A 54537-nucleotide genomic window follows, 5' to 3' on the forward strand; every position below is an offset into this window, starting at 1 on the left:
TTGCCTATGCCTATGAACAGGGCGATCTGAGCCGGGTCTATCCCATCGCGCGCGGCACGGCGCCGATGATCGTGCTGATCGTATCGCTTCTGTTCTTGTCCGATCCGCTGGAGGGGAACGAGTTGTGGGGCATCGTGATCCTTGGCGGTGGTATCGCGCTGATGGCGCGCGGCGTGCTGACCTCGGGCGAGTCGCGGCGGCTGTTGCCCTTCGCCCTCGGCGCGGCGCTGGCAACGGCGGGCTATACGCTGGTCGACGGGTTGGGCGCGCGGGTGTCGGGCACGCCGCTGGCCTATGTGGGCTGGCTCATGGTCGGTGCAGCGCTGGTCTATACACCCGCCATTGTCGCGCTCAGGGGGCGAGCGGTGCTGCGCGTACCACTGCGCGGCTGGGCCGTTGGGCTGGCGGCGGGGACGGCGTCTTTCGGTGCCTATGCCATCGTCGTCTGGGCGATGACCGAGGCGCCCATCGCGCTTGTGGGCGCGCTGCGCGAGACCTCGATCCTGTTCGCGGTTCTGCTGGGCTGGCTGTTCTTTGGCGAGCGGATGGATCGGGGCAAGGCGATCGCGGCCCTGCTGATTGTCGCGGGTGTCGTGCTGACGCGGCTTTAAAGCCGTTCGCGGTAGATCACCTGCTGCACGGCGCCTGCGCCCAGAAGGTAGATGCTGGTCGCGATCAGGCCGATGGTCACCGCATGCGGCTGTTGGAAATCCATCCACGCCGCGACGATGGCAAGGCCCACCCAGATCAGCGCCACGGGCAGGGTGATGAACCGCCAGCGCTGGGTGCGGACCGGATGCACGAACTTGATGCGCAGGAACATCGTCACCGACAGCACGACGACAAGGCCAAGGATGGTCCAGAAATCGGGGCGCACAGCGAAGACCACCACGGCGAGCATGTTCCAGCAGCCCGGAAAGCCCGAAAACGACGCATCCGCCGTTTTCATGCGCGTATCGGCGAAATACAGGACCGAGGCGAAGGTGATGACGATGATCGCGATCCAGCCAGTCCAGCCGGGCAAAAGCCCCGAATTGAACAGCGCGAAGGCAGGGATGAACACATAGGTGAGATAGTCGATGATGAGGTCCAGAAGCACGCCGTCGATGATCGGCGCCTTGGTCTTCACGTCGTATTTTCGCGCCATCGGCCCGTCGATGCCGTCAACGATGAAGGCGACGACCAGCCACAGGAACATGAGCGACCATTCGCCCTCGGCGGCGGCAAGCATGGCGAGCATCGAGAACACCGCGCCGGTTGCGGTGAACATATGGACGAAATAGGCACGAAAGGTTTCCATCATTTTCCCTGTCTGCCGTGAATGCGCCGCTGTGGCAAGGCGTCGCGGTTAACGATTTCGCAAGCGCAGCATCGGGGATGCGGGACCCGCCGGGCTGGCTGCGCGCGCGTGCATGGGGCAGTATGGGCCGTCATGTTGGCCACAGAGAGCGAGGGGAGTGCGGTCATTGCTGTTTCATCGTTGGCACCACACCGCGCTGCAAGACGAGGTCGCGACCGTCATGCCGGACGGGTGCCGTGACGTTCTGGTGCTGTCACGCCCCGACGAGGAGCCCGTGGTCAGCCTGACCGATTGGGATGACGGCCCGCGCCGGGTGAGTATCCGCGCCGGAACCACGCTGACCGGCTATCGGCTGCGACCCGGCGTGGTGATGGCCGAACCGCTGGGGGCGCTGGATGCCGAGCGGCTCGATCAGCAGATCGCCTCGGCGCTGCGGGTTGCGGGGGATAGTACGGACCTTATCACCGCTTTGGCCGAGGCGGGCGAGGATGTCGACGCGCTGGCCCGACAGCAGGGCGTGTCGGCGCGCACCTTGCAGCGGCATTTCGCGGGGCTTTCGCTGCCGCCACCGCGGTTCTGGCGTTTGCTGGGCCGGGCGCGGCGCGCGGCGCTGGCTTTGCCCGGCGGCGGGGCATTGTCCGAGCTGGCACTCGATCACGGCTACAGCGATCAGGCGCATATGAACCGCGAATTCCTGCGCTGGTTCGGGCGCACGCCCGGCCAGCTTCGCAGCGACCCGGCTGCGTTGGCGGAACTGTCGCAGCCGGGGCTTGGGAACTGGTCGGCGCAGCTGTCAGGCGGGTGAGGACGCGCCACTGACGGGCGAACAGATCTCGATCAGATAGCCGTTGGGATCCGTGACATAGGCGGTCGTCTGGCCCCAGGGCTCGTCCCGCGCATCCTGAACAAGCGCCGCGCCCGCCTTCAGAGCCTGCGCAAGTGCACCGGTCACGTCATCGGTTTCGAGGGCGATTTCGAAAGACGGTTTGTCGGGCTGCGGGGCGGACGGGGATTTGCCCAGCTGGCGCATCAGCGCAGTGGACGAGAAAGCGAGCTTCGTCTCGCCCGTCACCAGCTCACCGTAATCGCCGCCTTCGTGCAGAAAGCCCCGGGCAAAACCGAAGGCGCGCTCGAAGAAATCGAGCGTCTCCGGCACGTTGTCGACGTAGAAAATGGTGTAGCGAAAGATCATCGGGGCCTCGTTGGGTTGCAGTGCCACGGCATGGCTAGACCCATTGAGGCGCCCGGTCTTGAAGATTTCCGACAGGCGCGTGCGGGCTGCGCTCAGGCGTCGGTTTTCTCGATCATCGCGACGCGGGTGGCGTGGCGGCCGCCTTCGAACTCGGCGCCGAGGAAGGCCTCGACGATCTCCAGCGCCAGCCCTTCGCCAACGACGCGGGCGCCGATGGACAGGATCTGGGCGTCGTTATGCTGGCGGATCATCTTGGCCGAGAACGTGTCCGAACAGACGCCGCAGCGGATGCCGGGGACCTTGTTGGCAGCCATCATGATGCCCTGCCCGGTGCCGCACAGGATGATCCCCAGCGCGCAATCGCCCGAGGCGACGCGTTCGGCTGCGGCCTGTCCGTGCAGGGGGTAATGGGTGCTTTCAGGGCTGGTCGGGCCGATATCGACCGCCTCGTATCCCAGCGCGGTGACGTGTTTGGCGATGGTCTGGCGCAGCTCGATGGCGGCGTGGTCGCTGGAAAGAACGATGCGCTTGGTCATGGCGAATTCCGTTGGCTGAGATGCGAGTCGCGCCTCCCTTAGCGCGTTTGCGCGGGGCGTGCCACTCAGCCCTTGCGCGCGCGGGGATGGGCGGCGTTATAGGCGTCCATCAGGCGGGCGGTATCGACGCCGGTATAGATCTGCGTGGTGGACAGGTTGGCGTGCCCCAGCAGTTCCTGAATCGCGCGCAAATCGCCGCCCCGGCTGAGCAGATGCGTTGCAAAGGAATGGCGCAGGGCATGGGGTGTCGCGGTCGCGGGCAGCCCCAGCCGCAGGCGCACGCCCTCCATCGCGCGGGTGATCAGACGCGGATTCAGCGGACCGCCGCGCAGGCCGCGAAACAGCGGCTCGTCGGGTTCGAGCGGATAGGGACAGAGCTTGGTGTATCGCGCGACCGCCTGTGCGGCGGCGGGGATCACGGGCACCAGCCGCTCCTTGCCGCCCTTGCCCAGAATGCGCAGGCTGGCGCCCGGCGTCTCGGCAGTGGCGGCATCGCGACCGGTGAGACCCAGCGCCTCGGATATCCGCAGGCCGCAGCCATAGAGCAGGGTCGCCACGGCGGTGTCGCGGGCGCGGATCCAGGCCTCGGCCTTGTCGTCGCTGATCGACTCGGTCACGGCGCGGGCGGCGTCTTCGTCCAGCGGGCGGGGCAGAGGGCGCTGGTGGCGCGGCGCGCGCGCGGACAGGATGGCGGTGGCGTCGAAATCCTCGTGCCGGTCGGACAGCCAGCGCGCGAAGCCCTTGAGCGCCGACAAGGCGCGGGCAAGCGATCGCGCCCCCCGGTCATGCGCGCGGGCATGGGCCATCCAGCTGCGCAGATCGCGGGTTTCGACCGCGCGCAGCTGTGCCATCCCGGCGGCGCCGCCATGGTGGCGGGCGAGGAAATCGAGAAACTCGGCCACGTCGGCGCGGTAGGCGTCAATCGTGTGATCGGACGCGTCGTCGAGGGCCGCAAGCTGTGTGAGCCATTGCTCCAGCGCATCGCGCAGCGCCGGAGAGATCGCCCCCGACAGCGCGCGCGTCACGACAGCCAGCGCCTGAGGACGCGCTCGAACGTGCCGGTGAAAAAGGCCAGAAGATCGGTGCCCTGACCGGGCTTGAAGCGATGCGGGTCTTCCGACCCCATCGCCAGCATACCCGGCAGACGACCACGGCCCAGATCAAGCCGCATCAGCGCCTCGGAGCGCAGATCGGCGGCAACTTCGCCGTAGGGGCCGGACGAGGGCGGGACGCCCTGACGCAGCACGATGGGGCGCGCGGGGGCGGGGCGCCCGGCGCGCATGTAATGCTCGGCATAGCCGGGCTTGCGCACGCGCAGGATCTCGTCGAGCTTGCCCAGACCGCCGCCCGGCTCTGCGCTTTCCAGCACCAGCCGGATCGCGTCGACGCCAAGGATCTCGGCCACCGAACCGCCCAGATCCATGACGAAATCCTCGAACCGTTCGGCATCGAGCAGCCGCAGCAGCGCGCGGTGGATCTGGTTGGTCGAGGACAGGTTTTCGTACGCGGCGGCGATGACCGCGCGATGCGTTTCCTCGAGCCGCGCAAGACGCGACTCGAGCCGTTCCATGGCCATGCTGCGCAGATCGACGACATTGCCGCCCATGGCGCGTTCCGAGGTCAGCACCAGCGCGCGCATGAGCTCGGAATCATCGAGCACCAAGCCGGGATCGGCGAGCACGCGTGCGCGCCATTCCTCCTGCATGCCGGTGTCTTCGGCCGGTCCCGTAGCTGCCATGTCTGCCCCGATCTTGTATCTTTGCAGCGATGCTACACCAGATCAGATGATTTTCTGACCCGTTTTTTCCCAGTCCTTCATGAACTGTGCCAGACCTGCATCGGTCAGCGGGTGCTGGGCCAGCTTCTGGATCACCTCGGGCGGGGCGGTCATCACGTCCGAACCGGCCAGCGCGGCTTCGCGCACATGGTTCACCGTGCGGACCGAGGCCGACAGGATCTGCGTCTTGAAGTCGTAATTGTCATAGATCTCGCGGATGTCGCGGATCAGCTCCATCCCGTCGAGATTGATGTCGTCGAGACGGCCGATGAAGGGCGAGATGAAGGTCGCGCCCGCCTTGGCCGCCAGAAGCGCCTGATTGGCCGAGAAGCACAGCGTGACATTGACCATGTGGCCCTTGTCGGTGAGGTGCTTGCAGGCCTTCAGCCCGTCCCAGGTCAGCGGCAGCTTGATGGCGATATTGGGTGCGATCTCGGCCAGTTTCAGGCCCTCGGCGATCATTGCGTCGGCTTCCAGCGCCACGACCTCGGCCGAGACCGGACCGTCGACGATCGAGCAGATCTCTTTCGTGACTTCCAGAATGTTGCGGCCCGATTTCAGGATCAGCGACGGGTTGGTGGTCACGCCGTCGACCATGCCCAGTTCGTGCAGTTCGCGGATGGCCGCAACGTCAGCGGTATCGACAAAGAATTTCATCGCTCTCTCGTTCCTTGGCAGAAGGGTGGGCGGTTGCAGTAAGGGTTCGGTCGCGTCATATCGTATCGCAAGCCCGCCTGAAAGGTCTTTTGCCCGTGTCCGTGTTCGCGGTAACATCCTTCGCGCCCGGTCAGCCCGTCGCCGTGCTGACCACGCAACCGCTGGATCGGTTCCTCGATTACCGCGCGCCCGAGGGCGGTGTCCGGCTGGGCGATTTCGTCGAGGTTCCGCTGGGTCCGCGCAAGGTTCTGGGCTGTGTCTGGGGCGAGGCCGAGGGCGATTTTCCGCTGGAAAAGCTGCGCCCGATCATCCGCGTGCTGGATGTGCCGCCGATGCGCGACGAGTTGCGCGAGTTCCTCGTGCGGGCGGCTGATTACACGCTGACGCCGCTGTCGCTGATGCTGTTTCTGGCCACCCGCGCGCCGGGTCTTCTCTCGGGGCCGCAGATGATCCGCGTCTATCGCCCCGGCGAACCGCCCGCGCGCATGACCGAGGCCCGCAGGCGCGTGCTCGATGTGTTCGAAGGCTATGGCGGCGCCGCGCTCACGGTGGGCGAGATCACCCGCGCCGCCGATGTCACCGGTTCGGTCGTGCACACAATGGCCGCGCAGGGCGCGCTGATCGAAGCCGAGGCGCCCAAGGATCAGCCCTATCCGCTGCTCGACCCGTCCCTGCCAAGCAAGACGCTGTCCGCCGATCAGGCCGCCGCCGCCGAAGTGCTGAAATCCCGCGCCGATGCGTTCGGGGTGACGCTGCTCAAGGGCGTTACCGGCTCGGGCAAGACCGAGGTCTATCTCGAAGCGGTGGCCGAATGCCTGCGCAAGGGGCGGCAGGCGCTGGTCCTGTTGCCCGAGATCGGCCTGACCGAGGGGTTCCTTGAGCGGGTCGAGGCCCGGTTCGGCCAGCGTCCCGGCGAATGGCATTCGGGCGCCACGATGACCGAGCGCCGGCGGCTGTGGCGGATGGCGGGCGAGGGGCGCGTGCAGCTTGTGGTGGGCGCGCGCTCGGCGCTGTTCCTGCCTTATCGCGACCTCGGCCTCATCGTCATCGATGAAGAGCATGACGGCTCGTACAAACAGGACGAAGGGGTGCTCTACAACGCCCGCGACATGGCCGTGCTGCGCGCCTCGCTGGCGCAGGCGCAGGTGGTGCTGGCCTCGGCCACGCCGTCGCTGGAAAGCTGGGCCAATGCCGAAAGCGGTAAGTACAAGCGGCTCGATCTGCATGCACGCTTCGGGGTGGCCGAACTGCCCGAGATGCGTGCGCTGGATCTGCGCGGGCAGAAGTTGCCGCATGGCCGCTGGATCTCCGAGGGGCTGAAGGCCGCCGTGGACGAGCGGCTGGCGAACAAAGAGCAATCGCTTCTGTTCCTCAACCGCCGGGGCTATGCGCCGGTGACCACCTGCCGCGCCTGCGGCCATCAGATCGCCTGCGAGCAATGCGATGCGCGGATGGTCGAGCACCGGTTTCTCAACCGCCTGATGTGCCATCAATGCGGCGCCACCGCGCCCATTCCCACCGCCTGCCCCAACTGCAAGACCGAAGGCTCGATGCACCCGATCGGACCCGGCGTTGAGCGGCTCGAAGAAGAGGTCCGTGCGACGTGGCCCGATGCACGCGCTGCGGTGTTGTCCTCGGACCTGTTCGGCTCGGCCCGTGCGCTGAAAGAGCAGATCGCGGCCATTGCCGGGGGCGAGGCGGATATCGTCATCGGCACGCAGCTTGTGGCCAAGGGCCACAACTTTCCGCTGCTGACGCTGGTGGGCGTGATCGACGCCGATCTGGGCCTGCATGGTGGCGATCTGCGCGCGGCCGAGCGGACGTTTCAGCTGATCCGTCAGGTCGCGGGGCGCGCGGGGCGGCATGACAAGCCGGGGCTGGCGCTGTTGCAGACCCACCAGCCCGATCATCCGGTGATCCAGGCCATCCTCAGCGGCGATGACGAGGGCTTCTGGCGCGCCGAGGCGGCCGAACGCGAGGCTTTGGGCATGCCCCCCTATGGACGGCTGGCGGGGATCATCATCTCGTCTTCGTCTCTGGAACAGGCCTTCGATCTGGGCAACCATCTGGCGATCAAGGCCGATCCTCTGCTGGCCATCGGCGCGCAGATTTTCGGCCCCGCGCCCGCGCCCATCGCGCGCGTGCGCGGGCGACACCGCGTACGGCTTCTGATCAAGGCGGCCAAGGGCGCGCCGCTGCAAGCCGCGATCCGGCAATGGCTGGGCGGGCTGAAACCCGCAGGCGACACGCGGCTTGCCGTCGATATCGATCCGCAGAACTTCTGGTGATCGGTTTCCCGCGTGCTTATGTCAGGGCAAAGCAGACCCGAACTCGCACAACGGAGATCGCCATGTGGGAAGACCGCTACCGCAACGAAGGGGATTACCTCTTCGGCACCGAACCCGCGCGGTTCCTGACCGAGAACCCGTGGCTGGCCCGGCCCGGCAAGCGCGCGCTCAGCGTGGCCGATGGCGAGGGGCGCAATTCGGTGGAACTGGCGCGTTGGGGGATGCAGGTCACGGCTTTCGATCTCTCGCCCACGGCGGTCGAACGTGCCCGCGCGCTGGCCTCGAAAGCGGGTGTCGCGCTCGACACGCAGGTCTCGGACTGGGCGGGCTGGGACTGGTCGGCGTCCTACGATCTGGTGATGGGGATCTTCATCCAGTTCATCACGCCGGATGAACGCCCCGCGCGCTTTGCCGATCTCGCGCGCGCCGTGGCGCCGGGCGGGCGGCTGGTGCTGCATGGCTACCTGCCCGAACAGGTGGCACTCGGCACGGGCGGGCCATCGGACCCGGCACAGATGTGGACGCCCGACATGCTGCGCGAGGCCTTTGCCGATTTCCGCATCGAACGCCTCGCCGCTTATGAGCGCGACGTGCAAGAGGGGCGCGGCCATTCCGGGCGCTCGGCGCTTGTGGACTTCGTCGCCACGAAAGCCTGACGCGAAATCCGCCCCTTCACTTTGTTACAAATACTCACCGGAGGGGTCCGGGGGGGGGGGCGTGCCCCCGCCCCGGCGGGGGGTGTGGGGGGCTGGCCCCCCGCGGGCCCGTTATCCGCGCAGGATGATGCAGGTGGTCGAGCCCGTGGCGTACAGCTTGCCGTCCTCGACGCCCCTGATCGTGCCCTCGGCCACCGCGGTCGAGCGCCCGGCATGCTGCACCCGCGCGCGGCATTCGATCAGCGTGCCGGGTTTCAGCGCGCGCGTCAGGTTCACCTTGTATTCCAGCGTCGTGTAGCCCGCGCCGCGCGGCAGGGTGGTGGCGACGGCGCAGCCCAGCGCGCTGTCCAGAAGCGTGCCGTACCAGCCGCCATGCAGCCCGCCCATCGGGTTGAGATGGTCGAATTTCGGCTCGCCGCGAAAGGCGACCTCGCCCTCGCTCACCTCGTGCGGCCAGAAATTCATCCCCTTGGCGATCGGCGCGCCGGCCATACGGCCGTCGAAGATCGCCTGCATGTATTCAAGCCCGGTCAATTGCGCGACCGCGTCGCGGCTGGGCATGTCCTCGGGGCGGGTGGCGGGAAAGGGATCAGGCATGGCGCATTCCTTCTGAGATCGAAGAAAGGCTAGGCAGGCCCGTCCCGTCCGACCAGTGCGCGCGCGGATCGGGGACGCAACGTCATCGGCTGTCCGGCGTGTTCATTCGAACCGCGCCAGCCACAGCAGCATCGCGTCCAGCTGCGGACGGCGGGTGGCAATCAGCGTTTCGGCCATGGCGCGGACCTCGGGGTTGTGGCCGTGTTCCAGCACCAGTTCGGCCATCTCGATGGCGCGCTGGTGCTGGGGGATCATATGGCGCACGAAGTCGATATCGGCATCGCCCGTCAGCGGCACGTCGAGCATCCGCGTCTGTGTATCGAGTTCCGCAAAGGCGCGGGCCGAGGGTGTGCCGGGCACCTCCTGCGCCAGCGCGAAGGACGGGCACAGGGTCAGAAAAAGAGCAAGGAAGCAGCGATGCATGGGGTCTCCTGCGTAGCGGGCCGTCCCTTGGCAGAACGGCCCACGGGGTGCAAGGGTTCCCTTAGCGACCCGCGTCCGCCTGCATTTGTGCCCGTGCTGCCGCCAGCGCTTCGGGCAGGACCCGCGCGAAGGCGTCGAGTTCGTCATCGGGGCCGGTGCTGACGCGGATGCAGCGGTCTTGTGGCGCGACGAAGGGCATGCGGATGAAGACCCCGCGTTTCACCGTCTCGGCCAGCACCCGCCGCGCGAAATCTCCATCCGCGCCGCAATCGATGGTGACGAAATTGGTGGCCGAGGGCAGGGCGCGCAGCCCGTTATCGGCGGCGATCCGTGCGATGCGATCCCGCGCGGCGGCCACTTTGCCGAGGATATCGTTCAGATACGCCTCGTCCTCCAGCGCTGCCAGCGCGCCGATCTGCGCCGCGCGGTTCATGCCGAAATGGTTGCGCACCTTGTCGAAGGCCGCGACCAGTCCCTTAGCGGCAATCGCATAGCCCACCCGCGCGCCCGCCAGCCCATAGGCCTTAGAAAAGGTGCGAAAGCGGATCACGCGTTCGTCCTGCGCGTCGATCCTGGGCGCGGTGCCTTCGGGTGCGAATTCGACATAGGCTTCGTCCAGGACAAATAGCGTGCCTTCGGGCACCCGGTCGAGCGTCGCTTCCAGTGTCGCCGCGTCGTGCCATGTGGCCATCGGGTTGTCGGGATTGGCGAGGTAGACGAGTTTCGCTTGCGTCTCGCGCGCCTTGTCCATCAGGGCCGTGGGGTCCTCGTGATCGTCGCGGTAGGGAACTTTGTGCAAGACGCCGCCGAAGCCTGCGACATGGTAGTTGAAGGTGGGATAGGCGCCCTCGGAGGTCACGACCGCGTCGCCGGGTTCGACCACAAGCCGCACGAGATACCCCAGCAACCCGTCGATGCCTTCGCCGACGATGATGTTGTCGGGACTGACGCCGTGTTTTCGGGCCAGCGCGTGTTTCAGGTCGTGGCTTTGCGCGTCGCCGTATTTCCACTGCGCGCCCGCCGCGGCCTGCATCGCCTCGATCGCGCGGGGCGAGGGGCCGAAGCCATTTTCATTCGCGCCAAGCCGGGCGATGAAGGGCGCGCCGCGCTCGCGTTCGGCGGTTTCGGGGCCGACGAAGGGCACGGTGGCGGGCAGGCTGGCGACGAGGGCGGTGTAGCGCGGGCTCATGCGGGATTGTCCTTGGCGTCGTTGAGCCAGCTCCAGATGCGGAGCGGCGTGAGCGGCATATCGACATGGCGCACGCCCTGCGACCACAGCGCGTCGAGCGCGGCGTTTGAGACGGCCGCAAGCGCGCCCACGGTGCCCGCCTCGCCGCAGCCCTTCATGCCGATCGGGTTGTTTTTAGACGGCGTGGGGTCGCTGACGAAGCGGATATTGGGCACGTCGGTGGCGCGCGGCACTGCGTAATCCATCAGCGAGCCTGTCAGAAGCTGACCGTCGGCATCGAAGCGGATGTCTTCGGCGGCGGCCTGCCCGAAGCCCTGCACGACGCCGCCATGAACCTGCCCCTCGGCCAGCTGGGGATGCATCAGCACGCCCAGATCGTCGACCGCAAGGTAACGGTCGAGCCGCATCGCACCGGTTTCGGGGTCGATCTCGACCTCGCACAGATGCGCGCCGTTGGGAAAGGAACGGCCTGACAATTGCGTGCGTTTCTCGTGGCGCAGCAGGTCGCTGCGGCCCTTCGCGCGCGCCAGTTCGGCCGCTTCCATCAGCGTGAGCCGCCGGTTCGAGCCGGGGGCCGAGAAGATGCCGTCCTCGAAGGTGAAGGGCGCTGCGTCGACCTCTTCTTCCAGAAACGCGGCAAAGGCCTCGACCATCGCTTCGGCGGTGCCGTGGGTGGCCGTGGTCTGCACGGTGACCGAGCGCGAACCGCCGGTGCCGCCCCCGCGCCCGATCAGGTCGCTGTCGCCCTGCACGACCTCGATCGCATCGAAAGGCAGGCCGCTGATATCGGCAAGATACTGGGCATAGACGGTTTCGTGGCCCTGTCCGTTCGACTGGGTGCCCACATAGAGCTTCACGCCGCCCGTGTCGGTGAATTCGATGGCCGCGCCTTCGCTGTCCTCGCCCAGAATGGATTCGATGTAATAGGCAAAACCCATCCCGCGTAGCAGGCCTTTGCCCTGGCTTTCCGCGCGCCGGGCGGGGAAGCCCGCGACATCGCCCAACTCTTGCGCGCGGGCCTGAACGCGGGCGAAGGAGCCCACATCATAGGTCATCTCGCCCGGCGTGGTGTAGGGGAAGGCGTCGGGCGCGATGAAGTTCTTCGCGCGCAGATCGAAGGGCGTCAGGCCCAACTCGCGCGCGGCCATGTCCATCGTGCGCTCAAGCAGCGTGATCGCCTCGGGGCGACCCGCGCCGCGATAGGCGTCGACCGGGGTGGTGTTGGTATAGATCCCCTGCACGTCGAGCGTGGCGCAGGGGATGTCGTAGACGCCGGTGAACACCTTCGAGAACAGCTCGGCCTGAATCATCTGGCCGAATTGCGAATTGTAGGCGCCGAGATTCGAGCGTGTCTCGACCCGGTAGGCAAGGATGCGGTGATCGGCGTCGAAGGCCAGTTCCGCCGTGCTTTCCAGATCGCGCGCGCCGTTATCGGCAAGCATCGCCTCGGAGCGGTCCGAGATCCACGCGACCGGCTTGCCCAGCGTGATCGCCGCCTGCGCGGTCGCGTATTGCTCGGGATATTGCATGGTCTTCATGCCGAAACCGCCGCCCACATCGGGGGTGGTGGCGCGGACCTGTTCGGGGTCGAGATTCAGCACGCGGGCGAGTTCGCGCTTGTGGTTCCACACGCCCTGACCGTTGAAGGCGAAATGCAGCCGCTCGCCGTCCCATTCCGCCAGCGCCGCGCGGGGCTCCATGCTGACGGTGGTGACGCGGTTCTGGCGCACGGTCAGGCGGGTGGTATGGGCGGCCTTGGCAAAGGCGGCCTCGACCGCCTCGGTATCGCCCAGATGGAATTCGACGGGCAGGTTGTCGGCGACGTCGTCATGCACCAGCGGGCCACCCGGCGCGAGGTCGAGATGCGCGGGCTTTTCGTCGTAATCGAACACGATCGCCTCGGCCGCGTCCTGCGCCAGCGCGCGAGTGTCGGCGACGACGATGGCGATGGGTTCGCCCACGTGGCGCATGACGCCGTCGGCAAGGATCGGGCGATGACTGGCTTTGCCCTTGCGGCCCAGCCGGTCCTTGGTCAGCACCGCCCAGAGGCCCGCAGTCACGCCCGCCGCTTTCAGATCCTCGGCGGTGAGAATGGCGTGGACGCCGGACATCGCGGCCGCGTCCGACGTGTCGAGTTCGGTGATGACCGCATGCGCCACGGGCGCGCGCAGGAAGGCCGCGTGCAGGCAGCCCTTTGGCAGGGTGTCGTCGAGATAGCGCCCGCTGCCGGTCAGGAAGCGCAGATCCTCGCGGCGGCTGACGCCCTGTGATTGTCCGAATGCGCGCATGGTGTCCCCCTCGTTCGCGGCGCGAGGATACAAGCCTGCGGGGCGAGGGCAAGGGGCGCGGCGTGGCGCTTTGCCGGGGCCGCGCGCGCCCGGTTCAGTAGTCCCCGTGCCACCAGCCCTTGCCGCTAACCGGGTCGCGATAGACGGCCACAATGGTGCCGGGTTCGGGCACGTCCGCGCTTGGATGGCCCCGGCTGAGGCCGGTGAGCCCGTCTTCCGTTTCCCAGCGGATGCGCCACTGGTCCAGCGTCTTGCGGCCATGCGTCATGCGCTGGGTCACGCGGGCCAGCAGGCGCGGTCCGTCCTGCACCGCGCGGCGCTGCGAGGCCAGTTCGCGCCGGATGAGCAGCCCATAGATCAGCGCCACAAGCGCCGAGATCAGCCCACCGGCACCCGCGATGGCGGCGCGGCGGCGGTCCTGTGCGGGTTCGATCTGGGCGATGTCGGGCGCCGCGCGCGAATAGCGCAGCGCGATGGTGTCGGCGCTTCCCTCGCCCAGATAGTAATCCGAGGTGACCGAAAAGGCCTGCTCATGCACCGCGCCGTCGTTATCGGTGTAGGTGACGCTGAGTGTGTAGCGCCGACCATTCGTGCCATTGCGGTTGCGCAGCGTTTCGATCTGGCGGTCGGTGACAGTGGCTGTCGTGAGCACCCCGTCGCGCGCGATCACACTGTCTTCGACGACATACCATGCCGACCACAAGAGCCCGGCAAGCCCGAGGACGCCGAACAACAGCACCGCGACGAAGGCGTCGTGGCGGGTATAGCTGCGGCGCGACATATCGGGGCGGGGCCGCGTGGCGGGGTCGGTATCGGTCATTCAGGGCTCCGCGCGCCGGGGAAGGGACACTCCCCCGGCTTTGGGCGTGACGGGAAAGCGCGCGCTCACACCGCGACGGGGCGCGGCGCGGCCTGTGCGTCCGTCTGTGCGGTCGCCAGCGCCTGCGCGGCGGCGTCGAGCGCGCCTGCACCATGCGGGATACCCAGCGCTTTCATCCCGGCATCCATCGTCGCCAGCGCCCCCAGCGTCATCGGCGCGTTGACATGGCCCATATGCGCGATGCGGAAATAGGCGTCGCCCGCCGGATCGCCCGGCTCAGCCATGCCCAGCCCGATACCCAGCGTGACGCCCGCCTCGAACTCGGTCCAGCGGCGCAGACGGGTACCGTCATTGCCTGAAAGCCGCGCTGCCGTGACCGAGCGTCCGCGCTGGTCCGGGTCGGCGATGTTGAGCCGGAAGGCACCGTCCTTGCCCCAGGCCTCGGCCGCGGCCCAGACGGCGTGGGCGAGCGCATTGTGGCGCGCCCAGACGTTTTCCAGCCCTTCCTCGTTGATCATGGTGACGGCTTCGCGCAGGCCGAACAGGTGATGGGTGGGCGCGGTGCCGTACCAGTTCTCATAGAACGCCGTGGCCCCGTTGCGGGGCGTCCAGTCCCAGTAGGGCGTGCGCATATCCGAGGTTTTCGTGCGTTCCAGCGCACGGTCCGAGAAGAAGATGAAGCCCAGACCCGGCGGCGTCATCAGCCCTTTCTGGCTGGCCGCGATCATCACGTCGACGCCCCATTCGTCCATGCGGAACTCGTCGCAGGCAAGGCTGGCGATGCAATCGACCATCAGCAGGCCCGGATGGCCCAGTTCGTCCATCAGCTTGCGCACTGCCGCAACGTCATTGCGCGCGCTGGTGGCGGTGTCGACATGCGTCACCATCACCGCCTTGGCGTCGGGACTGGCCCGCAGCGCGGCCTCGGCCCGCTCGAGGTCGATGGGGGAAGCCTTGCCGAAATCGGTGACGACGGTGTTGATGCCCAGCTGGCGGGCATTCTCGGCCCAGCCATGGCCAAATCGACCTGTGGCAAGAATGACAGCCGTGTCCCCACGGTTAAACACATTCGTATTTGTCGCTTCCCAGGTCGCGTGGCCGTTGCCTATGTAGATAGCCAGGTTTTGCGACGTGCAGGCTACGGCCTTCAGATCCTTGCGAAGCCCGGCGACCATGTCGACGAGATCGCCCTCGTAAATATTGGGGGCGGCCCTGTGCATCGCGGCGAGGACGCGGTCGGGCATCACCGAGGGACCGGGAATGGCAAGGTACTGACGGCCGTTGGAAAGGTTCATGAGAGTGTCTCCTTGAACCTGTATCGATAGTAGCGGCGATTGAAACGGTCAACGCTGCAAGATTGGTGCAAGCGGGCAGAAAGCGCGCTGCAGGCTGCAAGACGGGGGGACGATGGAACAAAGCAAGGCAGGGCGCCCGGTAATGGGGGATTGGGCGCTGGATGTTTGCGACGGCGATTTGAGCCCGCAAACGGCCCGCACCCTTGCCAGACTGCATTTTCTGGTTTTCGATCACGGGTTGGTACGGGCGGTGTGGAAAAACCGGTTCGAGATCGCCCCGGGTATCTGGCGCTCGAACCAGCCTGCGGAAGCGGATCTTGCCAGGATGCGTGCTGCCGGCATTACCACCATCGTCAATCTGCGCGGAGCCAGTAACCGCGGCTACCGGATGCTCGAGGACGAATGCTGTCGCCGGCTGGGGCTCGACCTTGTGCATATCCGGCTGACCGCCAAGAAGGCGCCGAGTCGCGAAACCCTGCTTGAACTGGTGGGGATTATCCAGCGGTTGCAGCCTCCGCTCTTGCTGCATTGCAAATCCGGGGCCGACCGGACGGGTTTCGTCTCGGCCCTGTGGCGGCTCTTGCGCGAAGGGGACAGTGTCGAAGCGGCCATGAGTCAGCTTTCGCCGCGCTACGGTCATTTCCCGCGTTGCAGCCGGGGCGTGCAGGGGCAGATCCTGCGCAGCTATGCGCGTGAGGGCGCCGCCGCAGGACTGTGTTTTCCGGGCTGGGTGGAAACGCACTACACGCCCGAAGCCGTCACGCGCGATTTTCAGGACTGGCTGGCCCGGTCCCGATGACCCTGTGGACACGCAATCGACAGGTGCGGGGGCTGTCAAGCCGCGCGCAGCCGCCTATATCCGCCCCATGAGCCAGACTGACACCCTTCTTCACCCCGATACCCGCTGCGCCCCTGTCGCGGGCCGCGCGATCCTGCGCGTCGATGGCGTGGACCGCGTCAAGTTCCTGCAGGGCATGATCACGCAGGATATGGGCCGCATCACCCGCGACGGGATCGGCTATGCCGCGCTTCTGACGCCGCAGGGCAAGCTGATCGCGGATTTCCTTGTCATCCCGCGCGACGAGGATGTGCTGATCGACGTGGCCGAGGATCTGGCCGACGATCTGGCGAAGCGGCTGACGATGTTCAAACTGCGCTCGAAAGTGACGATCGAGCGCACCGATCTGCCGGTGACGCGTGGCCTTGGCCCGATGCCCGAGGGCGCGCTGCAGGATCCGCGCGATCCGGGCTTGGGCTGGCGGCTTTACGGTGCCACACTCAGCCAGGGCGAGGCGCCCGACTGGGATGCGATCCGTGTCGCGCACCGGATCCCCGAGACGGGGTTCGAGCTGGTGCCCGGTGACAGCTTTATCCTTGAGCTGGGCTTCGAGCGGCTGGGCGGCGTCGATTTCCGCAAGGGCTGCTATGTGGGGCAGGAAGTCACCGCGCGGATGCATCACAAGACCAGCCTGCGGCGCGGACTGGTGCGCGTGGCGCTGGAAACGCCCGTGGCGCCGGGAACGGCGGTGGTGATGGAAGACGGACGCGAGGCCGGGACGGTCTGGACGCAGGCGGGGGGCGAGGGGTTGGCCCTGATGCGGCTCGACCGGATCGACGGGCCGCTCAGCGCGCAGGGCGTCACGGTAACGGTGGTCGAGACGCCGGCAAGCTAACCGGCGTCCCGCCCGGGCTTTCAGCCCACGGGCATGAGCGCGACGGCAACGCGCCGGCCTTCGGACAGCAGCACGTTATATGTCCGGCAGGCAGCGGGCGAGGCCATCGGCTCGACCGCAAGGCCCGCCTCTTCCAGCGTTTTGCGGAAAGACGGGGGCAGGTGCGCGATGTCGCCGCCGGTGCCCACGAAAAGCACGTCGATCTCGCCCACAAGGGGCAGAAGTGAGGCGGTATCGTCAAACCCGCCCCATTCAAGCACGTGCCCCGGTGCAAAGGCCACGGGGGCTGGATGGGCGACACCGTCGAGACGGAAGAAATCGGCACCGTAACCCTCGACGGGTCTGGCATTGCCGAAGTCCATTTCGTTCAGACGCATGTCGCCCCTCCCGTTTGCTATGGGCCGCTCAGGCCGAGGTGCCGAACTGGGTGCCGGCCTTGTCGCCACCCTTGCCCCAGTCGCGCTTGACGCCCAGCCGCTTCACCACGACGGCGGCCACGTAGACCGACGACCACGTGCCGACGAAAACACCCCAGATCATCGCGAAGACGAAGCCCCGGATCACGTCACCGCCGAGAATGAACAGCGAAATCAGCGCGATCAGCGTGGTGAACGAGGTCATCAAGGTCCGCGTGAGCGTTTCGTTCAGCGACAGGTTCATCACGTCGATGATCTCGCGCTGCTTGAACTTGATGAGGTTCTCGCGCATCCGGTCGAATACGACCACGGTATCGTTGAGTGAATAGCCGACGATGGTCAGCAGCGCCGCGATGATCGCAAGGTCGAATTTCAGCTGCAAAACCACGAAAACGCCGATCGTCAGGATGATGTCGTGCACCAGTGCGGCGACCGCTCCCAGCGCGAACTGCCATTCGAAGCGCAGCCAGATATAGACCAGCACGGCCCCCAGCGCGGCCAGCACGGCGATCATCGCATCGCGCACCAGCTCGCCCGAGACCTTGGGACCAACCGATTCCACCGAGGTGAAATGCAGCGTTTCGTCATAGCCCTGCAGCGCGGTTTCGACCTGCGACAGGATCTCGGGCGAGACCGATTCCTCGTCGCCCTGCGCCTGAATGCGGATCGTGGCGACGTTTTCTTCAGGACCATAGGTCGGGTCGAAAACCTCGGTGATCGCCACATCGCCCAGTTCGAGCGGTGCGATGGCGTCACGATATTCGCCGATATTGACCGGCTGCGTCGCCTCGGTCCGGATCGAGGTGCCGCCCCGGAAGTCGATGCCGAAATTCAGGCCGATGGTGAAGAAGACGGTGATCGAGGCGACGATCAGGATCATCGACAGGCCGAATGTGTATTTCCACGGCCCCATGAAGTTGATGTCGGTATCGTCGGGAACGAGTTTCAGGCGGTACATGATAGTCGCTCCTTACAGGGCCAGCGTCTTCGGACGGCGGCGTTCGAACCACCACACGACGATCAGCCGCGTGACGAACAGCGCCGAGAACACCGAGGTGATGATCCCGAGGCCCAGCGTGATCGAGAAGCCCCGCACCGGGCCCGAGCCCAGCGCGAACAGGATCGCGGCGGTGATGAGGGTGGTGATGTTGGCGTCGAGAATGGCCGACATCGCTTTTTCATAGCCCAGCTCGATGGCCCGGGCCGGGCCGCGCGCGGTGCGCATCTCTTCGCGGATCCGCTCGAAGATCAGCACGTTGGCGTCGACCGCCATACCGATCGTCAGCACGATGCCGCCGATCCCCGGCAGGGTCAGCGTGGCCCCGATGAGCGACAGAAGCGCGAAGATCAGCGCCACGTTGAACAAGAGCGCGATATTGGCGATCCAGCCGAACAGCCCGTAGCTGAGGCCCATATAGAGCAGCACCAGCACCATCGCGACCACGGCCGCGATCTTGCCCGCATCGACGCTGTCCTGACCCAGTTCCGGGCCGATCGTGCGTTCTTCGAGGAAGGTCATCTCGGCGGGCAGGGCGCCCGCGCGCAGCAGCACGGCAAGCTGGGTCGATTCCTCGACCGTGAAGCGGCCGGTGATGATGCCCGAGCCACCGGGAATGGCGCTCTGGATCACCGGGGCCGAGACCACCTCGCCGTCGAGCACGATGGCGAAGGGGCTGCCGATATTCTCGGCGGTATAGAGCCCGAAGGCACGCGCGCCCGCCGGGTTGAAGCGGAAGCTCACCGCCGGGCGACCGTTCTGGTCGAAGGTCGGCTGCGCGTCGGTAAGCTGCTCGCCATTCACCACCGGGGTCGGTTCGAGAATATAATACAGGCCGGGCGTGTCCATGTCGGGATAGACAAGCTGACGCGGATCGCTGGCGGCGTCGGCATTGCTGGCCGTGCCGACCACCGGGTGGAAGGTCAGCCGCGCGGTCGTGCCGATCAGCGCCTTCAGCTCGTCCGCCGAACCGATACCGGGCACCTGGATCAGGATCCGGTCGGCGCCCTGACGCAAGATCGTGGGCTCGCGCGTGCCGACTTCGTCGACGCGGCGGCGGATGATCTCAAGCGACTGGCGCATTGTGCGGTCATCGGTGGCGAGACGCTCGGCCTCGGACAGCGAGATGACAATCTCGTTGCCCTCGGTATGGATGTCGAGGTCCTGCTGGCCGATGCCAGTCAGCGTCTGCATCGGCTGCGAAAGCTGGCGCACAAGCGTCAGCGCCTGCGGAAGCTGCTCAGTATTGGCGATGGTCACGCGCAGAATGCCCGGATCGTCCGAAGGCATCCGCCGCACACCGCCCAGCGTCGCGCGTTCCTGCCGCAAGAGGTCGCGGACCTCGGGCCAGAGCGCGTCGATGCGGTCGGCATAGACGTCGGTGACATGGACTTCGGCAAGAAGATGCGCGCCGCCGCGCAGGTCGAGACCCAGATTGATCAGGTCCGAAGGCAGCCAGTCGGGCCACAGCGCGCGGTCTGCCTCGATCTCGGGCGAGGACTGACCCGCCTCGATGCTGGCGAGGGCGTCATTGTGGCGTTCGACCCTGTCGTAGAACAGGTTGGGCGCCGCGAAGGCGACGGCGCCGAGGCAGATCAGCACGATGAGCGCGCGCTTCCACAGAGAGAGTTGCAGCATGGTCGGGCCTTGGGGCTAAAGACGGGCAGGACCCGGGCGGCTGGCCTGAAGCATGCGGCGCGCGCGGGCGGTGCCGGAAACGACCGATGCCGCGCTCGCGGGCGCGGCATCGGCCACAACGGGTTACTCGGTGGTCGCCGGTTCTGTCTTCGACAGAACGCTGGTGATGGTCGAGCGCACAACGCGGACCTTCACGCCTTCGGCGATCTCGACCTCGATCTCACCGTCTTCCTTGACCTTGGACACCTTGCCGATCAGGCCGCCCGCGGTGACGATCTGGTCGCCCCGACGCAGGGCAGCGACCATGTTGCGGTGCTCTTTCATCTTCTTCTGCTGGGGCCGGATCAGCAGCAGCCACATGATCCCGAAGATCAGGATGAAGGGGACAAGGTTTTGCAAAAGGGCTGCGCCGCCGGCGGCATCTGCGGCCTGGGCGTAGGCGGGGGTGATGAACATTGGGCTCCTCAGGATGAACAGGGGGCCGGGACACCCCCGGCAGAAGTCGGGCGCACCCTATATGGGGGCCGGTGCGAGTTCAAGCGAGAGGGGTGGGACGAGAGAGCGCATGACGTGGCTGTGTAGACGCCCCGGGCGGGCTGCCGCCCGCGCCCGCCCGGGGAAGGGGCACGCCCCTCCCCCGGACCCCCTCGGTGGATATTTCCCGAACAAAGATGCGCTCGGAAAACGCATTTCCCTGCATCTTTGATCGATAAATATCCTCGGGGGTGAGCCGCGCAGCGGCGAGGGGGCAGACAGCCCCCTATCGGCGCGGCGCACAGCGCCGCGCCCGGTCGCGCGAGATCTGCTCGCCGGAGGCGTGCCGGGCGAAGGTGAAATCGCTTACCCGTTGCTTTGTGCGGTGTTCCGAAACGCGAAAAGGCCCCGCGCGGGGCGGGGCCTTTCCGAACTCTGTCTGCGGTATCAGCGCGCGGCGAGGTCGCGCAGCACGTAGTGCAGCACACCGCCATGCTTGACGTAATCGACTTCGATCTCGGTATCGATCCGGCATTTCAGATCGATCGTCTTGGTCTTGCCGTCCGGATAGGTGATCGTGCAGGGCACCGTCGAGAGCGGCTTGATCTCGTCCGAGAGACCCTCGATCGACACCGTTTCGTCGCCGGTCAGGCCCAGCGTCTTGCGGGTGTCGCCGCCGGTGAATTCGAACGGGATCACGCCCATGCCGACGAGGTTCGAGCGGTGGATCCGCTCGAAGCTTTCGGCGATGACCGCCTTGACGCCAAGCAGGTTGGTGCCCTTCGCCGCCCAGTCGCGCGACGAGCCCGCGCCGTATTCGATGCCACCGAAGATCACCAGCGGGGTGCCGGCGTCCTGATAGGCCATCGCGGCGTCGTAGATCGAGGTCTGTTCGCCGTCCGGCCCCTTGGTGTAGCCGCCTTCGACGCCGTCCAGCATCTCGTTCTTGATGCGAATATTGGCGAAGGTGCCGCGCATCATGACTTCGTGATTGCCGCGGCGCGAGCCGTAGCTGTTGAAGTCCTTGGGCGCGACCTGCCGGTCGGTCAGGTACTTGCCGGCCGGGGTGGTCGGTTTGAACGAACCCGCGGGCGAGATGTGGTCGGTGGTGATCATGTCGCCCAGCAGCGCCAGAACGCGGGCATCGGTGATGGGCGCGATATGGCCCTTCTCCTTGCCCATGCCCTGGAAGTAGGGCGGGTTCTGGATATAGGTCGATTGCGGCGGCCAGTCATAGGTTTCACCGCCCGAGACTTCGACCGCCTGCCAGCGCTCGTCACCCTTGAAGACGTCGGCGTATTTCGACTGGAACGCTTCGCGGGTCACCACGCGGTCGACCAGTTCGGCGATCTCGGCATCCGTCGGCCAGATGTCTTTTAGGTAGACGTCCTTGCCGTCAGGCGTCTGCGCCAGCGGCTCGGTGGTGAGGTCGATATTCATGTCGCCGGCCAGCGCATAGGCCACCACGAGCGGCGGCGAGGCGAGGTAGTTGGCGCGCACGTCGGGCGAGATCCGGCCTTCGAAGTTGCGGTTGCCCGAGAGCACCGAGGTCGCGATCAGGTCGTTATCGTTGATCGCCTTCGAGATTTCGGGCTGCAGCGGGCCCGAGTTGCCGATGCAGGTCGTGCAGCCGAAGCCGACGATGTTGAAGCCGATGGCGTCCAGGTCGTCTTGCAGCTCAGCGGCCTCGAGATACTGCTGAACCACTTGCGAACCCGGCGCGAGCGAGGTTTTCACCCACGGCTTGCGGGTAAGGCCCAGTTCGCGCGCCTTGCGCGCAACGAGGCCCGCGCCGATCAGCACATAAGGGTTCGACGTGTTGGTGCAGGAGGTGATCGAGGCGATCACGACCGAGCCGTCGCGGATCTCGTAATCCTCGCCCTCGACCTTGGCGGTCTTGCCGATGGTCACGGGCTTGGTCGCGACCGGGCCTTCGGCGGCCATGTCCTTGGCATCCGCCGACATGTCGATGCCGCGGTAATCGGCGACGACTTTCTCGAACGACTCGGCCGAGGCGGTCAGCGCGACGTAATCCTGCGGGCGTTTGGGGCCCGAGATCGCGGGCACGATGTCGCCCATGTCGAGTTCCAGCGTCGAGGTATAGATCGGCGCATAATCCGCGCCGCGCCAGAAGCCGTTTTCCTTGGCATAGGCTTCGACCAGCTTGACGCGGGCCTCTTCGCGGCCGGTATTGCGCAGGTAGCGCAGGGTCTCGTCGTCGATCGGGAAGAAGCCGCAGGTCGCGCCGTATTCGGGCGCCATGTTGGCGATCGTCGCGCGCTGAGCCAGCGGCAGATTGTCGAGACCGTCGCCATAGAATTCGACGAATTTGCCGACGACGCCATGCTTGCGCAGCATCTGCACGACTTTCAGCACGAGGTCGGTGCCGGTGGTGCCTTCGACCATCTTGCCGGTCAGTTTGAAGCCCACGACTTCGGGGATCAGCATCGAGATCGGCTGACCCAGCATCGCGGCCTCGGCCTCGATGCCGCCGACGCCCCAGCCCAGAACGGCGGCGCCGTTAACCATGGTGGTGTGGCTGTCGGTGCCCACGAGCGTGTCGGGATAGGCGATTTCGGTGCCGTTCTGGTCCTTGTCGGTCCAGACGGTCTGCGCGAGGTATTCGAGGTTCACCTGGTGGCAGATGCCGGTGCCGGGGGGCACGACGCGGAAGTTCTCGAACGCGGTCTGGCCCCATTTCAGGAACTGGTAGCGTTCCATGTTGCGCTGGTATTCCAACTCGACATTGCGCTGGAAGGCGCGCGGGTTGCCGAATTCGTCGATCATCACCGAGTGGTCGATCACCAGATCGACGGGCACCAGCGGGTTGATCTTCTGTGCGTCGCCGCCCAGCCCCTTGATGCCGTCGCGCATCGCGGCAAGGTCGACCACGGCGGGGACGCCGGTGAAGTCCTGCATCAGCACGCGGGCCGGACGATAGGCGATTTCGCGCGGGTTCTTGCCGCCCTTTTCCGCCCATTCGCCGAACGCCTTGATGTCGTCGACCGAGACGGTGAAGCCGTCATCTTCGAAGCGCAGCATGTTCTCGAGCACGACCTTCAGCGAGGCGGGCAGTTTCGAGAAGTCACCGAGACCCGCATCCTGCGCGGCGGGGATCGAGTAATAGGCAACCTGCTGGCCGTCGACGGTCAGCGTCTTGCGCGTCTTGGCGGTATCTTTACCGACATTCACTGTCATGGAGGGGGCTCCCTTCGGAATAAGAGGGGTTTGGCTGGGCATGCTCATGCCTCATATGGCCTCACCGATCAAGGGGGAGGGGGCGAATTTGTATACCATTGTGCACAAAAACTGCCGTCGGTCCCGGGCCACTCGGCGGCTTCGCGCCGATGCGCCTTAATTCCGGGCGTGTCTGCATTGGGGGTGGGGCCGTGCGGTCGGTCCGGCGTGTCTTCCGTCCCGGCCTCACGCGCCGTTGCCAAGCTGTCACAAGGTGGTGTTTGAGGGGCGGACTCGGCTTGCCCCTGCTTGCGCGAAGGGACATTTGCCGGTTCAGTGATGCCAAGGTTTTCAGGAGAAGCGCATGTCGCTGAACGCTCGGATGCATGATCGCATCGCGGCGCGAAAGGTTTCGTATGTCCTCGGAGAGGGGATCCGGGTCGCGGGACTATCTGCCGCTGTCGTGCTTGGCCTGACGATCGCCTCGGTTTCACCGGCGGTTGCGCAGGCGCAGATGCAGGTGCAGCCCCCCCGGCAAGCGGGCGGTGAAGAGCCGGCAGGCGAGGTGGATCACCCCGTCCTGCTGGAGCTATACACCGCGCAGGGCTGTGCGTCCTGTCCGCCCGCGGACGAGATGATGCTCGACCTTGCCTCGCGCGAGGACGTGATCGCCTTGGCACTGCATGTCGATTACTGGGATTACATCGGCTGGACCGACACCTTTGCCAGCCGCGACAATACCGAGCGCCAGCAGCGCTATGCGCGCCGCTACGGCCATTCGACCATCTACACGCCTCAGGTGGTGATCAACGGGTTGCAGATCATCGAAGGCTTCCGCGTCATGGAGGTGATGGACACCATCGCCACCCAGCGCGACCGGATGCCCGAGGTTGAACTGGACCTCGCCCGCCGGGGCGACGCGCTGGAAATCAGTGCCGAACCCACCGAAGACGCGGCCCCGCAGATCGCCATGGCCTCGCGCCGTTCGGCGATCACCGGGATGGCAACCAATTCGGTCGTGGGTACGCTGTCGATGTCGCGCGCGCCGCGTGGCGCCGGGGCCGAGGCGAGCGCCGATGAACCTGCGGGCGACGCGCCCGAGGCGGTAGCGTCCGCCGCGCCCTCGGATACCGCAGGGGCGGCTTCGTCCGACGAAGCCGAAGCGCCGCGCGCCAGTACCGGCATCAATCGCGCCGGGACCGGGCCGTTCCTGTTGCAGCTTATCCGTTATCGGCCGGTCGAGACCGTTGATATCCATGGGGGCGAGAATGCGGGTCTGACGATGCGCTACGCCAATATCGTCACCAGCTGGGAGCCGCTGGGCAGCTGGGACATGATGACGCCGCTGCAATTCTCGGTCGACCTGCCGGGAGACGAGCCTGCGGTGGTGATCATTCAGGAAGCCGGGCAGGGCGAGATCGTCGCCGCCGCACGGCTGCGCTGAACCAACCGTTTCTCAGTCGGATCTGGCCGCGCGCTTTTGCGCGCGCGGATTGCCATCCGCGCGTTTCCAGCGCCGGTGCAGCCAGAACCATTGCCCCGGATGCGCCATTACCCGCGCCGAGGCGCTGTCATTGAGCGCCTTGGTCATCGTCAGCGGGTCGGTATGGGGGATCGGTGCTTCGATCTCAATGGTGAAGCTCAGCCCGTCAGGAGTCCGCGTGGCGTAAAGCGGCACCAGAAGCGCGTTGTATTTCATCGCCATCTTCGCCGCTGAGGTCGCGGTCCAGGCGGGTTTGCCAAGGAAATCCACCAGCTCGCCATTGGCCATGTAATGATCGCCCAGAAGCCCCAGCATGCCGCCTGACTTCAGGAAGCGGATCATGTCGGCCATGCCTTCGGAACCCCGGGGGAAAAGCGGGCTGGCGATGCTTTCTATCGTGGCGACGTAGCGGCGGTTGGTCGCGGGATTGGTCATCGGCATGTAAAGCCCGCCGACCCGGAAGCCGCGCTGGCTGAGATTGGCGCGCCACGCGTCGTAATTGCCGAAATGCGCCGAGACGAGGATCACGGGCCGCCCCTCGGCATGGGCCTGTTCCAGCGCCATCAGGCCGGGGCCGGTGGGGGTGAGGTCCTTCACCCGTTCGGCAAAGGCGCGGCCCGAGTTGATCTCGATCAGCGAGCGGCCGAAATTGTCGGCTACCGCGCAGCAAATCCGGCGGATCTCGGTCTGTGGCATGTCGGGGAAGACGTGCTTCAGATTGGCGCGTGTCCGGCGATTGAGCGCGAGCGGCCCCAGCACGGTGCGTGCAAACCACCCCATCGCGGGCACACGCCGCTCATAAGGCAGAAGCTTGACCGCACCGACCACCGCCGCGCTGGCGCGGTCCTCGATCCAGTGGCGTAGCGAAAGCCGGGGTTGGGTGTCTGTCGTGGGGCGTGCCATGGGCGGGGTTCTAGTCCCGGCGCGCAGGGCTGTCCACTGGCTGTCCACCGCCGGACCGCGGGCTGGGCCCGGGACGTGCATGGCGCCGGTTGGCTGTCGGCGGATGACGGATCAGGGATGCGATTTCTTGCGGCGATTGTGCCACCAGACCCATTGCTCGGGGTATTGGCGGACCTTTTCGCCGAAGGCATCGTTGAGCGCCTGCGTCATCGTCTCGGGGTCGGAATGGGGGATCGGAAGATCGGCCTCGACCCGGAAACCGGGGGCATCCGGCGTGCGGAGGCCCCAGACGGGGATCAGCAGCGCGTCATAGCGCAGGGCCATTTCCGCGATCGAGGTGACGGTGCGCGTGGGCTGGCCGAGGAAATCGAGCATCGTGCCGTTGGGCCGGTCGAGGTCAATCAGAATGCCCAGCATCCCGCCCTTGCGCAGAAACCGTACCAGCGCGCGCAGGCCTTCGCCGGTATCGGGGAACATCGGGTGACCCGACACCGCCATCGCGTCGAGGTAATGGCGGTTGAGCGCGGGGCTGCCGAGCTCCTTGAAATAGCCGCCCATCCGGTAGCCGCGATGGATCAGCGCATACCGCGCGACATCGTAATTGCCGAAATGCGCCGAGACCATGATCACCGGGCGGCCCGCCGCGTTCGCGGCGTCCAGCGCCTCAAGCCCCGGCCCGCCCTGCGGCACGTCGGGACCGATTCGGGTCAGGTCGCGGGGCGAGAGCACCTCGACGATCAGCCGGGCGAGATTGCCGGGCACCGCGCGGGCGATGCGCCGGACCTCGGCTTCGGGCAGATCGGGACGGAAATGGCGCACGCCCCTGGCGACCCTGCTCCCCAGTGCGGTCACTCGCCCGACGACCGTGCCGACAGCGCCCGCCAGCGCGACGCGCGGGCCAAACGGCAGCCGCAACAGCGCCAGCACGACGAGCATCGTCAGGCGGTCGCGCAGCTTTTCGGGCTTGGCGGGGGCGGTGTCGGGATCGTCTGCGAGCGGAGGCGGCGGGGTATCGGCCGTCATGCGGGAAACCGGGTTCTGGAATGAATGCGACCGCTCCGGGGGCCGGAGCGGTCGCGTGCGTCTCGGTGTCCGTGCGGGCCTGCGGCCAAGGCCGCGATCCGGCCCGTGTCGGACCGCAGCGGGATCAGACCGCTTCGCTGATGAACTTCACCGCGTCGCCGAAGGTCTGGATGTTCTCGGCCGCATCGTCCGGGATCTCGATGCCGAATTCTTCTTCGAAGGCCATGACCAGTTCGACGGTGTCGAGCGAGTCAGCGCCCAGATCGTCGATGAACGAGGCGTTCTCGGTGATCTTGTCCTCTTCGACGCCCAGGTGCTCGACCACAATCTTCTTCACGCGATCCGCGATGTCGCTCATGATTTTGTCCTCGTTTACCTTTCGGCGGAACCCGCCCAAGTGTTGACTACGCCGTTTTGGCGATGAAGCAAAGGCGCCGTTCGGCGCCCCGACCCGATGTCTTCGGGCCCGACCAGCGCGGGCAGGCCCCGGCTCAATCAGCGCCGCCTATAGCACAAGCTTGGGCATAGGCAAACGCTTTCGCAACCTCGATTTGCGCCATATCCTGCCGCAGGTTCCGCCACGGAACCGGCGCGCGTTCCCGGATCGGGGCCGCGATCAAGACCCCGATGAGGACCCCGAAAAACATGGCACTGCTCTATTATGCCCTGCACCTGCCGGTGATCCCCGCATGGCTGCTGCTGATCCTGGCCCCCGGTGCGCCGCTGACACGCGCCTATGTGCATTCGGGTGTGGTCCCGGTTGTTCTGGGCTGCGTTTACGGGGTTCTGTTGTTTTGCGGCGCGGTGTTGGGGTTTTCCGCCGACGGCGCGGGCATGGGATCGCTTGCGGGCGTCACGGCGCTGTTCTCGCATCCCGTAGGCGTGCTGACGGGATGGGCGCATTTCATCGTCTTCGATCTTTTCGTAGGGGCATGGATCGCGCGCGACGCGGCGAAGCTGGGCATGGGCCACGCGGCCAGCGTACCGATCCTGATCCTGACGCTGGTCTTTGGCCCCCTGGGCCTTCTGGCCCATATCCTGCGCCGGGTGGCGGGCGGTCACGGCTGGCGAATCGCATGATCCGCCAGCCGCATGAAGCGCTCAGAGCATCGCCATGCCGCCATTGACGTGGATCGTCGTCCCGGTGACGTAGCCCGCTTCGGGCGAGGCGAGGTAGAGGACGGCGGCGGCGATTTCTTCGGGCGTGCCCATCCGGCCCGCCGGGATCTGCGCGTCGATCTTGGATTTCTGATCGTCGCTGAGCTTATCGGTCATGGGCGTGGCAATGAAGCCCGGCGCCACCGCGTTGGCGGTGATGCCGCGCGAGGCGACTTCGGCGGCGATGGATTTGGTCAGGCCGATGAGGCCCGCTTTCGAGGCCGAATAGTTCACTTGACCCGCATTGCCGGTGGCGCCGACGATGGACGAGATGTTCACGATCCGGCCCCAGCGCGCCTTCATCATCGGGCGCATCACCGCGCGGCACAGCCGCATCGAGGCGGTGAGGTTGACGTCGATCACCTGCGCCCAGTCATCGTCCGACATGCGCATGAAGATCTGGTCGCGGGTGATACCGGCGTTGTTCACCAGGATGTCCAGCCCGCCCATCGCCTCGATCGCCTGTTTCGGCAGGGCCTCGACGGCGGCGCTGTCGGACAGGTTACAGGGCAGGACATGCGCGCGCTCGCCCAGCTCGGCGGCGAGCTCTTGCAGCGGGGCTTCGCGGGTGCCCGAGAGGCCGACGGTCGCGCCCGCGGCGTGGAGCGCGCGGGCGATGGCCGCGCCGATGCCGCCCGAGGCGCCGGTGACGAGGGCGCGTTTGCCGCTGAGGTCGAACATGGGGTATTCCTTTCGTCGGGTCTTGTCGTCGAGGGTCTGATCTGGCGGGGCCGGGCAGGGGGCGCTGCCCCCTCTTGGCCTGCGGCCAATTCACCCCCGGAGTATTGGGGGCAAAGTGACGCGCAGGCGGGGTCTGCCCGGCGGGGTTGGGCGCGGTTCTAGCAGCCGGCGCGGCGTGGCGCCAGCGGGCAGGACTTTGCCGTTGCGCGCCGCCGCTCTTTTCCCGCGCGGGAACAATGTGTATGTGGCAGGGCAATGATGTGGATCGGCGAAGGCCGAAGACGGAGGATTGCAGATGCGCCGAGTCGTGGTGACGGGTCTGGGGATGGTTACGCCGCTGGCTTGCGGGGTCGAAGAGACCTGGAAGCGGCTCTTGGAGGGGCAATCCGGCGCGGGCCCGATCACGCGGTTCGATGCGAGCCATCTGGCGACCACTTATGCCTGCGAGATCCCCTTCGGCGATGGCAGCGACGGGACCTTCAATCCCGATGACTGGATGCCCGCCAAGGACCGCCGCAAGGTGGACGATTTCATCCTGTACGGGATGGTCGCGGCGACGCAGGCGGTCGAGGATTCGGGCTGGACGCCCGAGGCCGAAGAGGATCGCGAGCGCACCGGCGTGATGATCGGGTCGGGCATCGGCGGGCTGACGACGATTGCCGAGACCGCGATCCTGATCAAGGAGCGTGGGCCGAAGCGCGTATCGCCTTTCTTCATTCCCGGCAGCCTGATCAACCTCGTCTCAGGGCAGGTCAGCATCAAATACGGCTTCAAGGGGCCGAACCACGCCGTTGTGACCGCCTGTTCGACCGGCGCGCATGCCATCGGCGACGCGGCGCGGCTGATCATGCTGGGCGACGCGGATGTGATGGTCGCGGGCGGGGCCGAGGCGCCGATCAGCGAGATCGGCATCGCCGGGTTCAACGCCTGCAAGGCGCTCAGCACCAAGCGTGGTGACGAGCCGCAAAAGGCCAGCCGCCCCTATGACGCGGACCGTGACGGCTTCGTCATGGGCGAGGGCGCGGGCATCGTCGTGCTGGAGGAATACGAGCACGCCAAGGCGCGCGGCGCCAAGATCTATGCCGAGGTGCTGGGCTATGGTCTGTCGGGCGACGCCTATCACATCACCGCGCCCGCCGAGGATGGCGATGGCGGCTTCCGGTCGATGAAGGCAGCGCTGGCGCGGGCCGGGCTGGAGCCGGCGGATGTGGATTACATCAACGCGCACGGCACCTCGACCATGGCCGACACGATCGAACTGGGCGCGGTCGAGCGGCTGATGGGCGACGCGGCGTCGAAGGCGACGATGTCTTCGACCAAATCGGCGATCGGTCACCTTCTGGGGGCGGCGGGCTCGGTCGAGGCAATCTTCTGCGTGCTGGCGATTCGCGATCAGGTTGCGCCGCCGACGATCAATCTCGACAACCCGGCCGTCGCGCCGAAGCTCGACCTTGCGCCCAACGCCAAGCGTGAGCGCGAGATCAACGTGGCGCTGTCGAATTCGTTCGGCTTTGGCGGCACGAATGCCAGCCTCGTTCTGGGTAAGGTTCACGACTAATGTGGAAACACGTCGTGGCCAATGCGCTGACGTTGCTAATCGTCGGCTTTATCATGCTGGCCGGATTGGTGGCGCTGGGACAGCGGAGCTTTCATGCCGAAGGCCCGCTGGAACAGGCGATCTGCCTGCGCGTCGAGCAGGGGGCGACCCTGCGCGTGGTGGCCGACGATCTGGCCGAGCAGGGCGCGGTGTCGAGCCCGATGCTGTTTCGCGTGGGCGCGCAATATGACGGACGCCATGACCGGCTGCGTTTCGGCTCGTATCTTGTGCCCGAAGGCGCGTCGATGGAGCAGATCCTCGACATCGTCACGCGCGGCGGGGCGTCCACCTGCGGCACCGAGGTGGTGTTCCGCATCGGCGTGACGGCGGTGAATTACGAGGTGCGCGAGCTTGATCCCGCGACCAACCGGTTCATCGAGACCGTGGATCTGCCGCTGGAGACCACCGAGTTTCCGGCCGAATACACCGATGTGGCCGAGCAGACCGACACGCGGTTCCGCATCGTCGTGGCCGAAGGCACGACGAGCTGGCAGATCTGGAACGCGCTGGAGAACGCCGAATTCCTGTCGGGCAGCGTGGGCGAGGTCCCGCCCGAAGGTCATCTGATGCCTGATGGCTACGAGGTGCGGCGCGGCGCGGATCGCGGTGAATTGCTGGCGATGATGCAGGAGCGGCAGGAGGCCTTCCTTGCGCAGGCCTGGGAGAGCCGGGTCGACGGGCTGCCCTTCGAGACGCCGCAGGAGGCGCTGATCCTGGCCTCGATCGTCGAGAAGGAAACCGGCGTGGCCGAAGAGCGTCGGGTCGTGGCGAGCGTGTTCATCAACCGGCTGGGTGTGCCGATGCGGCTGCAGACCGATCCCACGGTGATCTACGGCATCACCCGCGGCGAGGGTGTTCTGGGGCGCGGTCTGCGGCGTTCCGAACTGAACGCGGACACGCCGTACAACACCTACCGGATCGACGGCCTGCCGCCGACGCCGATTGCCAATCCCGGACGCGCGGCGATCGAAGCGGTGCTCGATCCCGAAGAGACAGAGTATCTGTACTTCGTGGCTGACGGTTCGGGCGGGCATGCTTTCGCCACGACGCTGGCCGAGCATAACGAGAATGTCGCGCGCTGGCGGCGGATCGAGGCTGGCGAATAGCTAAGGTTTTAGCGGTTTCGGTGTTGCGCGCCGGGCAGCATCGGATTGACTTTTTGCACGTTTTGCGATAGTCTTTTCGGCATGCTGGCAGAGTTCGGCTCAAGGCCCGGGGGTTTTCCCCGGGCCTTTGTCGTTTTCGTCGCGCGGGGCAGCGAGACAGCGGGCAACAAGCATGAAGAAACGGGACCCTTCGACAAGGGACAAACCGCCTGAGCACCTTGTGGCGCAGGCGGAACGTCAACTGGCCGCCTATGGCGCAGAGCTGGATGCGGTCATCGAAACCATCAGAAGTGGGGACATCACGGCGTCGCGGGAGCTGGCGAGCGTGGTGGCGTCCTTGCGCAAGGCCTTGGAGGCGGTTTTCAGTGAACGGGCGAAACTTGAAAAGATCAGCGAGCAATCAGGACGTCGACACGGAGAGCTGGATCTCGACGCCGCGCGCGCCGAGGTGCGACGCCGAATGGATCGCCTGCGCGCCGCGAACGATCCGCGAGGATTTCCTGAAGGGCCTGAGTGACGAGGCGCTGCTGGCCCTGCCGTTCCTATTCGACTTCTGGGCGCTGCCGCATCAGGTGGCGCCCGAAGGGGCGTGGAAGACGTGGGTCTGCATGGGCGGGCGCGGCGCGGGGAAGACCCGCGCGGGTGCCGAATGGGTGCGCGCGCAGGTCGAAGGCGCCGGGCCACGCGATGCGGGGCGGGCGCGACGGGTGGCCTTGGTCGGCGAGACGCTCGATCAGGTGCGCGAGGTGATGGTGTTCGGGGACAGCGGCATCCTTGCCTGTTCCCCGCCCGACCGCCGGCCCGTCTGGGAGGCCACGCGCAAGCGGCTGGTCTGGCCCAACGGGGCGGTGGCGCAGGCGTTCTCGGCCCATGCGCCCGAGGCGATGCGCGGGCCGCAATTCGACGCGGCCTGGGCCGATGAGCTGGGCAAATGGACCAAATCGGAAGAGGCTTGGGACCAGCTGCAATTCGCGCTGCGGCTGGGCGACGATCCGCGCTGCGTGGTGACAACGACCCCGCGCGCCGAGGGCGTGTTGCGGCGGGTTCTGGGGCTGGACACCACCGTCGTTACGCGGGCACCCACCAGTGAGAACCGGGCCTTTCTGGCGCCGTCCTTCCTGCGCGAGGTCGAAGTGCGCTATGGCGGCACCCGGCTGGGCCGGCAGGAGCTGGAAGGTGCGCTGCTGGAGGATGTCGAGGGCACGCTGTTCCCGCAGGCGCTGATCGACAGCAGCCGGATCGAAGCGGCACCCGCCCTGTCGCGGGTCGTTGTGGCGGTCGATCCGGCGGTCAGCGGCAATGCCGGATCGGATCTGTGCGGTATCGTCGTGGTCGGGGCGATGACCGAGGGGCGGGTCGAGACATGGCGCGCGGTCGTATTGGAAGACGCAAGCGTCAAGGCCACAAGCCCCACGGACTGGGCGCGCGCCGCCATCGCGGCGATGGCACGCCACGGGGCCGAGCGATTGGTGGCCGAGGTCAATCAGGGCGGCGATCTGGTGGCGCAGGTCTTGCGGCAGGTCGATCCGCTGGTGCCGGTGCGCGCCGTTCATGCCGCGCGCGGCAAGGCCGCGCGGGCCGAGCCGGTGGCGGCGCTTTATGAGCAGGGGCGGGTCAGGCATCTGCGGGGCCTCGGCGCGCTCGAGGAACAGATGGCGCAGATGACCGCGCAGGGTTTTCGCGGGCGCGGCAGCCCGGACCGGGTGGACGCGTTGGTCTGGGCGCTGCACGAGCTGATCCTCGCGCCGGCGGAACATCACCGGGCACCACGGACTCGCGTGATCTGATGCAACGCATGGAAAGGGGCTTCGGCCCCTTTTTTCATGGCCCTTTTTTCATGGCCGCGTTGCGCGGCGGGCGGGGCAGCGCGCGGTGGCTTACCAGGATGTCAGGGCCTTCGCGGCATCTTCTCGGCAAGGCCAAGACGACGGGGCAACCCGAGGCGTCCGGGCGGCAAGGAGGCACAGGCATGTTCGATTTTCTTCGCAAGGCCCCGACCGAGGCGCCCGAAGCCAAAGCCTCGGCGGTGGGGCCGCTGACGGCGGGTTTCGGGGCCGGTTTCAGTTCGGGGCTCGGGTCAGGCCGCGTCAAGGCGATGCAGGGGCTGGCGCAGGCGCGCTGGACGGCGCGGGACACGGTGTCGCTGACCCGCACGGGGTTTCAGGGCAACCCGGTAGGTTTTCGCGTTGTGCGGCTGATTTCGGAAGCCGCCGCCGCGCTGCCGCTGGTGCTGCAAGATGCCGAGCGGCGCTATGACGCGCATCCGCTTCTGAGCCTGTTGCGCCGTCCCAACCCGGCGCAGGGGCGGGCCGAATTCTTCGAGGCAGTCTTCGCGCAGCTGCTGCTGTCGGGCAACGCCTATGTCGAGGCGGTGGCAATCCCCGAAAGCGGCCTGCCGGTCGAGCTGCACGTCCTGCGCTCGGACCGGATGTCGGTGGTGCCGGGGGCGGATGGCTGGCCCGCTGCCTATGACTATGCGGTCGGCGGGCGCAAGCACCGCTTCGCCATGGGCGAGGGGGTGGCGCCGATCTGTCACGTCCGCTCTTTCCATCCGCTCGACGATCATTACGGCCTGTCGCCCATCGAGGCGGCGGCGACGGCGGTGGATGTGCATAACAGCGCGTCGCGCTGGTCGAAGGCGCTTTTGGACAATGCCGCGCGGCCCTCGGGCGCCATCGTGTTCAAGGGGGCCGACGGGCAGGGCAACCTGACCAACGAGCAGTTCGAGCGCCTGCAGGCCGAGATGGAGACCCATCACCAGGGCGCGCGCAATGCCGGGCGGCCGATGCTGCTGGAAGGCGGGCTCGACTGGAAGCCGATGGGGTTCAGCCCCTCGGATATGGAGTTCCACAAGACCAAGGACGCCGCCGCGCGTGAGATCGCGCTGGCCTTCGGGGTGCCGCCGATGCTGCTGGGGATTCCCGGCGACGCGACCTATGCCAATTATCAGGAGGCCAACCGAGCCTTCTACCGGCTGACGGTACTGCCGCTGGCCGCGAAAGTGACGGATGCGCTGTCGCATTGGCTGTCCGCCTATGGCGGGGCCGAACTGCAATTGCGGCCCGATCTGGATCAGGTGCCGGCGCTGTCCATCGAGCGCGAGGCGCAGTGGCGCCGCGTGGCCGGGGCGTCGTTCCTGACCGAAGACGAAAAGCGCGCGCTGCTGGGGCTGCCGCCGAAAGCGCTGGGATGACGGCACAGCGCAAGACCATCGGTGGTTCGCGGTTTCTTTATGACAGCTTTGATCTCGCGCAGGCGCGGATCGATGCGCAGGAAAAAGTCGAGACCGAGCGCCGCGCCGGGCTGGAATACCGGTTGTCCCGAATCGAGGACGAGCTGAAGCGGCTGGAAAAGCGGCTGTGGCTGGCGGTCTACGGCGTGGCGTCGGGTGTCGTGGTGCATGGTGCGCTGGCCTTTCTGGCTACGCAAGTTTGAGGGGGTCCCATGACGGGTCTTGAGACGAAATTCCACCCGCCCTCGCAGCCCGTGATGCTGAGCGACGGTGCGGTGATCTCAGGCTATGCCTCGGTCTTCGGGGTGCGCGATCAGGGTGGTGACGTGGTCATGCCGGGGGCCTATGCGGCCTCGCTCAAACGGCTGGCGGCGCGCGACGGGCGCGTGCGGATGCTGTGGCAGCACGATCAGAGCCAGCCAATCGGCGTCTGGGACGAGGTGGTCGAGGATGCGCACGGGCTGCGCGTCCGGGGCCGCTTGCTGACCGAGGTGACGAAGGGGCGCGAGGCGGCGGCGCTGATGGCGGCGGGGGCGGTCGACGGTTTGTCCATCGGCTACCGGACTCTGCGCGCCGAGAAGCTGCCCGAGGGCGGACGCAAGCTGATCGAGCTTGAGCTGTGGGAGGTGTCGTTGGTGACCTTTCCCATGCTGCCGGTCGCGCGGGCCTCGGCCAAGTCGGATGGCGGGCTGCTTCTGGATTTCGCCCGTGGCATCGAGGCCGCGCGCGACGCGCTGCGGGGCTGATACGGCGGAAAAATCAGGATGAACGGCGCGCGGGATGTCCCCGCGCGGACGGTGGCGGATTGCCAAGCACGGCCCGCGCCACCGCAGGCAGAGGGGCATCAACGAAAGGATGGATGCGATGAGCAGCGAGTATCCCGTCCCGGCACAGGCCGGCGAGGAAAAGAACGCGGCGCCCGTCGACGAGGCGGCGCGGCTGAAGGCGGCACTGGAGGGTTTCGTGGCCGAAATCAAGACCTTCCGTGCCGATGTGACGGGCAATCTGAAACAACAGGACGAGCGACTGACCATGCTGGACCGAAAACTCACTACCAAGACCGCGCGCCCCGTGCTGGCGCAGGCCGATGCGGGCGAGGGCCTGCATCTGAAGGCATTCGACGCCTATCTGCGTCAGGGCGACGATGACGCGCTGCGCGGGCTGGTGCTGGAAGGCAAGGGGCTGACGGCCTCGGTCAATACCGAGGGCGGCTATCTTGTCGATCCGCAGACTTCCGAGCGTATTCACGCGGTGCTCGATGCCTCGGCCTCGATCCGCGCCGTCGCCAGTGTCGTGCAGGTCGAAGCGGGCTCTTTCGACGTGCTGGTCGATCACGGCGATGTCGGCTCGGGCTGGGAAAACGAATCCTCGACCCTGACCGAGACGGGCACGGCGGCCATCGACCGCATCTCGATCAAGCTGCACGAGCTGTCGGCGATGCCCAAGGCTTCGCAGCGGCTGCTGGAAGACAGTGCCTTCGATGTCGAGGGCTGGCTGGCCGAGCGGATCGCGAAGAAATTCGCGCGTGCCGAGGCGGCGGCTTTCATCACCGGCACCGGCACCGACCAGCCGCGCGGTTTCCTGTCCCATACCATCGTCGCCAATGGCACCGAAGATTGGGAAGAGCTGGGCTATGTCGCGACCGGCGCGGCGGGCGATTTCGCCGCGTCGAACCCGGCCGATGCGATCGTCGATCTGGTCTATGCGCTGGATGCGGGCTACCGCGCGAATGCGGCCTTCGTGATGAATTCGAAGACTGCTGGCGCCGTGCGCAAGATGAAGGATGGCGACGGGCGGTTCCTGTGGTCGGACGGTCTGGCCTCGGGCGAGCCGGCGCGGCTGATGGGCTATCCCGTGCTGATCGCCGAGGACATGCCCGACATCGCCGCCGATGCCCATGCCATCGCTTTCGGCGATTTTCAGGCGGGCTATACCATCGCCGAACGCCCGGATCTGCGTGTTCTGCGCGACCCGTTCAGCGCGAAGCCCCATGTGCTGTTCTACGCCACCAAGCGCGTAGGCGGTGACGTGACCGATTTCCAGGCGATCAAGCTGCTGAAATTCGCCGCCAGCTGAGCGGTTCACGGGATCGGGCCGGGTCTTTGGCCCCGGCCCGGTGGCGGCGCAGACGCGCGGGTTGGGGCCGATTGGCCGGGACGCCCGCATCGCGTCCGGCTGCTCCCTTCCGCGCGAGCGGTGCGGGAGCGCGTCTGCGCCGGTCAGGCCGGCATTCGGGAAATGGGGAGGCAAGCATGGAGCTGATTGAGACCAGCGTGGTGGAGGATAGCGACCTGCCGGTCGCGGCCTTTCGCGCGCATCTGCGGCTGGGCACCGGCTTTGCCGACGAGGCGACGGGCGACGCGCTGCTGATCCAGTATCTGCGCGCGGCGATCTCGGCCATCGAGGCGCGAATCGGCAAGGCGCTGATGACGCGGGATTTCACGCTGATCCTGCCGTGCTGGCGCTGGGCTGATGCGCAGGCTTTGCCGGTCGCGCCGGTAAGTGCGGTCGCCTCGGTCACGCTGGTGGATGCCGCGGGCGCCGAGACCGAGGTCGAGCCCGCGCGCTGGCGGCTGGTGGTGGATCGCCATCGACCGCAAATTCTGGCCACCGTCGCCGTGCTGCCCGGCGTTCCGTCGGGCGGGCGGGTCGAGATCGCCTTCACGGCGGGGTTCGGCGCCACATGGGACGCGGTGCCCGATGATCTTGCGCAGGCGGTGATGTTGCTGGCCGCGCAGTTCTACGAAGGCCGCACGGGAAGCGATCCGGTGCCCGGCCCGGTCGATGCGCTGCTGCGCCGCTGGGCGCCGGTACGGGTCACCGCCGGGGGGCATCGCTGATGGCCTATGCGCTGAACCGGCCGATGGTGCTGGAGGAAGCCACGACCACGCCCGACGGTGTCGGCGGCTATTCCGAGAGCTGGTCCGCGCTGGGCACGCTGTGGTGCGAGCTGCGCGCGGGATCGGCGAGCGAACGGCGCGGGCTGATCGCGCCCGAGGGACGGATGCTGTTCCGCGTCTATCTGCGCGCCGCACCGCAAGGCAGCCCGCAGCGTCCGCGCCCCGATCAGCGGCTGCGCGAGGGGGCGCGGCTCTTCACCATTCTCGCCGTGTCCGAGGCCGAACCCTCGGGCGCTTATCTGGTCTGTCACGCGCGCGAAGAGGTGCCGGCATGAGCTATCAATCCGCCGATGCGCTGCAGGGTGCGCTTTACAACCTGCTGTCGGGTGATGGCGCACTGACGGCGCTGGTTCCGGGCGGCATTTTCGACGCGCCGCCCCCTGCCACGCCGCAGGGTACTTACGTGGTTCTGGGCGAGGAAGACGTCATCGACCGCTCGGATATCAGCGGGCCCGGTGCCGAACACCGGGTGCTGGTGCAGGTGGTCAGCGACGCGGCGGGTTTTCTGACCGCCAAGACCGCCGCCGCGCGGATCGCCGAAATCCTGCCCGGCGCACAGCCGGTTTTGGGCACGGGCCGCGTCGTCGCGATCTGGTTCTATCAGGCACAGGCGCGCCGGGCCGAGGGGGCGTCGCTCAGGCGCATCGACCTGCGGTTCCGGGCGCGCGTCGAAAACTGAAGCTTTCAAAGGAGGGGTCTGCATGGCTGTGCAAAGCGGCAAGGATCTTCTGATCAAGATGGACATGACCGGGACGGGTCTGTTCGAGACCATCGCGGGCCTGCGCGCCACGCGGATCAGCTTCAACGCCGAGACGGTCGATGTGACCAGTCTCGACAGCACCGGCGGCTGGCGCGAATTGCTGGCGGGCGCCGGGATCAAGGCGGCGGCGCTGTCGGGGTCGGGCGTGTTCCGCGACGCGGCCACGGACGAGCGGGCGCGCGCGGTGTTCTTCAACGGCGAGATCCCGGCTTTTCAGGTGGTCATCCCCGATTTCGGCACGGTCGAAGGGCCGTTCCAGATCACCAGCCTTGAATATGGCGGCAGTTACAATGGCGAAGCCACGTTCGAGATGTCGATGGCCTCGGCCGGGTCTTTGGACTTCGTCGCCGCGACCGCGCTGGCCGCCGATCCGCTGGATTACGAAGGCGATGGCGGCGATCAGCCCGAAACGCAGCCCGAAAGCGGCGAGCCGGTCTGATGGCGAACCCGCTGAGCGGTGAGGTGTCGCTGGTGCTCGACGGCGAGCGCTATGCGCTGAAGCTGACGCTGGGCGCGCTGGCCGAGCTGGAAGAGGCGCTGGGCGCAGACACTCTGGTGGCGCTGGTCGAGCGGTTCGAAAGCGGGCGCTTTCGCACGCGAGACGTGATGGCGCTGCTTCTGGCCGGGATGCATGGCGGCGGGCACCCGGTGAGGGCAGATACCTTGCTGGCAGCCGAGATTGACGGTGGCGCGCTTGAGGCGGCGCGGGTGGCCGGGCTGCTTTTGGCGCGTGCCTTCGCGCTGCCACCGGCGCCGGCATGAGCGGCCGCGAAACCGGTCAAGACTCTGGCCGCGACTCTGGCCTCGACTGGCCGGGCTTGATGCGCGCGGGGCTGCACGGGCTGGGCCTGCGCCCGACCGAGTTCTGGGCGCTGACCCCGCTGGAGCTGATGATCATGCTGGGCCGCGACGAGGCGTCGCGACCGGGTTTCACGCGCGCGCGGCTGGAGGCGTTATTGCAACGCTATCCCGATGCCGCGCGCGCCGACAGAAAGGATGAACACCATGGCGACGCTGGACGAGCTGAACACCCAGCTGGCCGAGCTGGAAGCGCGGATCGGGACGACCTCGGACAGCGTGGCGGGCTTCGATTCAAGTCTGGCCGAGATGGGCCGCAATCTGGGTGAGACGAACCGTGAGATGGCCGGGCTGTCGCGTTCGCTGGGGGGCGGGCTCAGGCGGGCCTTCGATGGGGTGATCTTTGACGGTCATCGCCTGTCGGATGCAATGCGCGGTCTGGGGCAGTCGATTTCGAACGCCATCTACGGCGCTGCGATGCGTCCGGTGCAGAACGCGGTCGGCGGTGCGCTGTCCTCGGTTCTGGGGGGGCTGATGGGGGGGCTTTTGCCCTTCGCGAATGGCGCGTCCTTCAGTCAGGGGCGGGTGATGCCCTTCGCGCAGGGGGGCATCGTCTCGCAGCCCGTGACCTTCCCGATGCGCGGCGGCACCGGGCTGATGGGCGAGGCCGGCCCCGAGGCGATCCTTCCGCTGGCGCGGGGCGCGGATGGCAAGCTGGGCGTGCGCGGGGCCGGGGGCGGTCGGGCGGTCAATGTCTCGATTAACGTCACCACCCCCGATGTCGCCGGGTTCCGGCGCAGCCAGAGCCAGATCGCCGCGCAGATGCAGCGGCTGCTGTCGCAAGGCCAGCGCAATTACTGAGCGGGGACATACCGACATGGCTTTCCACGATATTCGCTTTCCCGTCTCGCTGAGCTTCGGCTCGCTTGGCGGGCCCGAGCGGCGCACCGAGATCGTCACGCTGGCCAATGGCCACGAGGAACGCAACACCCCCTGGGCGCAGGCGCGGCGGCGCTACGATGCGGGGCTTGGCCTGCGTTCGCTCGACGATGTCGAAGTGCTGATCGCGTTCTTCGAGGCGCGGCAGGGCCGGTTGCATGGGTTCCGCTGGAAGGACTGGGCGGATTACAAGTCCTGCCCGGCGTCGAAACAGATCCGCCCCACGGACCAACCCATCGGCACCGGCGACGGCGTCACGCGCGCCTTCGCGCTGACGAAGACCTATCGTTCGGGCGAATGGCAGACGGTGCGGATGATCACCAAGCCCGTTGCGGGTAGTGTGCGGATCGCGGTCGGCGGCGCCGAGCTGGACGAAACCGTCGGCTGGACGCTGGATAGCGATACCGGGATCGTCACGTTCGCGGCCCCGCCCGCGGTGGGGGCCGAGGTCACGTTCGGCGGCGAGTTCGACGTGCCGGTGCGCTTCGACACCGATCTGGTGCAGGTCTCGGTCGCCAGTTTTCAGGCGGGCGACGTGCCGCAGGTTCCGGTGATCGAGGTGCGGCAATGAGCGGGCTGACCACGACCCGCGCGCGCGCCTGGGCCCTGACGCGGTCGGATGGAACGGTGCTGGGCTTCACCGATCACGACCGCGATCTGACTTTCGACGGGATCACCTTTCGCGCGGAAACGGGCATGACCGCCAGCGCCATCGTGCAGGGGACGGGGCTGTCGGTCGACAATACCGAGGCCTCGGGCGCGCTGAGCGATGCGGCGCTGAGCGAGCCGGATATTCTGGCCGGGCGCTATGACAACGCGGCGCTGACGATCTGGGAGGTCGACTGGCAGGACCCGGCATGGCGCCGCGTGCTCTTTCGCGGCTCGCTGGGCGAGATCACCCGCGCGGGCGGCGCCTTTCGTGCCGAGCTTCGCGGGTTGACCGAGCCGTTGTCGAAAACCGGCGGGCGGGTCTTTGGCGCGGCCTGTCCGGCGGTGCTGGGCGATGCGCAATGCGGCGTCGATCTGGACCAGCCGGTATTCCGGGCCGACGTCGCGCTGCTGGCCGTGGATGAGGGCGGCGCGATGCTGGACGTGCCGCTGCTTGAGGATTTCGCCGCCGACTGGTTCGTCGATGGCACGGTGATTTTCTTGTCGGGGGCGGCGCAGGGCATGCTGGTGCCCGTTCGGCGCGAAGAGGCGCTGGGCGAAACGCGAAGGCTGCATCTGTGGCAGGCGCCGGGCATCGCGCCTGAGGCGGGCGATCGTGTGCGACTGGTGGCGGGCTGTGACAAGCGCTTCGCAACCTGCCGCTTCAAATTCGACAACAGCCCGAATTTTCGTGGATTTCCGCATGTGCCCGACGATGACTGGCTGCAGGTGACGCCGCGCGCGGACGGCGACAATACGGGCGGCAGCCGTGGCGGAGCCTGAGCGGCGCGCGGCGCTTGTCGCCGAGGCGCGCTGCTGGCTGGGGACGCCTTACTGTCATCAGGCCTCGGCCCGTGGTGCGGGCTGCGATTGCCTCGGGCTGGTGCGGGGCGTGTGGCGCGCGCTCAAGGGCGACGAGCCCGAGCATCTGCCCCCCTACAGCGCCGATTGGGGCGAGAGCGGCGGGGACGAGGTGCTCTGGCAGGGACTCGCGCGGCATCTGCGCCGCGTCCAGAGCCCGCTGTTGCCCGGCGATATTCTGCTTTTCCGGATGCGGTCGCGGGGCGTGGCGAAACATCTGGGCATCCTCAGCCTCGCGGGCTCTGCGCCGCGTTTCATCCATGCCTATTGCGGCCACGGGGTCGTCGAGAGCCCGCTGAGCCGCCCCTGGGCGCGCCGGATCGCGGCGCGCTTCGAGATGACCTGACCACAAAGGAGCCACCCGATGGCCACTCTGCTTCTGTCCGCCGCCGGTGCGGCGATCGGCGCGAATTTCGGCGGCGCGGTGCTGGGGCTTTCGGGCCTTGTCATCGGGCGCGCGGTGGGCGCGACCGTGGGCCGGCTGATCGACCAGCGGCTTCTGGGCCTCGGCTCGGGACGGGTCGAGACGGGCCGCATCGAGCGGCTGCAGATCACCGGCGCGGGCGAGGGCGTGCCGATCCCCCGGCTCTGGGGGCGGATGCGCAGCGCGGGCCATGTGATCTGGGCATCGAAGTTTCAAGAAATCCCCGGCCGCTCGCAGCGCACCAAGCACGGGTTCGGCCCGCGCGTGACCGAGGAATCGCGCTATGTCGTCAGCGTGGCCATCGCGCTGTGCGAGGGTGAGATCGGCGGCATCGGGCGGATCTGGGCCTACGGCGAGGAAATCGCCCGCTCGGACATGAATATCCGCGTCTATACCGGCACCGACGACCAAGTGCCCGATCCCAAGATCGAGGCGGTCGAGGGGCCTGGCAACGCGCCCGCCTATCGCGGCACGGCCTATGTGGTGATCGAGGATCTCGATCTGGCGCCCTTCGGGAACCGCCTGCCGAATTTTGTCTTCGAGGTGGTGCGCGCGGCTCAGGCGCCGGGCGTCACGACGCTGCAGGATGCCGTACAGGGCGTCGCATGGCTGCCCGGCGCGGGGGAATATGCGCTGGCGACCGAGCCCGTGCTGCTGACGCCCAATACCGGCGGGCCGTTCGATCCCGGCTATTCGGTGGTCGAGGCGCAGGAGGCACAGTTGGCCAACCGGCACACGCCGTCGGGCTTTACGGATATGGAGACCTCGCTCGCCGCGCTTCAGACCGAATTGCCGAATGTGCAATCGGGGCTGCTGGTCGTGTCGTGGTTCGGCGAGGATCTGCGCTGCGGCGAATGCCGGGTGAAGCCCAAGATCGAGTATCTCGAACGCGACGGGGACGAGCAACCATGGAGCGTGGCGGGCGTCGCGCGCGAAGGGGCCGAGACGGTGGCGCGCGATGGCGACAAGCCGGTCTATGGCGGCACGCCGTCCGACGCCTCGGTCCTGCAGGCGATCGAGGCCATGAACGCGGCGGGGCAGGCGGTGGTGTTCTACCCCTTCCTGCTGATGGAGCAGCTGGCGGATAATGGTCTGCCCGATCCGTGGTCGGACGCGGGCGATCAGCCGGTCCTGCCATGGCGCGGGCGCATCACGCTGGCCAAGGCGCCGGGCCAGCCCGGGACCAGCGACCGCACGGCAGCGGCCGCAGCCGAGGTCGCGGATTTCTTCGGCACCGCGCAGGCGTCGGATTTCAACGTCTCGCCCGGTTCGGTCAGCTATGCCGGGCCGGATGAATGGTCCTATCGCCGCTTCATCCTGCATTACGCCGCGCTCTGCGCCGCCTCGGACGGGGTCGAGGCGTTCTGCATCGGCTCGGAAATGCGCGCGCTAACGCAGATCCGGGGGGCGGGCGACAGCTTTCCGGCGGTCGCGGCGATGATCGACCTGCTGCACGAGGTGCGCGCGATCCTCGGCCCCTCGGTCAAGCTGGTCTATGCGGCGGATTGGTCCGAGTATTTCGGCTACGACGCGGGCGAGGGGAACCGCTATTTCCATCTCGATCCGCTCTGGGCCGATGACGAACTCGACGTGATCGGGATCGACAATTACATGCCGCTCTCGGACTGGCGTGAGGGCGAGGCGCATCTCGACTGGCAGGCGGGCTGGCGCGATATCTACGACACGGATTACCTTGAGGCCTATGTCGCGGGTGGCGAGGGCTATGACTGGTATTACCGCACGCCGCAGCATCGCGACGCCCAGCTTCGTACGCCGATCACCGACCCGGGCGAGGCCGAGCCTTGGATCTGGCGCTACAAGGATCTGCGCGCGTGGTGGGAAAACGCGCATACCGAACGTCTGGGCGGGGTGAAACAGCCCGAGGCCACGGCGTGGGAGCCCCGCTCGAAACCCGTCTGGTTTACCGAATACGGCTGCGCGGCGATCGACAAGGGGACGAACCAGCCCAACGTGTTCCTCGATCCGAAATCCTCGGAAAGCTTCGCGCCCTATTACTCGACCGGGGCGCGCGATGACCTGATGCAGATGCAATACCTGCGCGCGATGCACGGCTATTGGACCGACCCGGCCAACAACCCGCTGTCGGATGTCTATGGCGGGCGCATGGTCGACTGGTCGCGCAGCCATGCCTGGGCGTGGGATGCGCGGCCCTGGCCCTGGTTCCCGGCGCTGACCGACGAATGGTCGGATGGCGACAACTGGCTGCGCGGGCATTGGATTACCGGGCGTGCGGCGGCGCAGCCGCTGGCCGCCGTGGTCGCCGAGATTTGTCAGCGCGCCGGGCTGACGGCTTTCGATGTAAGCGGCCTGTACGGCGTGGTGCGCGGCTATGGCGTGGCTTCGACCGCAAGCGCACGCTCGGCGTTGCAGCCCCTGATGCTGGCGCATGGGTTCGAGGCCGTCGAGCGTGAGGGCCTTCTGGTGTTTCGCATGCGCACCGGGCGTGATCCGGTGGCGCTGGCCCCTGACGCGATCATCGCGCGCGAGGACGGCGATCTGGAACGCGTCCGCGCCTCGGGGCCCGAGATCGCGGGGCGGCTGCGGCTGACCTATATCGAGGCCGAGGGCGGTTTCGAAACCCGCAGTGCCGAAGTCGTGCATCCCGAGGACCCGGCGGGCGACGTGGCCGACAGCGAACTGCCGATGGCGCTGACGCGGGGCGAGGCGCGCACGGCGGCCAAACGGTGGCTGACCGAAGCGCGGATCGCGGGCGACGTGGTGCGGTTCGGAATGCCCATGTCCTCGGACCTGTCGGTGGGGGATATCGTCGCGCTGAGCAATGCCGGAGCCGTGCGGCACTACCGCATCGACCGGATCGAGCTTGCGGATGCCCGTCTGATCGAAGCCGTGCGTATCGAGCCGGGCCTGTACCGCCATCGTGACGCCTCGGACGATCTGCCCTATGCGGCCGGGTTCCTGGCGCCCACGCCGGTGCTGCCGCTCTGGCTGGACCTGCCGCTGATGCGCGGTGACGAGGTGCCGCACGCGCCGCATCTGGCGGTCACCGGGCGCCCGTGGCCGGGCGTCGTCGCGGTGTACGACGCTCCGGCGACCAGCGGGTCTTTCGCGCTCAACACCCGGATAGGACTGCGTGCCAGCATGGGCGAGACGCGCAGCACGCTTGACCACGGCACGCCCGCGCTCATTCAGCGCGGCGCGGGGGTCGAGGTGGCGTTTCCCGAGGGCGTCGCGCTGGCCTCGGTCAGCGACGAAGAGCTGTGGCAGGGCGCCAATCTGGCGGCGATCGGTACGGGCCAGGAATGGGAGTTGTTCCAGTTCCGCGGCGCCTCGCTGATCGAACCTGGCCTGTGGCGGCTGCACGATCTTCTGCGCGGTCAGTTCGGCACCGAGCCCCTGCAACCGCAGGCCTGGGCGCCGGGCGCGGTGGTGGTGCTGATGGACGATGCCCCCGCGCAGATCGACCTGCGCGCCGCGATGCGCGGGATCGACCGACGCTGGCGAATCGGCCCGGCGGCGCTGTCTTACGACGATCCCGCCTATGTCGAGAGCGTGAAGGCGTTCGCGGGCAACGGTCTGCGCCCCTATGCGCCTGCGCATCTGCGGGTACGCCGGGCGGGGGGCGATGTGCAGGTGTCATGGATCCGGCGCACGCGGCTTGAGGGCGATTCCTGGGTCGGGCCAGAGGTGCCGCTCAATGAAGAGAGCGAGCGCTATACGCTGCGCATCCGGTCCGGCGGCGACATCGTGCGCGAGGTGTCGCTTGTCACGCCGGGCTATACCTACAGCGCCGCCGATCAATCCGCCGACGGCGTCAGTGGGATCTTCACCATCGAGGTCGCGCAGGTCTCGGCGCTTTACGGCAACGGGTTGTGGGCGGTGCTGTCCGTCGCGGCATGACGCTGCCCCGAATGCGGCCCGTCACCCTGACCGATATTGCCGCCGCCGCGCGCGTGCTTCTGGCGCTGCCCGAGGGCCGGCGCCGGGCCGGGATGGCGGCGCTGATCGCGCGGGCCGAGAGGGCCGAGCATCACCGCGTGACGACGGGGCGCTGCCATCCGCTCTACGGCAACGGCACGCTTTTGTCCGCGGCTCTGGCCCATCCTGCCCGTGACCCGCCCTATGATCCGGTCTGTGATCGGAACCGTCCCGGGGCGTCCGATTACCTCGCCTGTCTGGCGCTGGTGACCGAAGCGCTTTGTGCTCATCACGCCCGGCGATAGGCGGGATCACGGATCGTGCTGGCCGCCCCTCTGGAAATCCGGTCTCAATCGGCTATGTTTTCGGGGACGTTTTTGCGGAGATGCGCCCATGCCCGAGATCAAAGCCAGACTCGCCCCGTTCGATCCAGTGTGGCAGCGCATCTGCACCGAGGCGCAGCAGGTGGTGCAGGACGAACCGCTGCTGGGCGGGGTGATGCACAACAACCTTCTGCACCATGCGACGATGGAGCGGGCGCTGGCCTATCGATTCGCGCTGAAACTGTCCTCGGCCGAAATCAGCGAACAGATCCTGCGCGAGATCGCAGACGAGGCCTATGCCTCGTCCTCGTCGCTGGGCGAAGCCGCGCGTGCCGATCTGGTCGCGGTCGAAGAGCGCGATCCGGCCTGCAATCGTTTCCTGCAGCCGGTGATGTATTTCAAGGGCTATCAGGCGGTGCAGGCGTACCGCGTGGGGCATTGGCTGTGGACCTCGGGGCGGCGCGACATGGCGCTGTTCGTGCAGATGCGCGTGTCCGAGATGTTCGGCGTCGACATCCATCCGGCGGCGAAGATCGGCAAGGGCATCATGATCGACCACGCGCATTCCATCGTCATCGGTGAAACGGCGGTGGTGGGCGACAACGTCTCGATGCTGCATTCGGTCACGCTGGGCGGCACCGGCAAGGAAGACGGCGACCGCCATCCGAAGATCGGCGACGGGGTGCTAATCGGCGCGGGGGCCAAGGTGCTGGGCAATATCCATGTCGGCGCCAACAGCCGCATCGCCGCCGGTTCGGTGGTTCTGAACGACGTGCCGCGCTGCAAGACGGTGGCGGGCGTGCCCGCGAAGATCGTCGGCGAGGCGGGGTGCAACCAGCCCGCGCTGTCGATGGATCACCGGCTGTCGCCCGAATAAGCGCCGCACTCGCCGGGGCGCGTGATGAGTATGTCCAATGATCTGCTGTGGCTGCTGGGGGTCACGGCGGCGATCCTGATCGTCGCGACCGCCATCGGGCAGGGGCTCAGGCGCCGTCTGCCCGCAGGCCAGCCGCATCCGGTCATCGACAATCTCAACGCCCGGATTTACGCGTGGTGGGTGATGGTCGCGCTTCTGGCGCTGGCCTTTGCCACCGGGCGCGTGGGTGTGGTGGTTCTGTTCGGGGTGCTGAGCGCGCTCGCCCTGCGCGAATTCCTGACCGTCATCGCGCGCGACCGCGCGGATTTCTGGGTCATCGCGGGCGTCTATGCCATCGTGCTGCCCGTGCAGTTCTGGGCCGTCTATACCGACTGGTACGGCTTCTATGCCATTTTCATCCCCGTCTATGCCTTCCTTCTGATGCCCGCGCTGGCCGCCGTGTCAGGGGGCGCGCAGGGTTTCATGGCGCGCGCGGCGGAAACGCAATGGGGCCTAATGGTCTGCGTCTATTGCGTCAGCCACGTCCCGGCGATCCTGTCGCTGGACATCGCGGGGGACGATGCGCGGCGCGTCTTGCTGATCGCGTGGTTCGTCTTTGTCGTGCAGACCTCGGACGTGGCCCAGTATGTCTGGGGCAAGCTGCTGGGACGCCACAAGCTGGCGCCCGAGCTGTCGCCCTCGAAAACGTGGGAGGGGCTGGTTGGCGGCATCGCCACTGCCGTCGCATTGGGCGCCGCGCTGTTCGCGCTGACACCCTTCACCCCGCCCGAAGCGGCGCTGATGGCGTTCGTCGTGGCAGGTATGGGCACGCTTGGCGGATTGGTCATGTCGGCTATCAAGCGCGACAAGGGCGCCAAGGACTGGGGGGCGGTCATCAAGGGCCATGGCGGGTTTCTCGACCGGCTCGACAGCGTTATCTTTTCGGCGCCGATCTTCTTTCACCTGACACGCTATTACTGGACCTGACGCATGGACGAAAACCGCCGCCCGATCGCCGCGCGCCGTCTTGGCGTGATGCAGGGCATGGCCCGCTTTCTGGCCGCGCGCAGCGTCAGCCCGAACGCGATTTCGATCGCTTCGGTCGTCTTCGCGGCGCTGGGCTTGGGGGCGTTCTGGCTGATGCCGGGCGCGGGCGGGGGCCGGATCGCGGCGCTCTTGCTGGCCGCTTTGTGCATCCAGCTTCGGCTTCTGTGCAACCTGATCGACGGGCTGGTCGCGGTTGAAGGCGGGCAGGGCAGTGCGACAGGCCCCTTCTGGAACGAGGCCCCGGACCGCGCCGCCGATACGCTGTTTCTGTGGGGCGCGGGGCTGGCGGCCGGGATGCCGGCGCTGGGTCTGGGCTGCGCGGTGTTGGCTTTGGCCACGGCCTATCTGCGGGAATTCGGCCGGGCCGAGGGCTATGCGCCTGATTTCGGCGGCCCTTTCGCCAAGCAACAGCGGATGGCGGCCTTGACGCTGGGCTGCGTCGTCGCGGCTTTCGCGCCGGGCTGGCCGGTTCTGGCCTTGGCGCTATGGGTCATCGCGGCGGGGACGGCGGCGACGGTGGCCTTGCGCGCGTGGCGGGTGCTGGGACGGATGGGCTGAGCGTCCGCGCATGAAAAAGCCCGGACGGCGATACCGTCCGGGCCGATGTCGTCGCATGGAGCCGGGTCAGGCCAGCATCGCCAGCGGGTTCTCGAGATTCTCGATGATCGCGGACAGGAATTCAGCCCCCAGCGCGCCGTCGATCACGCGGTGATCGACCGACAGCGTCATCGACATCACCGTCGCCACGCCGATCTCGCCATCCTCTTTCACCACCGGTTGCTTGATGCCTGCGCCCACGGCCAGGATCGAGCCATGCGGCGGGTTGATGACCGCGTCAAAATTCTCGATCCCGAACATCCCGAGATTCGAGATCGCGAAGCTGCCGCCGACATATTCATGCGGCGCAAGCTTGCGGTTGCGCGCACGGGTCGCCAGATCCTTCATCTCGGCCGACAGAGCGCTCAGCGACTTGTGGTGCGAATCCTTCAACACCGGCGTGAACAGCCCGCCATCGACCGCGACGGCGACCGCCACGTCCGAGGGCTTCAGCTTCAGGATCCGGTCGCCTGCCCAGACGGCATTGGCATCCGGCACCTTTTGCAGCGCCATGGCGCAGGCCTTGATGATGAAGTCGTTGACGCTGAGCTTGACGCCCCGGTCCGCAAGCTGACCGTTAAGCTGCGCGCGGAAGGCCATCAGCGCATCCAGCTGCACCGAGCGGCGCAGGTAGAAATGCGGGATGGTCTGCTTTGCCTCGGTCAGGCGCGCAGCCACCGTCTTGCGCATACCGTCGAGCTTGACCTCTTCGAAGTCGCGGCCCTCGAACATCTTCATGACGGTATTCGCATCGGCGCCCGTGGGCATCGCGGCGCCCTTGGCGGGGGCTGCGTCGGACTTGGCCGGTGCGGCCTCGGCCTTGGCGGCTTTGGGCTGAGCGCTGGCGCCTTCGACATCGGCCTTGACGATCCGGCCATGCGGGCCCGAGCCCGTGATCTGGCTCAGGTCAAGACCCTTGTCGGCGGCGATCCGGCGCGCCAGCGGCGAGGCGAAGATACGCTTGCCATCGGCGACCGGGGCAGCGGGCGCGGCGGTCACCGAGTCCGATTTCGCCGGTGCCGATGCCTTGGCGTCCCCGCCATCGTCCTTGGCCGAGGCTTCGGGCTTGGCCGGTTCCTTGGGCGCCGAGGTCTTGCCGATATCGTCGGCGCTTTCCCCTTCTTCTAGCAGGACCGCGATGGGGGTGTTGACCTTGACCCCTTCGCTGCCCTCGTCGATCAGGATCTTGCCGATCACGCCTTCGTCGACGGCTTCAAATTCCATCGTCGCCTTGTCGGTCTCGATCTCGGCGAGGATATCGCCCGAGCTGACCGTGTCGCCTTCCTTGACCAGCCATTTGGCCAGCGTGCCCTCTTCCATCGTGGGCGAGAGGGCGGGCATCAGGATTTCCGTGGGCATGATGGCCTCCTCAGCGATAGGTGACTTTGTGCACGGCCTCGATCACCTCGTCGGTGGTGATCAGCGCCAGCTTCTCGAGATTGGCCGCATAGGGCATCGGCACATCCTTGCCGCACAGATTGATGACCGGCGCGTCGAGGTAATCGAACGCCTCCATCATCACCGTGGCCGAGATGAAGTTGCCGACCGAGCTTTGCGGGAAGCCTTCCTCGACGGTGACCAGACGGTTGGTCTTCTTGACCGAGCTGATGATCGTCGCGGTGTCCATCGGACGGATTGTGCGCAGGTCGATGACCTCGGCGTCGATCCCGTCGGCGGCCAGCTTCTCGGCCGCTTCCAGCGCATAGGTCATGCCGATGCCGAAGCTGACGATGGTGACGTCCTTGCCTTGGCGCGCGATCCGGGCCTTGCCGATCGGCACGGTGAAATCGTCCATGTCCGGCACCTCGAAGGTGCGGCCATAAAGGATTTCGTTTTCAAGGAACACGACCGGGTTGCCGTCGCGGATGGCCGATTTCAGCAGGCCTTTCGCATCGGCCGCCGAATAGGGCATCACCACTTTCAGGCCCGGAATGTGGCTGTACCACGCCGCGTAATCCTGACTGTGCTGGGCGGCGACGCGCGCGGCCGCGCCGTTGGGGCCGCGGAACACGATGGGGCAGGGCAGCTGACCGCCCGACATGTAGTTCGTCTTGGCGGCAGAGTTGATCAGGTGGTCGATCGCCTGCATGGCGAAGTTGAAGGTCATGAACTCGACGATCGGGTTCAGACCGCCCCATGCGGCGCCGACGGCGAGGCCGGTGAAGCCGGCTTCGGTGATCGGCGTGTCGATCACGCGCTTGGCGCCGAATTCATCCAGCAGGCCCTGGCTGATCTTGTAGGCGCCCTGGTATTCGCCGACTTCCTCGCCCATCAGGAAGACGGTGTCGTTGCGGCGCATTTCTTCGGCCATCGCTTCGCGCAGGGCCTCACGTACCGTCATCGACTTCATCTCGGTGCCTTCGGGCCAGTCAGGCTCGGGCACCGAGGGAAGCTCGGCGGCGGGCTGTGCCGCGACCGGCTTGTCGGCGGCGACATCGCTGTCGGATTTGGCGGGCTCTTCGGCTTTTTCGTCGGCTTTCGCGTCGGAGGCCGGGGCGCTTGCCTTGATATCGTCGGCGCTTTCGCCTTCTTCGAGCAGCACGGCGATGGGCGTGTTGACCTTAACGCCCTCGGTGCCTTCGTCGATCAGGATCTTGCCCATCGTGCCTTCGTCGACCGCCTCGAATTCCATCGTGGCCTTGTCGGTTTCGATCTCGGCAATGATCATGCCCGAGGTGATCTCGTCACCCTCTTTCACCAGCCATTTGGCCAGCGTGCCCTCCTCCATGGTGGGCGAAAGGGCCGGCATCAGGATTTCAGTAGCCATGTCAGTTATTCCCCCTCTTCGCTCGAGGTGCATTCGGATTGCAGCGCCCGCAGGTCCGACAAAACAAAGTCCACGCGCGATCCGGCATTCGGACCGGCGACGACCAGTGTCGCGTTTTCCATTTCAAGGCTGATCGTGCAGCTGTCGCCTTCGCAGACCGCGCCCTGAGCCTCCCAGCCGGCGCGGGTTTCGGCATTGTCCGTCACCAGCGTGCTGGAGAACGGGAAGCCTTCGGAGCCAGCGCGGTGGTTCAGCATGATCTGTGCCAGCACGCCGCCTTCGGCTTCGGCGATCTGGTAATCGTCGAGCACCAGATCGGCGACCTCGAACTCGGTTCGCGTGCTGCGCACGTCGCCGGCCTGATACCGCTGGGTCATCGCAAGCTGGCCGGTGCAGCCGTCACGTTCGAAGCTGAACTCGACCATGCCGTCCAGCGCGCTGCCATTCAGATACATCGCCAGCATCGTGCCGGTCGATTGCCCGGCGGCCGGCAGGGCCGCCAGTGTCAGGGCGGCCGTCAATAGGGCCGATACGGAAGACTTCATGCGTCCGCCTCCTGCGGGGCGGCGTAGATGTCGGTCCACAGTTCGTCGAGCGACGGCTCGGGACTGTCCTTGGCGAACTCGGCGCTGTCATTGACCACCGCCTTGATCTCTTTGTCGATCGCCTTGAGATCCTCGTCCGTGGCCAGACCGCCGGTGGTGAGCATTTCGCGCACGCGTTCGATCGGATCGCGCTCTTCGCGCATCTTCTGGACTTCTTCGCGGGTGCGGTATTTGGCCGGGTCCGACATCGAGTGACCGCGATAGCGATAGGTCATGACCTCAAGGATATAAGGGCCGTCACCGGCACGGCAGGCGGCAATCGCCTTTTCGCCCGCGGCCTTGACCGCCATCACGTCCATGCCGTCGACCGCTTCGCCCTTGATCCCGTAGGCCGCGCCGCGTTCCCACAGGTTGGGGGATTTCGTCGACCGCTTGGTCGAGGTGCCCATGGCGTATTGGTTGTTCTCGATCACATAGACGACCGGAAGGTTCCAAAGCTCGGCCATGTTGTAGCTTTCGTACACCTGGCCCTGGTTCGCTGCGCCGTCGCCGAAATAGACGAAGGTGACGTTGTCATTGCCCTTGTACTTGTCGGCAAAGCCCAGCCCCGTGCCCAGCGGCACCTGTGCACCGACGATGCCGTGGCCGCCGTAGAAATGCTTCTCTTTCGAGAACATGTGCATCGAGCCGCCCTTGCCCTTCGAATAGCCGCCTTCGCGGCCCGTGAGCTCGGCCATGACGCCTTTCGGGTCCATCCCGCAGGCCAGCATGTGGCCGTGGTCGCGGTAGCTGGTGATGCGCTTGTCGCCGTCCTTGGCCGCGGCTTCGAGGCCCACGACAACGGCTTCCTGTCCGATATACAGGTGGCAGAAGCCCCCGATCAGACCCATGCCGTAAAGCTGTCCCGCCTTCTCTTCGAATCGACGGATCAGCAGCATGTCCTTGTAGTACTTAAGCAGTTCGTCCGCCGAGACGTTTGATTTCCCGGTCGTTTTTCTCGCAGCCATCGGTGCCTCCCCCTGGTCGCGTCAGGAATAGTTTAACACTAAACCATCTTCTATACGATGCCTCGCCAAATTGCGAGGCTGAATTCCCGTCCGGTTGCGCAATCATCTGCGCAGCCGGTCGTCATGCCGCGTATTTCAGCGCGGTGCCGCTAACAACTTAGCACGGTAACACGGAATATCGATTAGCGAAGGACGATCTCGTCGCGACGGACATAACCCAGCACTTCGCGCGCCTGTTCGTCGAGCAAATCGAGGTCGAGGAAATTGTCCGACAGCCGGTGCGTGCGGTTTTCGATCTCGGCCAGTTGCAGCGCCAGCCGGTCGCGCTCTTCACGCAATTGCTCGGCATCGGCTTCGATCTGGATGCGGCGGAACAGCCCGTATTCGCCCTGCACGGCGGCGAAGGTCAGGTAGGCGCCGAAGGTGCTGGTGATCGCGTAAAAGATGACGGGCCCGAAGGCGGGACGTTTTTTGTTCATGGTGCTGCGCGACTGCTCTGGGGCGGCCTCTGATGGGCCTTTGGCGAAAGGATGCCACAGCAGGGGCGCGAGGGGAAGCACTGTCGCAAGGACGCGGGGTTACGCTGGACAGACGCCGCATCCGGGCGCCACCCTGCGGGAATGGGAGGAAGACCATGACCGACATATCCCCTGCACCAAGCGCGCCGCGCAGCGATCTGGGCACCCACGAGGTCCAGAACCAGCCCGATTTCCGGTATCGCGATCCGTGGGCGGGCGACCGCACGCTGCGCCGGGCCCTGGGCGAGGACGCGGCACTGGCCGATTTCGGCGCGCGCCTTGCCGCGCCCGACATCCGCGAGGCCGCGCGCGATGCGCAGGTGGTCAAGCCGATGCTGCGCAGTTTCGACCGGTCGGGGCGGCGGCTGGACGAGGTTCATTTCCACCCCGGCTATCACACCCTGATGGCGCTGGGGCTGGAAGCCGGCTACGCCGCGACCGCGTGGGACGGCACCGGCACTCATCTGCGCCATGCCGCGATCAATTACATGATGAGCCAGGTCGAGCCGGGCGTCTGCTGCCCGATGACCATGACTTATGCCGCCGTGCCCGCGCTGCAGGCCGATCCCGCGCTGGCCGCATTGTGGCAGCCGCGCCTGACCGCCCCCGCCTATGATCCCGCGCGCGTTTCGGTCGACCGCAAGGCTGCCGCGACGATGGGCATGGCGATGACGGAAAAGCAGGGCGGCTCGGATGTGCGGGCCAATTCCACGCGGGCTGTGCCGGATGGCGAGGGTTATCGCCTGCACGGGCACAAATGGTTCTGCTCGGCGCCGATGTGCGACGGCTTCCTGACGCTGGCGCAGCTGGACGGGGCGATCACCTGTTTTCTGGTGCCGCGCTGGCTGCCCGACGGGACGCGCAACCCGTTCACCATCCTTAGGCTCAAGGACAAGCTGGGCAATCACGCCAATGCCTCGTCCGAGATCGAGTATGACGGCACATGGGCGCAAAGACTGGGCGAGCCGGGGCGCGGCGTGCAGACGATCATCGAGATGGTGCATCACACGCGGCTCGATACCGCGATGGCGCCTGCGGGTCTGATGCGTGCGGCCCTGTCCGAAGCGCTGCAAT

General features: G+C 66.8%; 57 protein-coding genes and 1 pseudogene (2 of these 58 only partly in view). 32 read left to right on the top strand and 26 right to left on the bottom strand.

Going from position 1 to position 54537, the window contains the following annotated elements; genetic code table 11:
* Nucleotides 1-611: the 3' portion of an EamA family transporter gene (locus tag JI664_RS19400; RefSeq protein WP_207015433.1), read on the top strand. It extends 226 nt beyond the left edge of the window; the window shows 611 of its 837 coding nt (coding positions 227-837); its start codon lies off the left edge, out of view; the stop codon is at nt 609-611.
* On the opposite strand, the gene JI664_RS19405 is transcribed toward JI664_RS19400, so the two are convergent.
* Nucleotides 608-1303 carry a CDP-alcohol phosphatidyltransferase family protein gene (locus tag JI664_RS19405; protein WP_207015434.1) on the bottom strand — a complete coding sequence of 232 codons (696 nt, stop codon included), beginning with the start codon at nt 1301-1303 and terminating at the stop codon, nt 608-610. The two genes, JI664_RS19400 and JI664_RS19405, sit on opposite strands and share 4 nt — an antisense overlap.
* Before the next feature lie 163 nt (nt 1304-1466).
* Here JI664_RS19405 and JI664_RS19410 point away from each other — a divergent pair, with 163 nt between their 5' ends.
* A complete protein-coding gene (locus JI664_RS19410) occupies nt 1467-2105 on the top strand; it encodes an AraC family transcriptional regulator (RefSeq protein WP_207015435.1) in 639 nt (212 codons plus the stop codon).
* Here JI664_RS19410 and JI664_RS19415 read toward each other — a convergent pair.
* The 5 genes from JI664_RS19415 to fsa all read right to left on the bottom strand — a co-directional run bounded on the left by JI664_RS19415 (nt 2094) and on the right by fsa (nt 5462).
* Nucleotides 2094-2492 (bottom strand): VOC family protein, encoded by a 399-nt coding sequence (locus JI664_RS19415; RefSeq protein ID WP_207015436.1) that lies wholly within the window; start codon nt 2490-2492, stop codon nt 2094-2096. The two genes, JI664_RS19410 and JI664_RS19415, sit on opposite strands and share 12 nt — an antisense overlap.
* Before the next feature lie 92 nt (nt 2493-2584).
* Nucleotides 2585-3028: a ribose 5-phosphate isomerase B gene (gene rpiB, locus JI664_RS19420; RefSeq protein WP_207015437.1), complete on the bottom strand. Its 444-nt coding sequence runs from the start codon at nt 3026-3028 to the stop codon at nt 2585-2587.
* Between the two features lie 65 nt (nt 3029-3093).
* A complete protein-coding gene (locus JI664_RS19425) occupies nt 3094-4053 on the bottom strand; it encodes a tyrosine recombinase XerC (protein ID WP_349768749.1) in 960 nt (319 codons plus the stop codon).
* Complete coding sequence (locus JI664_RS19430) at nt 4050-4766, bottom strand: DUF484 family protein (protein ID WP_286174193.1); 717 nt, start codon at nt 4764-4766, stop codon at nt 4050-4052. The genes JI664_RS19425 and JI664_RS19430 overlap by 4 nt, the downstream gene beginning before the upstream one ends.
* A 42-nt stretch (nt 4767-4808) precedes the next feature.
* On the bottom strand, nt 4809-5462 hold the full coding sequence (gene fsa / locus JI664_RS19435) for a fructose-6-phosphate aldolase (protein WP_207015438.1): 654 nt from the start codon (nt 5460-5462) through the stop codon (nt 4809-4811).
* A gap of 95 nt (nt 5463-5557) precedes the next feature.
* On the opposite strand from fsa, the gene JI664_RS19440 reads away from it, so the two are divergent.
* Nucleotides 5558-7750, top strand: coding sequence for a primosomal protein N' (locus tag JI664_RS19440; protein ID WP_349768750.1), 2193 nt, complete (start codon nt 5558-5560; stop codon nt 7748-7750).
* Between the two features lie 62 nt (nt 7751-7812).
* The gene (locus JI664_RS19445; protein WP_207015439.1) at nt 7813-8406 is read left to right on the top strand and encodes an SAM-dependent methyltransferase; all 594 of its coding nucleotides are present in this window, start codon (nt 7813-7815) and stop codon (nt 8404-8406) included.
* 111 nt (nt 8407-8517) lie between these two features.
* On the opposite strand, the gene JI664_RS19450 is transcribed toward JI664_RS19445, so the two are convergent.
* The 6 genes from JI664_RS19450 to JI664_RS19475 all read right to left on the bottom strand — a co-directional run bounded on the left by JI664_RS19450 (nt 8518) and on the right by JI664_RS19475 (nt 15018).
* Nucleotides 8518-9003: a PaaI family thioesterase gene (locus tag JI664_RS19450; RefSeq protein WP_207015440.1), complete on the bottom strand. Its 486-nt coding sequence runs from the start codon at nt 9001-9003 to the stop codon at nt 8518-8520.
* Between the two features lie 102 nt (nt 9004-9105).
* On the bottom strand, nt 9106-9426 hold the full coding sequence (locus tag JI664_RS19455; RefSeq protein ID WP_207015441.1) for a DUF305 domain-containing protein: 321 nt from the start codon (nt 9424-9426) through the stop codon (nt 9106-9108).
* Nucleotides 9427-9487: 61 nt separating this feature from the next.
* Complete coding sequence (locus JI664_RS19460) at nt 9488-10615, bottom strand: pyridoxal phosphate-dependent aminotransferase (RefSeq protein ID WP_207015442.1); 1128 nt, start codon at nt 10613-10615, stop codon at nt 9488-9490.
* Complete coding sequence (locus tag JI664_RS19465) at nt 10612-12903, bottom strand: xanthine dehydrogenase family protein molybdopterin-binding subunit (protein ID WP_207015443.1); 2292 nt, start codon at nt 12901-12903, stop codon at nt 10612-10614. Before JI664_RS19465 ends, JI664_RS19460 begins: the two co-directional genes overlap by 4 nt.
* A 94-nt stretch (nt 12904-12997) precedes the next feature.
* Nucleotides 12998-13723, bottom strand: a complete 726-nt coding sequence (locus JI664_RS19470; RefSeq protein ID WP_207015444.1) for a DUF3592 domain-containing protein — start codon at nt 13721-13723, stop codon at nt 12998-13000.
* Between the two features lie 65 nt (nt 13724-13788).
* A complete protein-coding gene (locus JI664_RS19475; RefSeq protein ID WP_207015445.1) occupies nt 13789-15018 on the bottom strand; it encodes a pyridoxal-phosphate-dependent aminotransferase family protein in 1230 nt (409 codons plus the stop codon).
* A 112-nt stretch (nt 15019-15130) separates the two neighbouring features.
* On the opposite strand from JI664_RS19475, the gene JI664_RS19480 reads away from it, so the two are divergent.
* Nucleotides 15131-15817 (top strand): fused DSP-PTPase phosphatase/NAD kinase-like protein, encoded by a 687-nt coding sequence (locus JI664_RS19480; protein ID WP_207015446.1) that lies wholly within the window; start codon nt 15131-15133, stop codon nt 15815-15817.
* Nucleotides 15818-15884: 67 nt separating this feature from the next.
* Entirely contained in the window at nt 15885-16691 is an 807-nt protein-coding gene (locus tag JI664_RS19485) for a YgfZ/GcvT domain-containing protein (protein WP_207015447.1), read from the top strand.
* A 20-nt stretch (nt 16692-16711) separates the two neighbouring features.
* Here the strand turns inward: JI664_RS19485 and JI664_RS19490 are convergent, their stop codons facing one another.
* The 5 genes from JI664_RS19490 to acnA form a co-directional block, all read right to left on the bottom strand.
* Nucleotides 16712-17068 carry an Mth938-like domain-containing protein gene (locus tag JI664_RS19490; protein WP_207015448.1) on the bottom strand — a complete coding sequence of 119 codons (357 nt, stop codon included), beginning with the start codon at nt 17066-17068 and terminating at the stop codon, nt 16712-16714.
* A gap of 28 nt (nt 17069-17096) precedes the next feature.
* Entirely contained in the window at nt 17097-18065 is a 969-nt protein-coding gene (gene secF / locus JI664_RS19495; RefSeq protein WP_207015449.1) for a protein translocase subunit SecF, read from the bottom strand.
* A 12-nt stretch (nt 18066-18077) separates the two neighbouring features.
* Nucleotides 18078-19742 carry a protein translocase subunit SecD gene (gene secD / locus JI664_RS19500; RefSeq protein ID WP_207015450.1) on the bottom strand — a complete coding sequence of 555 codons (1665 nt, stop codon included), beginning with the start codon at nt 19740-19742 and terminating at the stop codon, nt 18078-18080.
* 123 nt (nt 19743-19865) lie between these two features.
* Complete coding sequence (yajC, locus tag JI664_RS19505) at nt 19866-20198, bottom strand: preprotein translocase subunit YajC (protein WP_207015451.1); 333 nt, start codon at nt 20196-20198, stop codon at nt 19866-19868.
* Between the two features lie 465 nt (nt 20199-20663).
* A complete protein-coding gene (acnA, locus tag JI664_RS19510) occupies nt 20664-23414 on the bottom strand; it encodes an aconitate hydratase AcnA (RefSeq protein ID WP_207015452.1) in 2751 nt (916 codons plus the stop codon).
* Nucleotides 23415-23757: 343 nt separating this feature from the next.
* Here acnA and JI664_RS19515 point away from each other — a divergent pair, with 343 nt between their 5' ends.
* Nucleotides 23758-24837, top strand: a complete 1080-nt coding sequence (locus JI664_RS19515; RefSeq protein ID WP_207015453.1) for a DUF1223 domain-containing protein — start codon at nt 23758-23760, stop codon at nt 24835-24837.
* 12 nt (nt 24838-24849) lie between these two features.
* Here the strand turns inward: JI664_RS19515 and JI664_RS19520 are convergent, their stop codons facing one another.
* The 3 genes from JI664_RS19520 to JI664_RS19530 form a co-directional block, all read right to left on the bottom strand.
* Nucleotides 24850-25779, bottom strand: coding sequence for a lysophospholipid acyltransferase family protein (locus JI664_RS19520; RefSeq protein WP_207015454.1), 930 nt, complete (start codon nt 25777-25779; stop codon nt 24850-24852).
* Nucleotides 25780-25890: 111 nt separating this feature from the next.
* Nucleotides 25891-26802 carry a lysophospholipid acyltransferase family protein gene (locus JI664_RS19525; RefSeq protein ID WP_207015455.1) on the bottom strand — a complete coding sequence of 304 codons (912 nt, stop codon included), beginning with the start codon at nt 26800-26802 and terminating at the stop codon, nt 25891-25893.
* Nucleotides 26803-26926: 124 nt separating this feature from the next.
* The gene (locus JI664_RS19530; protein WP_068304285.1) at nt 26927-27160 is read right to left on the bottom strand and encodes an acyl carrier protein; all 234 of its coding nucleotides are present in this window, start codon (nt 27158-27160) and stop codon (nt 26927-26929) included.
* A 287-nt stretch (nt 27161-27447) separates the two neighbouring features.
* Here JI664_RS19530 and JI664_RS19535 point away from each other — a divergent pair, with 287 nt between their 5' ends.
* Nucleotides 27448-27882 carry an ABA4-like family protein gene (locus tag JI664_RS19535; protein ID WP_207015456.1) on the top strand — a complete coding sequence of 145 codons (435 nt, stop codon included), beginning with the start codon at nt 27448-27450 and terminating at the stop codon, nt 27880-27882.
* 21 nt (nt 27883-27903) lie between these two features.
* Here JI664_RS19535 and fabG read toward each other — a convergent pair whose 3' ends face one another.
* On the bottom strand, nt 27904-28641 hold the full coding sequence (gene fabG, locus JI664_RS19540) for a 3-oxoacyl-[acyl-carrier-protein] reductase (RefSeq protein ID WP_207015457.1): 738 nt from the start codon (nt 28639-28641) through the stop codon (nt 27904-27906).
* A gap of 295 nt (nt 28642-28936) precedes the next feature.
* Here fabG and fabF point away from each other — a divergent pair, with 295 nt between their 5' ends.
* The 23 genes and pseudogenes from fabF to JI664_RS19650 all read left to right on the top strand — a co-directional run bounded on the left by fabF (nt 28937) and on the right by JI664_RS19650 (nt 48587).
* On the top strand, nt 28937-30199 hold the full coding sequence (fabF, locus tag JI664_RS19545; protein WP_207015458.1) for a beta-ketoacyl-ACP synthase II: 1263 nt from the start codon (nt 28937-28939) through the stop codon (nt 30197-30199).
* On the top strand, nt 30199-31344 hold the full coding sequence (gene mltG, locus JI664_RS19550; RefSeq protein ID WP_207015459.1) for an endolytic transglycosylase MltG: 1146 nt from the start codon (nt 30199-30201) through the stop codon (nt 31342-31344). The genes fabF and mltG overlap by 1 nt, the downstream gene beginning before the upstream one ends.
* Nucleotides 31345-31516: 172 nt before the next feature.
* Complete coding sequence (locus JI664_RS24080; RefSeq protein ID WP_286174195.1) at nt 31517-31861, top strand: hypothetical protein; 345 nt, start codon at nt 31517-31519, stop codon at nt 31859-31861.
* The gene (locus tag JI664_RS19555) at nt 31830-33131 is read left to right on the top strand and encodes a DNA-packaging protein (protein ID WP_414707749.1); all 1302 of its coding nucleotides are present in this window, start codon (nt 31830-31832) and stop codon (nt 33129-33131) included. Before JI664_RS24080 ends, JI664_RS19555 begins: the two co-directional genes overlap by 32 nt.
* A gap of 182 nt (nt 33132-33313) precedes the next feature.
* On the top strand, nt 33314-34537 hold the full coding sequence (locus JI664_RS19560; RefSeq protein ID WP_207015461.1) for a phage portal protein: 1224 nt from the start codon (nt 33314-33316) through the stop codon (nt 34535-34537).
* On the top strand, nt 34534-34779 hold the full coding sequence (locus tag JI664_RS19565) for a GTA head formation protein, RCAP_rcc01685 family (RefSeq protein WP_207015462.1): 246 nt from the start codon (nt 34534-34536) through the stop codon (nt 34777-34779). Before JI664_RS19560 ends, JI664_RS19565 begins: the two co-directional genes overlap by 4 nt.
* Nucleotides 34780-34788: 9 nt before the next feature.
* Nucleotides 34789-35322: an HK97 family phage prohead protease gene (locus JI664_RS19570; protein ID WP_207015463.1), complete on the top strand. Its 534-nt coding sequence runs from the start codon at nt 34789-34791 to the stop codon at nt 35320-35322.
* 109 nt (nt 35323-35431) lie between these two features.
* On the top strand, nt 35432-36652 hold the full coding sequence (locus JI664_RS19575; RefSeq protein ID WP_286174196.1) for a phage major capsid protein: 1221 nt from the start codon (nt 35432-35434) through the stop codon (nt 36650-36652).
* 176 nt (nt 36653-36828) lie between these two features.
* Nucleotides 36829-37416, top strand: a complete 588-nt coding sequence (locus JI664_RS19580; RefSeq protein WP_207015465.1) for a head-tail connector protein — start codon at nt 36829-36831, stop codon at nt 37414-37416.
* Nucleotides 37416-37751 (top strand): head-tail adaptor protein, encoded by a 336-nt coding sequence (locus JI664_RS19585; RefSeq protein ID WP_207015466.1) that lies wholly within the window; start codon nt 37416-37418, stop codon nt 37749-37751. The genes JI664_RS19580 and JI664_RS19585 overlap by 1 nt, the downstream gene beginning before the upstream one ends.
* Nucleotides 37748-38155, top strand: a complete 408-nt coding sequence (locus JI664_RS19590; RefSeq protein WP_207015467.1) for a DUF3168 domain-containing protein — start codon at nt 37748-37750, stop codon at nt 38153-38155. The genes JI664_RS19585 and JI664_RS19590 overlap by 4 nt, the downstream gene beginning before the upstream one ends.
* Before the next feature lie 22 nt (nt 38156-38177).
* A pseudogene (locus JI664_RS19595) lies at nt 38178-38585 on the top strand (phage major tail protein, TP901-1 family); the annotation flags it as partial.
* An 89-nt stretch (nt 38586-38674) separates the two neighbouring features.
* Nucleotides 38675-38998 carry a gene transfer agent family protein gene (locus JI664_RS19600; RefSeq protein WP_207015469.1) on the top strand — a complete coding sequence of 108 codons (324 nt, stop codon included), beginning with the start codon at nt 38675-38677 and terminating at the stop codon, nt 38996-38998.
* Nucleotides 38999-39057: 59 nt separating this feature from the next.
* A complete protein-coding gene (locus JI664_RS24270) occupies nt 39058-39363 on the top strand; it encodes a phage tail assembly chaperone (protein WP_414707750.1) in 306 nt (101 codons plus the stop codon).
* Nucleotides 39251-39895, top strand: coding sequence for a phage tail tape measure protein (locus tag JI664_RS19610; RefSeq protein WP_414707751.1), 645 nt, complete (start codon nt 39251-39253; stop codon nt 39893-39895). The genes JI664_RS24270 and JI664_RS19610 overlap by 113 nt, the downstream gene beginning before the upstream one ends.
* Before the next feature lie 16 nt (nt 39896-39911).
* Nucleotides 39912-40544, top strand: a complete 633-nt coding sequence (locus JI664_RS19615) for a DUF2460 domain-containing protein (protein WP_207015471.1) — start codon at nt 39912-39914, stop codon at nt 40542-40544.
* A complete protein-coding gene (locus JI664_RS19620; RefSeq protein ID WP_207015472.1) occupies nt 40541-41404 on the top strand; it encodes a DUF2163 domain-containing protein in 864 nt (287 codons plus the stop codon). The genes JI664_RS19615 and JI664_RS19620 overlap by 4 nt, the downstream gene beginning before the upstream one ends.
* Entirely contained in the window at nt 41391-41828 is a 438-nt protein-coding gene (locus JI664_RS19625) for an NlpC/P60 family protein (protein ID WP_207015473.1), read from the top strand. The genes JI664_RS19620 and JI664_RS19625 overlap by 14 nt, the downstream gene beginning before the upstream one ends.
* Before the next feature lie 18 nt (nt 41829-41846).
* Nucleotides 41847-45785, top strand: coding sequence for a baseplate multidomain protein megatron (locus JI664_RS19630; RefSeq protein ID WP_207015474.1), 3939 nt, complete (start codon nt 41847-41849; stop codon nt 45783-45785).
* 11 nt (nt 45786-45796) lie between these two features.
* Nucleotides 45797-46108, top strand: a complete 312-nt coding sequence (locus JI664_RS19635; protein ID WP_207015475.1) for a hypothetical protein — start codon at nt 45797-45799, stop codon at nt 46106-46108.
* 88 nt (nt 46109-46196) lie between these two features.
* Complete coding sequence (cysE, locus tag JI664_RS19640; RefSeq protein WP_207015476.1) at nt 46197-47003, top strand: serine O-acetyltransferase; 807 nt, start codon at nt 46197-46199, stop codon at nt 47001-47003.
* A 24-nt stretch (nt 47004-47027) separates the two neighbouring features.
* Nucleotides 47028-47969: a phosphatidate cytidylyltransferase gene (locus tag JI664_RS19645; protein WP_286174198.1), complete on the top strand. Its 942-nt coding sequence runs from the start codon at nt 47028-47030 to the stop codon at nt 47967-47969.
* A 3-nt stretch (nt 47970-47972) separates the two neighbouring features.
* The gene (locus JI664_RS19650; RefSeq protein WP_207015477.1) at nt 47973-48587 is read left to right on the top strand and encodes a CDP-alcohol phosphatidyltransferase family protein; all 615 of its coding nucleotides are present in this window, start codon (nt 47973-47975) and stop codon (nt 48585-48587) included.
* 66 nt (nt 48588-48653) lie between these two features.
* Here JI664_RS19650 and JI664_RS19655 read toward each other — a convergent pair whose 3' ends face one another.
* The 5 genes from JI664_RS19655 to JI664_RS19675 form a co-directional block, all read right to left on the bottom strand.
* Nucleotides 48654-49985 carry a pyruvate dehydrogenase complex dihydrolipoamide acetyltransferase gene (locus tag JI664_RS19655; RefSeq protein ID WP_207015478.1) on the bottom strand — a complete coding sequence of 444 codons (1332 nt, stop codon included), beginning with the start codon at nt 49983-49985 and terminating at the stop codon, nt 48654-48656.
* A 10-nt stretch (nt 49986-49995) separates the two neighbouring features.
* Nucleotides 49996-51393, bottom strand: a complete 1398-nt coding sequence (locus tag JI664_RS19660; protein ID WP_207015479.1) for a pyruvate dehydrogenase complex E1 component subunit beta — start codon at nt 51391-51393, stop codon at nt 49996-49998.
* A gap of 5 nt (nt 51394-51398) precedes the next feature.
* Nucleotides 51399-51938 carry a hypothetical protein gene (locus tag JI664_RS19665; RefSeq protein ID WP_207015480.1) on the bottom strand — a complete coding sequence of 180 codons (540 nt, stop codon included), beginning with the start codon at nt 51936-51938 and terminating at the stop codon, nt 51399-51401.
* Nucleotides 51935-52945, bottom strand: a complete 1011-nt coding sequence (gene pdhA, locus JI664_RS19670) for a pyruvate dehydrogenase (acetyl-transferring) E1 component subunit alpha (RefSeq protein ID WP_207015481.1) — start codon at nt 52943-52945, stop codon at nt 51935-51937. The genes JI664_RS19665 and pdhA overlap by 4 nt, the downstream gene beginning before the upstream one ends.
* Before the next feature lie 182 nt (nt 52946-53127).
* Nucleotides 53128-53424 (bottom strand): FtsB family cell division protein, encoded by a 297-nt coding sequence (locus tag JI664_RS19675; protein WP_207015482.1) that lies wholly within the window; start codon nt 53422-53424, stop codon nt 53128-53130.
* Nucleotides 53425-53579: 155 nt separating this feature from the next.
* Here JI664_RS19675 and JI664_RS19680 point away from each other — a divergent pair, with 155 nt between their 5' ends.
* A protein-coding gene (locus JI664_RS19680) for an acyl-CoA dehydrogenase family protein (protein WP_207015483.1) crosses the window boundary here: on the top strand, nt 53580-54537 show its 5' portion. Its footprint extends 650 nt past the window's final position; only the first 958 of its 1608 coding nucleotides appear in the window; it begins with the start codon at nt 53580-53582; its stop codon lies beyond the right edge, outside the window.

It is taken from the genome of Rhodobacter sp. NTK016B (assembly GCF_017303295.1).
GTDB lineage: Bacteria > Pseudomonadota > Alphaproteobacteria > Rhodobacterales > Rhodobacteraceae > Pararhodobacter.

Bases quoted from the DNA above. Each gene is read 5' to 3' on its own strand.
- JI664_RS19405 (WP_207015434.1), bottom strand. From the start codon at position 1,303: ATGATGGAAACCTTTCGTGCCTATTTCGTCCATATGTTCACCGCAACC.
- JI664_RS19415 (WP_207015436.1), bottom strand. From the start codon at position 2,492: ATGATCTTTCGCTACACCATTTTCTACGTCGACAACGTGCCGGAGACG.
- rpiB (WP_207015437.1), bottom strand. From the start codon at position 3,028: ATGACCAAGCGCATCGTTCTTTCCAGCGACCACGCCGCCATCGAGCTG.
- JI664_RS19430 (WP_286174193.1), bottom strand. From the start codon at position 4,766: ATGGCAGCTACGGGACCGGCCGAAGACACCGGCATGCAGGAGGAATGG.
- fsa (WP_207015438.1), bottom strand. From the start codon at position 5,462: ATGAAATTCTTTGTCGATACCGCTGACGTTGCGGCCATCCGCGAACTG.
- JI664_RS19445 (WP_207015439.1), top strand. From the start codon at position 7,813: ATGTGGGAAGACCGCTACCGCAACGAAGGGGATTACCTCTTCGGCACC.
- JI664_RS19450 (WP_207015440.1), bottom strand. From the start codon at position 9,003: ATGCCTGATCCCTTTCCCGCCACCCGCCCCGAGGACATGCCCAGCCGC.
- JI664_RS19455 (WP_207015441.1), bottom strand. From the start codon at position 9,426: ATGCATCGCTGCTTCCTTGCTCTTTTTCTGACCCTGTGCCCGTCCTTC.
- JI664_RS19460 (WP_207015442.1), bottom strand. From the start codon at position 10,615: ATGAGCCCGCGCTACACCGCCCTCGTCGCCAGCCTGCCCGCCACCGTG.
- JI664_RS19465 (WP_207015443.1), bottom strand. From the start codon at position 12,903: ATGCGCGCATTCGGACAATCACAGGGCGTCAGCCGCCGCGAGGATCTG.
- JI664_RS19470 (WP_207015444.1), bottom strand. From the start codon at position 13,723: ATGACCGATACCGACCCCGCCACGCGGCCCCGCCCCGATATGTCGCGC.
- JI664_RS19475 (WP_207015445.1), bottom strand. From the start codon at position 15,018: ATGAACCTTTCCAACGGCCGTCAGTACCTTGCCATTCCCGGTCCCTCG.
- JI664_RS19480 (WP_207015446.1), top strand. From the start codon at position 15,131: ATGGAACAAAGCAAGGCAGGGCGCCCGGTAATGGGGGATTGGGCGCTG.
- JI664_RS19485 (WP_207015447.1), top strand. From the start codon at position 15,885: ATGAGCCAGACTGACACCCTTCTTCACCCCGATACCCGCTGCGCCCCT.
- JI664_RS19490 (WP_207015448.1), bottom strand. From the start codon at position 17,068: ATGCGTCTGAACGAAATGGACTTCGGCAATGCCAGACCCGTCGAGGGT.
- secF (WP_207015449.1), bottom strand. From the start codon at position 18,065: ATGTACCGCCTGAAACTCGTTCCCGACGATACCGACATCAACTTCATG.
- secD (WP_207015450.1), bottom strand. From the start codon at position 19,742: ATGCTGCAACTCTCTCTGTGGAAGCGCGCGCTCATCGTGCTGATCTGC.
- yajC (WP_207015451.1), bottom strand. From the start codon at position 20,198: ATGTTCATCACCCCCGCCTACGCCCAGGCCGCAGATGCCGCCGGCGGC.
- acnA (WP_207015452.1), bottom strand. From the start codon at position 23,414: ATGACAGTGAATGTCGGTAAAGATACCGCCAAGACGCGCAAGACGCTG.
- JI664_RS19515 (WP_207015453.1), top strand. From the start codon at position 23,758: ATGTCGCTGAACGCTCGGATGCATGATCGCATCGCGGCGCGAAAGGTT.
- JI664_RS19520 (WP_207015454.1), bottom strand. From the start codon at position 25,779: ATGGCACGCCCCACGACAGACACCCAACCCCGGCTTTCGCTACGCCAC.
- JI664_RS19525 (WP_207015455.1), bottom strand. From the start codon at position 26,802: ATGACGGCCGATACCCCGCCGCCTCCGCTCGCAGACGATCCCGACACC.
- JI664_RS19530 (WP_068304285.1), bottom strand. From the start codon at position 27,160: ATGAGCGACATCGCGGATCGCGTGAAGAAGATTGTGGTCGAGCACCTG.
- JI664_RS19535 (WP_207015456.1), top strand. From the start codon at position 27,448: ATGGCACTGCTCTATTATGCCCTGCACCTGCCGGTGATCCCCGCATGG.
- fabG (WP_207015457.1), bottom strand. From the start codon at position 28,641: ATGTTCGACCTCAGCGGCAAACGCGCCCTCGTCACCGGCGCCTCGGGC.
- fabF (WP_207015458.1), top strand. From the start codon at position 28,937: ATGCGCCGAGTCGTGGTGACGGGTCTGGGGATGGTTACGCCGCTGGCT.
- mltG (WP_207015459.1), top strand. From the start codon at position 30,199: ATGTGGAAACACGTCGTGGCCAATGCGCTGACGTTGCTAATCGTCGGC.
- JI664_RS24080 (WP_286174195.1), top strand. From the start codon at position 31,517: ATGAAGAAACGGGACCCTTCGACAAGGGACAAACCGCCTGAGCACCTT.
- JI664_RS19560 (WP_207015461.1), top strand. From the start codon at position 33,314: ATGTTCGATTTTCTTCGCAAGGCCCCGACCGAGGCGCCCGAAGCCAAA.
- JI664_RS19565 (WP_207015462.1), top strand. From the start codon at position 34,534: ATGACGGCACAGCGCAAGACCATCGGTGGTTCGCGGTTTCTTTATGAC.
- JI664_RS19570 (WP_207015463.1), top strand. From the start codon at position 34,789: ATGACGGGTCTTGAGACGAAATTCCACCCGCCCTCGCAGCCCGTGATG.
- JI664_RS19575 (WP_286174196.1), top strand. From the start codon at position 35,432: ATGGATGCGATGAGCAGCGAGTATCCCGTCCCGGCACAGGCCGGCGAG.
- JI664_RS19580 (WP_207015465.1), top strand. From the start codon at position 36,829: ATGGAGCTGATTGAGACCAGCGTGGTGGAGGATAGCGACCTGCCGGTC.
- JI664_RS19585 (WP_207015466.1), top strand. From the start codon at position 37,416: ATGGCCTATGCGCTGAACCGGCCGATGGTGCTGGAGGAAGCCACGACC.
- JI664_RS19590 (WP_207015467.1), top strand. From the start codon at position 37,748: ATGAGCTATCAATCCGCCGATGCGCTGCAGGGTGCGCTTTACAACCTG.
- JI664_RS19600 (WP_207015469.1), top strand. From the start codon at position 38,675: ATGGCGAACCCGCTGAGCGGTGAGGTGTCGCTGGTGCTCGACGGCGAG.
- JI664_RS24270 (WP_414707750.1), top strand. From the start codon at position 39,058: ATGCGCGCGGGGCTGCACGGGCTGGGCCTGCGCCCGACCGAGTTCTGG.
- JI664_RS19615 (WP_207015471.1), top strand. From the start codon at position 39,912: ATGGCTTTCCACGATATTCGCTTTCCCGTCTCGCTGAGCTTCGGCTCG.
- JI664_RS19620 (WP_207015472.1), top strand. From the start codon at position 40,541: ATGAGCGGGCTGACCACGACCCGCGCGCGCGCCTGGGCCCTGACGCGG.
- JI664_RS19630 (WP_207015474.1), top strand. From the start codon at position 41,847: ATGGCCACTCTGCTTCTGTCCGCCGCCGGTGCGGCGATCGGCGCGAAT.
- JI664_RS19635 (WP_207015475.1), top strand. From the start codon at position 45,797: ATGCGGCCCGTCACCCTGACCGATATTGCCGCCGCCGCGCGCGTGCTT.
- cysE (WP_207015476.1), top strand. From the start codon at position 46,197: ATGCCCGAGATCAAAGCCAGACTCGCCCCGTTCGATCCAGTGTGGCAG.
- JI664_RS19645 (WP_286174198.1), top strand. From the start codon at position 47,028: ATGAGTATGTCCAATGATCTGCTGTGGCTGCTGGGGGTCACGGCGGCG.
- JI664_RS19650 (WP_207015477.1), top strand. From the start codon at position 47,973: ATGGACGAAAACCGCCGCCCGATCGCCGCGCGCCGTCTTGGCGTGATG.
- JI664_RS19655 (WP_207015478.1), bottom strand. From the start codon at position 49,985: ATGCCCACGGAAATCCTGATGCCCGCCCTCTCGCCCACGATGGAAGAG.
- JI664_RS19660 (WP_207015479.1), bottom strand. From the start codon at position 51,393: ATGGCTACTGAAATCCTGATGCCGGCCCTTTCGCCCACCATGGAGGAG.
- JI664_RS19665 (WP_207015480.1), bottom strand. From the start codon at position 51,938: ATGAAGTCTTCCGTATCGGCCCTATTGACGGCCGCCCTGACACTGGCG.
- pdhA (WP_207015481.1), bottom strand. From the start codon at position 52,945: ATGGCTGCGAGAAAAACGACCGGGAAATCAAACGTCTCGGCGGACGAA.
- JI664_RS19675 (WP_207015482.1), bottom strand. From the start codon at position 53,424: ATGAACAAAAAACGTCCCGCCTTCGGGCCCGTCATCTTTTACGCGATC.